This window comes from Nocardia transvalensis NBRC 15921 (assembly GCF_000308875.1).
GTDB classification, from domain to species: Bacteria; Actinomycetota; Actinomycetes; order Mycobacteriales; family Mycobacteriaceae; genus Nocardia; species Nocardia transvalensis.
In genome coordinates, this window is sequence record NZ_BAGL01000019.1 from 55,555 (window position 1) to 108,960 (window position 53,406).

Annotated in this window: 53 protein-coding genes and 2 tRNA genes (1 of these 55 only partly in view); 40 read left to right on the forward strand and 15 right to left on the reverse strand. The window is 67.9% G+C overall.

Annotation, left to right across the window (positions count from 1 at the left end):
* A protein-coding gene (locus tag ON41_RS07680; RefSeq protein WP_157185398.1) for a hypothetical protein crosses the window boundary here: on the forward strand, positions 1-832 show its 3' portion. The gene continues 143 nt to the left of window position 1, outside the view; the window shows 832 of its 975 coding nt (coding positions 144-975); the start codon falls outside the window, past its left edge; the stop codon is at positions 830-832.
* Positions 829-1,650, forward strand: a complete 822-nt coding sequence (locus ON41_RS07685) for a hypothetical protein (protein ID WP_040746408.1) — start codon at positions 829-831, stop codon at positions 1,648-1,650. The genes ON41_RS07680 and ON41_RS07685 overlap by 4 nt, the downstream gene beginning before the upstream one ends.
* 3 nt (positions 1,651-1,653) lie before the next feature.
* Here the strand turns inward: ON41_RS07685 and ON41_RS43375 are convergent, their stop codons facing one another.
* Complete coding sequence (locus ON41_RS43375) at positions 1,654-1,779, reverse strand: hypothetical protein (protein WP_276325722.1); 126 nt, start codon at positions 1,777-1,779, stop codon at positions 1,654-1,656.
* Positions 1,780-2,262: 483 nt separating this feature from the next.
* Between ON41_RS43375 and ON41_RS38845 the strand changes: the two genes are divergently transcribed.
* From ON41_RS38845 to ON41_RS07715, 6 genes are all read left to right on the forward strand, one after another.
* Positions 2,263-2,793: a hypothetical protein gene (locus ON41_RS38845; RefSeq protein ID WP_174411305.1), complete on the forward strand. Its 531-nt coding sequence runs from the start codon at positions 2,263-2,265 to the stop codon at positions 2,791-2,793.
* A 139-nt stretch (positions 2,794-2,932) separates the two neighbouring features.
* Complete coding sequence (locus ON41_RS07695; protein ID WP_040746486.1) at positions 2,933-4,432, forward strand: CoA-acylating methylmalonate-semialdehyde dehydrogenase; 1,500 nt, start codon at positions 2,933-2,935, stop codon at positions 4,430-4,432.
* A 2-nt stretch (positions 4,433-4,434) separates the two neighbouring features.
* Positions 4,435-5,574 carry an acyl-CoA dehydrogenase family protein gene (locus tag ON41_RS07700; protein WP_040746410.1) on the forward strand — a complete coding sequence of 380 codons (1,140 nt, stop codon included), beginning with the start codon at positions 4,435-4,437 and terminating at the stop codon, positions 5,572-5,574.
* Positions 5,571-6,668, forward strand: a complete 1,098-nt coding sequence (locus tag ON41_RS07705; RefSeq protein WP_051161088.1) for an enoyl-CoA hydratase/isomerase family protein — start codon at positions 5,571-5,573, stop codon at positions 6,666-6,668. Before ON41_RS07700 ends, ON41_RS07705 begins: the two co-directional genes overlap by 4 nt.
* 37 nt (positions 6,669-6,705) lie before the next feature.
* Complete coding sequence (gene mmsB, locus ON41_RS07710) at positions 6,706-7,602, forward strand: 3-hydroxyisobutyrate dehydrogenase (protein WP_040746412.1); 897 nt, start codon at positions 6,706-6,708, stop codon at positions 7,600-7,602.
* The gene (locus ON41_RS07715; protein WP_040746413.1) at positions 7,599-8,375 is read left to right on the forward strand and encodes an enoyl-CoA hydratase; all 777 of its coding nucleotides are present in this window, start codon (positions 7,599-7,601) and stop codon (positions 8,373-8,375) included. Before mmsB ends, ON41_RS07715 begins: the two co-directional genes overlap by 4 nt.
* 7 nt (positions 8,376-8,382) lie before the next feature.
* On the opposite strand, the gene ON41_RS07720 is transcribed toward ON41_RS07715, so the two are convergent.
* Both ON41_RS07720 and ON41_RS07725 read right to left on the reverse strand, forming a co-directional pair.
* On the reverse strand, positions 8,383-9,456 hold the full coding sequence (locus ON41_RS07720; RefSeq protein ID WP_246460992.1) for an acetate and sugar kinases/Hsc70/actin family protein: 1,074 nt from the start codon (positions 9,454-9,456) through the stop codon (positions 8,383-8,385).
* Positions 9,457-9,529: 73 nt separating this feature from the next.
* Complete coding sequence (locus ON41_RS07725; protein ID WP_040746415.1) at positions 9,530-10,066, reverse strand: MarR family winged helix-turn-helix transcriptional regulator; 537 nt, start codon at positions 10,064-10,066, stop codon at positions 9,530-9,532.
* A gap of 147 nt (positions 10,067-10,213) precedes the next feature.
* Here ON41_RS07725 and ON41_RS07730 point away from each other — a divergent pair.
* Positions 10,214-10,284 (forward strand) — tRNA-Cys (locus tag ON41_RS07730).
* 158 nt (positions 10,285-10,442) lie between these two features.
* Here the strand turns inward: ON41_RS07730 and ON41_RS07735 are convergent.
* Together ON41_RS07735 and ON41_RS07740 are read right to left on the reverse strand one after the other, a co-directional pair.
* The gene (locus ON41_RS07735; RefSeq protein WP_246829468.1) at positions 10,443-11,864 is read right to left on the reverse strand and encodes a metallophosphoesterase family protein; all 1,422 of its coding nucleotides are present in this window, start codon (positions 11,862-11,864) and stop codon (positions 10,443-10,445) included.
* 19 nt (positions 11,865-11,883) lie between these two features.
* Positions 11,884-12,489, reverse strand: coding sequence for an Rv0361 family membrane protein (locus ON41_RS07740; protein WP_040746418.1), 606 nt, complete (start codon positions 12,487-12,489; stop codon positions 11,884-11,886).
* 146 nt (positions 12,490-12,635) lie between these two features.
* On the opposite strand from ON41_RS07740, the gene ON41_RS07745 reads away from it, so the two are divergent.
* A complete protein-coding gene (locus ON41_RS07745) occupies positions 12,636-13,658 on the forward strand; it encodes an extracellular solute-binding protein (RefSeq protein ID WP_040746420.1) in 1,023 nt (340 codons plus the stop codon).
* A gap of 3 nt (positions 13,659-13,661) precedes the next feature.
* Here the strand turns inward: ON41_RS07745 and ON41_RS07750 are convergent, their stop codons facing one another.
* Complete coding sequence (locus tag ON41_RS07750) at positions 13,662-14,333, reverse strand: EthD domain-containing protein (protein WP_040746422.1); 672 nt, start codon at positions 14,331-14,333, stop codon at positions 13,662-13,664.
* Positions 14,334-14,453: 120 nt separating this feature from the next.
* Positions 14,454-15,608, reverse strand: coding sequence for an FAD-dependent monooxygenase (locus ON41_RS07755; RefSeq protein WP_040746424.1), 1,155 nt, complete (start codon positions 15,606-15,608; stop codon positions 14,454-14,456).
* Positions 15,609-15,714: 106 nt separating this feature from the next.
* Between ON41_RS07755 and ON41_RS07760 the strand changes: the two genes are divergently transcribed.
* The 3 genes from ON41_RS07760 (at position 15,715) to ON41_RS07770 (ending at position 19,511) form a co-directional block, all read left to right on the forward strand.
* Positions 15,715-16,287, forward strand: coding sequence for a TetR/AcrR family transcriptional regulator (locus ON41_RS07760; RefSeq protein ID WP_040746426.1), 573 nt, complete (start codon positions 15,715-15,717; stop codon positions 16,285-16,287).
* Between the two features lie 130 nt (positions 16,288-16,417).
* Positions 16,418-18,715, forward strand: a complete 2,298-nt coding sequence (locus tag ON41_RS38850) for an MFS transporter (protein ID WP_051161090.1) — start codon at positions 16,418-16,420, stop codon at positions 18,713-18,715.
* Between the two features lie 58 nt (positions 18,716-18,773).
* Complete coding sequence (locus ON41_RS07770) at positions 18,774-19,511, forward strand: TetR/AcrR family transcriptional regulator (RefSeq protein ID WP_051161091.1); 738 nt, start codon at positions 18,774-18,776, stop codon at positions 19,509-19,511.
* Here ON41_RS07770 and ON41_RS41425 read toward each other — a convergent pair.
* Entirely contained in the window at positions 19,417-20,007 is a 591-nt protein-coding gene (locus ON41_RS41425) for a hypothetical protein (RefSeq protein WP_157185399.1), read from the reverse strand. The two genes, ON41_RS07770 and ON41_RS41425, sit on opposite strands and share 95 nt — an antisense overlap.
* A gap of 212 nt (positions 20,008-20,219) precedes the next feature.
* On the opposite strand from ON41_RS41425, the gene ON41_RS07780 reads away from it, so the two are divergent.
* Positions 20,220-21,008 carry a nucleotidyltransferase domain-containing protein gene (locus ON41_RS07780; protein WP_083905205.1) on the forward strand — a complete coding sequence of 263 codons (789 nt, stop codon included), beginning with the start codon at positions 20,220-20,222 and terminating at the stop codon, positions 21,006-21,008.
* 10 nt (positions 21,009-21,018) lie between these two features.
* Positions 21,019-21,639 (forward strand): GntR family transcriptional regulator, encoded by a 621-nt coding sequence (locus tag ON41_RS07785; RefSeq protein ID WP_040746429.1) that lies wholly within the window; start codon positions 21,019-21,021, stop codon positions 21,637-21,639.
* A gap of 3 nt (positions 21,640-21,642) precedes the next feature.
* On the opposite strand, the gene ON41_RS41430 is transcribed toward ON41_RS07785, so the two are convergent.
* The 5 genes from ON41_RS41430 to ON41_RS07800 form a co-directional block, all read right to left on the reverse strand.
* On the reverse strand, positions 21,643-22,158 hold the full coding sequence (locus ON41_RS41430; protein WP_157185400.1) for a hypothetical protein: 516 nt from the start codon (positions 22,156-22,158) through the stop codon (positions 21,643-21,645).
* A 584-nt stretch (positions 22,159-22,742) separates the two neighbouring features.
* A complete protein-coding gene (locus ON41_RS41435; RefSeq protein WP_157185401.1) occupies positions 22,743-23,975 on the reverse strand; it encodes a PIN-like domain-containing protein in 1,233 nt (410 codons plus the stop codon).
* 246 nt (positions 23,976-24,221) lie between these two features.
* Positions 24,222-24,294: transfer RNA gene (locus tag ON41_RS07790), tRNA-Arg, on the reverse strand.
* Positions 24,295-24,385: 91 nt separating this feature from the next.
* A complete protein-coding gene (locus ON41_RS07795; protein ID WP_040746430.1) occupies positions 24,386-25,063 on the reverse strand; it encodes a DUF305 domain-containing protein in 678 nt (225 codons plus the stop codon).
* Entirely contained in the window at positions 25,063-26,076 is a 1,014-nt protein-coding gene (locus ON41_RS07800; RefSeq protein WP_051161092.1) for a thioredoxin-like domain-containing protein, read from the reverse strand. The genes ON41_RS07795 and ON41_RS07800 overlap by 1 nt, the downstream gene beginning before the upstream one ends.
* 101 nt (positions 26,077-26,177) lie before the next feature.
* On the opposite strand from ON41_RS07800, the gene argS reads away from it, so the two are divergent.
* From argS to rho, 6 genes are all read left to right on the forward strand, one after another.
* The gene (argS, locus tag ON41_RS07805) at positions 26,178-27,836 is read left to right on the forward strand and encodes an arginine--tRNA ligase (protein ID WP_040746431.1); all 1,659 of its coding nucleotides are present in this window, start codon (positions 26,178-26,180) and stop codon (positions 27,834-27,836) included.
* 55 nt (positions 27,837-27,891) lie between these two features.
* Positions 27,892-29,313, forward strand: a complete 1,422-nt coding sequence (lysA, locus tag ON41_RS07810; RefSeq protein ID WP_040746432.1) for a diaminopimelate decarboxylase — start codon at positions 27,892-27,894, stop codon at positions 29,311-29,313.
* Positions 29,310-30,656: a homoserine dehydrogenase gene (locus ON41_RS07815; protein ID WP_051161093.1), complete on the forward strand. Its 1,347-nt coding sequence runs from the start codon at positions 29,310-29,312 to the stop codon at positions 30,654-30,656. Before lysA ends, ON41_RS07815 begins: the two co-directional genes overlap by 4 nt.
* Complete coding sequence (thrC, locus tag ON41_RS07820; protein WP_040746433.1) at positions 30,653-31,741, forward strand: threonine synthase; 1,089 nt, start codon at positions 30,653-30,655, stop codon at positions 31,739-31,741. Before ON41_RS07815 ends, thrC begins: the two co-directional genes overlap by 4 nt.
* Before the next feature lie 25 nt (positions 31,742-31,766).
* Positions 31,767-32,729: a homoserine kinase gene (gene thrB / locus ON41_RS07825; RefSeq protein ID WP_040746499.1), complete on the forward strand. Its 963-nt coding sequence runs from the start codon at positions 31,767-31,769 to the stop codon at positions 32,727-32,729.
* Positions 32,730-33,051: 322 nt separating this feature from the next.
* Positions 33,052-35,133 (forward strand): transcription termination factor Rho, encoded by a 2,082-nt coding sequence (gene rho / locus ON41_RS07830; RefSeq protein WP_040746435.1) that lies wholly within the window; start codon positions 33,052-33,054, stop codon positions 35,131-35,133.
* Here rho and ON41_RS07835 read toward each other — a convergent pair.
* Entirely contained in the window at positions 35,118-35,540 is a 423-nt protein-coding gene (locus ON41_RS07835; RefSeq protein ID WP_040746437.1) for a hypothetical protein, read from the reverse strand. The two genes, rho and ON41_RS07835, sit on opposite strands and share 16 nt — an antisense overlap.
* A gap of 388 nt (positions 35,541-35,928) precedes the next feature.
* Between ON41_RS07835 and rpmE the strand changes: the two genes are divergently transcribed.
* The 3 genes from rpmE (at position 35,929) to prmC (ending at position 38,261) form a co-directional block, all read left to right on the forward strand.
* Positions 35,929-36,156, forward strand: coding sequence for a 50S ribosomal protein L31 (gene rpmE / locus ON41_RS07840; RefSeq protein WP_040746439.1), 228 nt, complete (start codon positions 35,929-35,931; stop codon positions 36,154-36,156).
* Between the two features lie 93 nt (positions 36,157-36,249).
* Positions 36,250-37,332, forward strand: a complete 1,083-nt coding sequence (gene prfA / locus ON41_RS07845; RefSeq protein ID WP_040746441.1) for a peptide chain release factor 1 — start codon at positions 36,250-36,252, stop codon at positions 37,330-37,332.
* Positions 37,333-37,373: 41 nt separating this feature from the next.
* Positions 37,374-38,261: a peptide chain release factor N(5)-glutamine methyltransferase gene (gene prmC / locus ON41_RS07850; protein ID WP_040746500.1), complete on the forward strand. Its 888-nt coding sequence runs from the start codon at positions 37,374-37,376 to the stop codon at positions 38,259-38,261.
* A 64-nt stretch (positions 38,262-38,325) separates the two neighbouring features.
* Here prmC and ON41_RS07855 read toward each other — a convergent pair whose 3' ends face one another.
* Positions 38,326-38,784: a nuclear transport factor 2 family protein gene (locus ON41_RS07855; RefSeq protein WP_218003378.1), complete on the reverse strand. Its 459-nt coding sequence runs from the start codon at positions 38,782-38,784 to the stop codon at positions 38,326-38,328.
* A 203-nt stretch (positions 38,785-38,987) separates the two neighbouring features.
* Here ON41_RS07855 and ON41_RS07860 point away from each other — a divergent pair, with 203 nt between their 5' ends.
* The 16 genes from ON41_RS07860 (at position 38,988) to murA (ending at position 53,055) form a co-directional block, all read left to right on the forward strand.
* A complete protein-coding gene (locus ON41_RS07860) occupies positions 38,988-39,653 on the forward strand; it encodes an L-threonylcarbamoyladenylate synthase (protein ID WP_040746442.1) in 666 nt (221 codons plus the stop codon).
* Positions 39,654-39,664: 11 nt separating this feature from the next.
* Complete coding sequence (locus ON41_RS07865; protein WP_040746444.1) at positions 39,665-40,840, forward strand: MraY family glycosyltransferase; 1,176 nt, start codon at positions 39,665-39,667, stop codon at positions 40,838-40,840.
* 14 nt (positions 40,841-40,854) lie between these two features.
* Positions 40,855-41,307, forward strand: a complete 453-nt coding sequence (locus tag ON41_RS07870; protein ID WP_051161095.1) for a Cg1360 family ATP-synthase-associated protein — start codon at positions 40,855-40,857, stop codon at positions 41,305-41,307.
* A 260-nt stretch (positions 41,308-41,567) separates the two neighbouring features.
* Positions 41,568-42,392, forward strand: a complete 825-nt coding sequence (gene atpB, locus ON41_RS07875; RefSeq protein ID WP_174411307.1) for a F0F1 ATP synthase subunit A — start codon at positions 41,568-41,570, stop codon at positions 42,390-42,392.
* Between the two features lie 72 nt (positions 42,393-42,464).
* Positions 42,465-42,713, forward strand: coding sequence for an ATP synthase F0 subunit C (locus tag ON41_RS07880; protein WP_040746450.1), 249 nt, complete (start codon positions 42,465-42,467; stop codon positions 42,711-42,713).
* 5 nt (positions 42,714-42,718) lie between these two features.
* Entirely contained in the window at positions 42,719-43,273 is a 555-nt protein-coding gene (locus ON41_RS07885; protein WP_040746452.1) for a F0F1 ATP synthase subunit B, read from the forward strand.
* 19 nt (positions 43,274-43,292) lie between these two features.
* On the forward strand, positions 43,293-44,102 hold the full coding sequence (locus ON41_RS07890) for a F0F1 ATP synthase subunit delta (RefSeq protein ID WP_040746453.1): 810 nt from the start codon (positions 43,293-43,295) through the stop codon (positions 44,100-44,102).
* A gap of 57 nt (positions 44,103-44,159) precedes the next feature.
* A complete protein-coding gene (atpA, locus tag ON41_RS07895) occupies positions 44,160-45,797 on the forward strand; it encodes a F0F1 ATP synthase subunit alpha (RefSeq protein ID WP_040746455.1) in 1,638 nt (545 codons plus the stop codon).
* 54 nt (positions 45,798-45,851) lie between these two features.
* Positions 45,852-46,817 carry a F0F1 ATP synthase subunit gamma gene (locus tag ON41_RS07900; protein ID WP_040746456.1) on the forward strand — a complete coding sequence of 322 codons (966 nt, stop codon included), beginning with the start codon at positions 45,852-45,854 and terminating at the stop codon, positions 46,815-46,817.
* A 27-nt stretch (positions 46,818-46,844) separates the two neighbouring features.
* Complete coding sequence (gene atpD / locus ON41_RS07905) at positions 46,845-48,293, forward strand: F0F1 ATP synthase subunit beta (protein WP_040746457.1); 1,449 nt, start codon at positions 46,845-46,847, stop codon at positions 48,291-48,293.
* A 6-nt stretch (positions 48,294-48,299) separates the two neighbouring features.
* Positions 48,300-48,674, forward strand: coding sequence for a F0F1 ATP synthase subunit epsilon (locus tag ON41_RS07910; protein ID WP_040746459.1), 375 nt, complete (start codon positions 48,300-48,302; stop codon positions 48,672-48,674).
* A gap of 231 nt (positions 48,675-48,905) precedes the next feature.
* A complete protein-coding gene (locus ON41_RS07915; RefSeq protein WP_246460995.1) occupies positions 48,906-49,568 on the forward strand; it encodes an MspA family porin in 663 nt (220 codons plus the stop codon).
* Between the two features lie 14 nt (positions 49,569-49,582).
* The gene (locus ON41_RS07920; protein WP_040746502.1) at positions 49,583-50,272 is read left to right on the forward strand and encodes an MspA family porin; all 690 of its coding nucleotides are present in this window, start codon (positions 49,583-49,585) and stop codon (positions 50,270-50,272) included.
* Between the two features lie 272 nt (positions 50,273-50,544).
* The gene (locus ON41_RS07925; RefSeq protein ID WP_040746461.1) at positions 50,545-50,961 is read left to right on the forward strand and encodes a DUF2550 domain-containing protein; all 417 of its coding nucleotides are present in this window, start codon (positions 50,545-50,547) and stop codon (positions 50,959-50,961) included.
* A gap of 29 nt (positions 50,962-50,990) precedes the next feature.
* A complete protein-coding gene (locus ON41_RS07930) occupies positions 50,991-51,584 on the forward strand; it encodes a cob(I)yrinic acid a,c-diamide adenosyltransferase (RefSeq protein ID WP_040746462.1) in 594 nt (197 codons plus the stop codon).
* A 217-nt stretch (positions 51,585-51,801) separates the two neighbouring features.
* Complete coding sequence (murA, locus tag ON41_RS07935) at positions 51,802-53,055, forward strand: UDP-N-acetylglucosamine 1-carboxyvinyltransferase (protein WP_040746463.1); 1,254 nt, start codon at positions 51,802-51,804, stop codon at positions 53,053-53,055.
* Positions 53,056-53,406 lie beyond the last annotated feature (351 nt).

The window sequence follows — 53,406 nt, forward strand, 5'->3', positions numbered from 1 at the left end:
CTTCGCGCCGTTCGTGTCCGAATCGGCGGTGGCCGGGTTCCGCTCCGATCTCGCCGTGCTCGGCGATGCCCGTACGACGGTGCTCGACCTGCGGGCGCGTGGTCAGGAGCCCGGCGGGTCCGAGCGCATCGACAAGTTCGTCGGCGACTATCCCGGCATCCGTTCCGATATCGCGGGGATGATCGACACGATCGACGAGCGCCGCGGGGATTACCAGCGCCTCGCGGGTCTACCGCCGTTCGGCACTCTGCCCTGGCTGCTGGCTCTGCCCGGTGTACTACTCACCGCCGCAGGCGTATTCGGCTTTCGACGGGCGGCCGACGGCGAGACGGCGCCGGTATCGCGGTCGGTGGCGGCGCTCGCGGGTGTGGTGCTCGTCGCCGTCCCCGTCGTGGGCGGGTTGTTCGGCGCCGCGAGTGCCGGTCAGCCGGTGATCGACGGATTCCGGCCGCTGCTCACCCAGACCGAGGTGCGAAAGGTCCAGGGCTACTTCGTCACCCTCGTGGCCGCCGACGGCGAGTTGAACAGCCGCTACCTGCCCGCCGTGCGCGCCGCGCATCCCGAGGCGGACCTGGCGGGCCTCACCACGCTCGAATCGCGCTGGCAGCCCATGACATCCCGGTTCGCCGCGCTGATCGGCGCCATGAACGACAACATCGAGAATTTCGACGCCGTGGCCGCGCTGAACGATTCGACGAAACCGCTGGGGTTCGGCGGGTTCCGGGCGCTGGGCTGGTTCTATCTCGTGCCCGGCGCGCTCGTCCTCGCGGTGCTGGCGGCCGGAATACGTAAGCGGGACAGCGCGACCGCGCCTGGAGGTACTCGGAAATGAAGGCACGCGCACTTCTCGGTGCGGCACTGATATCGGCCGTCGCGGTGCTGTCCGGATGCTCCGGCGACGACACACCGGCGTCGACAGGACCCGAACGCCTCGTCGGGCTGCTCCGGTTCACGCCGGGCGCGGTCAGCGGGGTCGGTGTGACCGGGACCTGGTTCCGCATGGTGCAGCCCGGTGGTACCGCTGAGAAGGGGCCGTATATGCCCAACGGCGATTCGCCCGCGCAGGGCGGTTCGACCACGCTGCTGGAACCCGGCAGCGCAGGCGGCCTGCGCACGGGCGGGTTCCAGAGCGAGCCGAATCCCGGTTTCGACCACGGCAATTCGCTGGCCGCGTCGATCACGAAGCCGACCAAGTTCTTCGCGGTCGAGTTCGGGACCTCCACCAATCCCGTCGATCCGCAGACGCAGCGCAGCGTCCCGCCGCCGACGGTCACGAACGACGGCGGAACGCTCACCGCGGATCTGTCGTCGTGGGCGGCCTCGTGGAACGACCAGGAATTCAACCAGGGCGCGCCGAAACCGCCGGAGAAACAGGGCGCTCAGGTCGCCGGGACCGAACAGGTGCAGAAGGTCTGGGACTGGGTGGCCCACCAATGGCTGAACCAGCCGAAAGGCGATGCGCCCCAAGGTCCTTCCGCCACGGGTACCTACGACTCGAAGACGCGGAAGTTCACCTTGCAGTGGACCAGCCTGATCGTCGGCGGCCCCTTCAACGGCTTCACCGGGGTCTGGCATCTCGAGGGCGTATTCGAGCCCGGCGACGCCGCTCCGGAGGCCGCACCCCAGTCCCCGCCCACGTCCACGAAATAAGCTCTACGACAAGGAGTTCGGGTCGATGACTTCCCCCACGACGCCGAAGCCGTGGCTCACCGCCGCCGTCCGGATCGCCGCCGCCGTGACGGCGCTGGGCAGCACGGTCGCGGCCACGGCGCTCACCATCCGCGACCACGACGAGCCGGTTGCCGCGGTGGTGTCGCAGGCTGGGCCTGCCGGTGCCGCGAAGCCCGCGCAGTCGGCCCTCGGAACCTCGGGCGAGCCAGGGGCACCGGGCACGTCAGCGGCGCCCGGAGTGCCGGGCGCGGCAGGAGCACCCGGTGCGCCGGGTGGATCCGCAACCTCCGCCGCGCCGGGTGGACTCGGGGCTCCGGGTGCGCCGGGGGCACCCGGAGCATCGAGTTCGCCGGGGGTACCGGGGCATCGGCTCCGCTGGGTGGGCCCGCGGCATCGGCTCCGCTGGGTGGGCCCGCGGCGTCGACCCCGCTGGGTGGACCCGCGGCGTCGACCCCGCTGGGTGGACCCGGAGCGTCGGCGGCCCCGGGCGGGCCCTCGGCGTCGGTGCCGCTCGGTGGGGCCACCGGTCCCGGCCCGGGTGCTTCCGTGCCGTTGAACGGGGGTGCGCAAAGTCCCGGCGTCGGCGATTCTGTGCCTCTGGCCGGGGCGCCCGGTGCCGGGAATCTGTTCGACGCCGCTCCGGCGAATACCCAGCCGCCCTGCCCGCTCGGGTGGCCCGCGCCGCGGCAGCAGGGTGGTCTGGCGTCGCTGATCGGGTTGGCGCCGCTGGCGGGGCCGTTCTCGTCGGAGGCCTTCGCGCTGGGGTCGGTGTATCAGCCGCTGCTGCAACTGGCCGGGCCCACGCTCGCGGAGATCGCGCCGGTGATCCGCGGGTACCAGCCGCTCATCGATCCGGTGATCGCGCAGGTTCAGGGCGTGGAAGCCGTTGTGCTGGAAGCGATCCTGCCCTACTACGGTCCTTATCGGGACCAGCTGATCGCTGCCGAGGGTGATCTCGCCAGGCAGCTCGCACCGGCCCTGAACCGGATCCACGACAGTGAGGCGGCCTCCTGCTTCGTGGCCTGGCAGGGACAGCTCATCGATCAGGCCAAGGGCGGTCCGATCCGGGTCGCCTCGCTCGCCCATCCCGGGACCATGGTCGAACTCGGCCCGGAGCGCTGACGAGGAACCATCGCGAAGTGGCGTAGAGCACACCTCGGGCAACCGTCTAGAAATACTTGGACGTCCAACTATAGGATGACCGCACATCCGGTGGTGCGTCGTCGTGCGCCACCACGTCGACTCCGAGGACGGCACTGGCATGGTTCGTGAACTGACACATTTCATCGGCGGGAAGCATGTGGCCGGGTCGTCCGGCACGTTCGGTGACGTCTACGACCCGAGCGTGGGGCAGGTGCAGGCGCGGGTGCCGCTGGCCGGCGTGGCCGAGGTCGAGGCGGCCGTGGCGAACGCGGCCGCCGCGCAGCCGGAGTGGGCGGCGTTCAACCCGCAGAAGCGGGCGCGGGTGCTGATGAAGTTCCTGACGCTGGTGCAGGACGAGATGGATTCGCTCGCGGCGCTGCTGTCGTCGGAGCACGGCAAGACCATCGCGGACGCCAAGGGCGATATCCAGCGCGGGCTCGAGGTCGTCGAATTCGCCACCGGCATACCGCATCTGCTCAAGGGTGAGTACACCGAGAGCGCGGGCACCGGCATCGACGTGTATTCGCTGCGCCAGCCGCTGGGCGTGGTCGCGGGCATCACGCCGTTCAACTTCCCGGCCATGATCCCGCTGTGGAAGGCCGGTCCGGCACTGGCGTGCGGAAACGCGTTCGTGCTCAAGCCTTCCGAGCGCGATCCGTCCGTGCCGCTGCGGCTGGCCGAGCTGTTCCTCGAGGCGGGGCTGCCCGCCGGGGTGTTCAACGTGGTCAACGGCGACAAGGTGGCCGTGGACGCGCTGCTGACCGATCCGCGCGTCCAGGCCGTGGGATTCGTGGGTTCGACGCCGATCGCGCAGTACATCTACGAGACCGCGACCGCGCACGGCAAGCGCGCCCAGTGCTTCGGCGGCGCCAAGAACCACGCGATCGTCATGCCGGACGCCGACCTCGACGACGTGGCGGACCAGCTGATCGGCGCCGGCTACGGTTCGGCGGGCGAGCGCTGCATGGCCGTGTCTGTTGCCGTGCCCGTCGGTGAGGAGACCGCGGAGCGCTTGCGCGCCAAGCTGATCGAGCGTGTGCGGAAGCTGAATGTCGGCCGCTCCGACGATCCGGGCGCCGATTTCGGCCCGCTGGTCGGCCGCGACGGCGTGGACCGGGTGAACGCCTATGTCCAGGTCGGTGTCGATGAGGGCGCCGAGCTGGTGATCGACGGGCGCGGCGTCACGGTCGACGGTGCGGCGGACGGATTCTTCGCCGGGGCAACGCTGTTCGACAACGTCACCCCCGAGATGCGCATCTACAAGGAAGAGATCTTCGGCCCGGTGCTGACCATCGTGCGCGCGAAGGACTACGAGGAGGCGCTGCGCCTGCCGAACGAGCACGAATACGGCAACGGCGTCGCCATTTTCACCCGCGACGGCGATACCGCCCGCGATTTCGCGGCGCGGGTGCAGGTCGGCATGGTCGGCGTGAACGTGCCGATTCCGGTGCCGATCGCCTACCACACCTTCGGCGGCTGGAAGCGTTCCGGCTTCGGCGATCTCAACCAGCACGGCCCCGACTCCATCCGCTTCTACACCAAGACCAAGACGGTGACGCAGCGCTGGCCGAAGGGACTCAAGGAGTCCAATGCCTTCGTCATCCCGACGATGGATTGAGCGTGTTCCAACTCGACGAGGACGAGAGGGCGATCACCGAGACCGCGCGTGGTTTCGCCGACGAACTGCTCGCGCCGCACGCCCTGGAATGGGATGAGCGCAAACACTTCCCGGTCGATGTGGTGCGCAAGGCGGGCTCGCTCGGCATGGGCGGCGTCTACGTCGGCGAGGACGTGGGCGGGTCCGGACTGCGCCGGTTGGACGCGGTCCGTGTCTTCGAGCAGCTGGCGACCGGATGTCCGGCGATCGCCGCGTACATCTCCATCCACAACATGGTGGCGTGGATGATCGACAGTTACGGCAATGAGGCGCAACGTCATCGGTGGCTGCCGGGCCTGACGGCGATGGACCAGCTCGGCAGCTACGCGCTGACCGAGCCCGGGGTCGGCTCGGACGCGGCGGCGTTGAGCACCAAGGCCGTTCGCGACGGTGACGACTATCTGCTCACCGGCGTCAAGCAATTCATCTCCGGCGCGGGCAGCACCGATGTGTATGTGGTGATGGCACGCACCGGAGATTCCGGCGCCGGTGGCATCTCCGCGTTCATCGTGCCGGCCGACACCCCCGGAATCTCGTTCGGCGCCAACGAGAAGAAGATGGGCTGGAACGCGCAGCCCACCCGGCAGGTCGTCTTCGACGAGGCACGGGTGCCCGCGGCGAATCTGCTCGGCGCGGAGGGCAACGGGTTCCGCATCGCCATGAACGGCCTCAACGGTGGGCGGCTCAATATCGCGGCGTGCTCGCTCGGCGGCGCGCAGGCGGCGCTGGACAGGACCGTCTCGTATCTCGCGCAGCGCGAGGCATTCGGCGCACGGCTGCTGGACAATCCGGCGCTGCAATTCGAGCTGGCCGATATGCGTACCGCGGTGGAGGCGTCCCGGACGCTGCTGTGGCGGGCCGCGGCCGCGCTCGACGCCGATGCCGGCGACAAGGTGGAACTCTGCGCGATGGCCAAGCGCTTCACCACCGACGCCGGCTTCGAAGTGGCCAACAAGGCCCTCCAATTGCACGGCGGCTACGGCTATCTCGCCGAATACGGCGTGGAGAAGATCGTCCGGGATCTGCGCGTGCACCAGATCCTCGAGGGCACCAACGAAATCATGCGGGTGGTCGTCGCCCGATCAGTGGTAGGAGCAACATGAGCGACGAGGTTCTCATCGACAAGCGCGACGGGCTCGGCCTGATCACGCTCAACCGGCCCAAGGCCATCAACGCACTGAATCATCCGATGGCACTGGCCGTTCTGGCCGCGCTGCGGCAGTGGGCCGAGGACGACGAGGTGCGCGCGGTCGTGGTGACCGGTGCGGGTGAGCGCGGGCTGTGCGCGGGCGGCGATATCGTCGCCATCTACGAGGACGCCAAGGACTCCGACGGCGGTGCGGGGTCGCCGTCGGGGAAGTTCTGGCGCGACGAGTACATCCTCAACGCCTACATCGGCCGCTACCCGAAGCCGTACGTGGTCGTCATGGACGGCATCGTGATGGGCGGCGGCGTGGGCCTGTCCGGGCACGGCAGTCACCGCATCGTCACCGAGCGCTCCAAGGTCGGCATGCCCGAGACCGGTATCGGTTTCGTCCCGGATGTCGGTGGTACACACCTGCTTTCGCGGACGCCGGGAGAGATCGGCACGCATGTCGCGCTCACCGCCGCGCGCATGGGGGTCGGTGACGCCATCGCCGCCGGATTCGCCGACTACTACGTCCCTTCCGATCGGATTCCGTCGCTGCTCGAGGCCCTGCGCACCGCCGAACCGGAGGTCGCGATCGCCAAATTCGCCCAGGCCGCGCCGCCGTCCGAGCTTGTCGCGCAACGGCAGTGGATCGATGCCTGCTACAGCGCCGATACCGTCGAGGAGATCGTGTCGCGGTTGCGGGCGCATCCGTCCGCGGCGGCGAATGCCGCGGCCTCTGACGTCATGGCGAAATCGCCGGTGGCACTGAAGGTGACATTGCGATCGCTGCGCAATGCCCGCACTCTTGCCACCCTGGAGGAGACGCTGAACGAGGAGTACCGCGTCTCGGTCGCCGCCCTGTCCAGCCACGATCTGGTCGAGGGTATCCGCGCGCAGGTGGTCGACAAGGACCGCGATCCGCAGTGGCAGCCCGCCACTCTCGACGACGTCACGGCCGAGCAGGTCGACTCCTACTTCACCGCACTGGGCGACGACGATCTGGATCTCGTTGCCCCGGAAGGACCTCCGTATGAGCGTCAGGGCCGGAGGCGGCAGCATGCGTAACCACGGAGGCCCCGCTCATACGGACGAAAGAGCACAGTTGGCTACGACTGTCGCATTCCTGGGCCTCGGGCATATGGGCGGGCCGATGGCCGCGAACCTGGTGCGGGCCGGATACCGTGTGCTGGCCTTCGATCCGGTCCCGGCCGCGCGGGAGCAGGCGCGTGCCGACGGGGCCACGGTGATCGATACCGCCGTGGCGGCCGTTGCCGAGGCCGAGGTGGTTGTCACCATGCTGCCCAATGGTCGCATCGTGCTCGACGTCTACCGCGAGATCCTCGACGCCGCCGCGCCGGGCACGCTGTTCGTCGACTGCTCCACGATCGATGTCGCCGATGCCAAACAGGCCGCGGAACAGGCTGTGGCCGCGGGACATCGGGCCCTGGACGCCCCGGTCTCCGGCGGCGTCTCGGGCGCGGCCGCGGGCACCCTGACCTTCATGGTCGGCGGTGCGGCCGAGGATTTCGCTGCCGCACTGCCGCTGCTCGAGGTGATGGGCGGCAAGGTCGTGCACTGCGGCGGAGCGGGCGTCGGGCAGGCCGCCAAGATCTGCAACAACATGATGCTGGGCATCTCCATGATCGGTCTGTCCGAGGCCATCGTGCTGGGCGAGAAACTGGGACTGAGTCACGACAGGTTCTTCGACGTCGTCTCCACGGCCTCGGGCCAGTGCTGGTCGCTGACCACCTACTGCCCGGTGCCCGGACCCGTGCCCACCAGCCCCGCCAACAACGACTACCAGCCCGGCTTCGCCACCGCGCTGATGACCAAAGATCTGGGCCTGGCCGCGAACGCGCTGCGCGACAACGGCGTCGACGGGCGGATCGGCCTGCTCGCCGCCGAACTGTACGAGCGGTTCAACCAGGACGCCGCGGAGAAGGACTTCTCCGCTATCGTCACCGATATCCGTACCCGATCCGGAGAGGAACAGCTGTGAGCGATTTGGAGACCATTCTGCTGGAGCGCAAGGGTCGCGTCGCCCTGATCACGCTGAACCGGCCGAAGGCGCTCAACGCGCTGAATTCGCAGGTGCTCACCGATATCACCGCGGCTCTGGACGAGCTCGAGGCCGACGAGAACGTCGGCGCGGTCGTGCTGACCGGGTCGGAGAAGGCGTTCGCGGCCGGTGCGGACATCAAGGAGATGCAGAGCAAGTCCTATATGGACATGTTCCTGGCCGACCATTTCGCCGGGTGGGATCGCCTCGCCGCCTTCCGTAAGCCGATCATCGCGGCGGTCGCCGGGTACGCCCTGGGCGGCGGCTGCGAACTGGCCATGATGTGCGACATCCTGCTGGCCGCCGATACGGCCAAGTTCGGTCAGCCCGAGATCAAGCTGGGCGTCATCCCCGGCATGGGCGGCTCGCAGCGCCTCACCCGCGCCGTCGGCAAGGCCAAGGCCATGGATCTGGTGCTGACCGGCCGCAACATGGGCGCCGAGGAGGCCGAGCGCGCGGGTCTGGTCGCCCGCATCGTCCCCGCGGCCGACCTGGTGGCGACCGCCCTCGAGGTGGCCGAGACCATCGCCTCCATGTCGCTGCCGTCGGTGATCATCGCGAAGGAGGCGGTCAACCGCTCCTACGAGACCACCCTCACCGAGGGCCTCCGCTTCGAACGCCGCGTCTTCCACTCCCTCTTCGCCACCGAGGACCAGAAAGAAGGCATGACCGCCTTCGTCGAGAAGCGCCCCGCGGACTTCACCAACCGCTGAGGCGAGATTACTTGGGGGGCACCGGATGTGCCGGTGTCCCCGCCACCTCGACCGGGGAGGGGGAGGTGCCGTGAGTGGTCGGCTGGGGGCCGTCGCGATCCGAGACGAGGAGGCCGGCGACGGTGCCGCCGAGTGCCGCGGTGACTGCCAGGGCCGCGACGATCTTGCGTTTGGAGACCGGGGTGGAACCCGTGGGGCGTAGGCCGGGTGCGGCGAAGCGGACGCCGCGCACCCGCCGGACCGAGGGCATCTGCGTCGCCATCAAGACCGCGCCGCGGGCCGAGACGAACTCCGGCTCCGGGTCGTAGATCACCGGCAGGTCCAGCATCTGCCCGAGCGAATCCCGGATGCCCGGATTACGGGTGCAGCCGCCCAGCAGCGCCAGCGCCTGGGCGGGGACGCCCGTCTCGTCCATCATCTGCCGCACGAACGACACCGAATGGTGCACACCGGCCGCCACGAGTTCGCCGAAATCGCTGCGCGTGAACACCATTCGCGAATCGGTGAGCGGATCGCTGGCCGTCAGCACGGGGGTGGCGGTCAGGGCCTCCTTGTACGCGCGACTGGTCGGCTTGTCGATCATGACTCCGCCGTGGGCCATCCGCCAGCGCAGCAGCGCGTCGTGGCCGTCGCCGCCGAGCACCGTGCTGCGTTTGGCCGCGAGCAGGCCGTCGGTGCGGCAGTCGACCTCCGTCACGGTCAGGCCCGAGGCGCCCAGATCGTAGAGGACCACCGCGCCCTCCTCCGGCAGCTGACCGCTGAACCGCAGGTAGCGCAGTTGTGCGACCGGCTCGTCGACGATGGTCAGGCGACTGCGGCCGGCCGTGGCGCGGATGGCGTCGGCGTGCACCGTGCTGCGCGAGGTGACGGCGATGCCGGTGATGAATTCGTCGCGGCGCTCCGCCGAGCGGCGCATCAGATCGATGGCCTGGAAGACCGGCTCCTCGACGCCGCCACCGGCGCGGCGGGGCACCGTGCAGCGATCGATCGGCGGCAGGTGCGGCTGGTCGGAGTGTGTGAGCATCGCGCGGGCGCCCCCAGCGCCTGCCGACACCCCCAGGACCAGCACCATGAGGTCCATGGTGAACCTTTTGCCCGCCGATGTGAAGCCGGGGGGCGGAATGTCGCTGGTGGGATGCTGAACGGTTATCGGGTCAGGCCCAGCGTGTCGGCGTGTCGCCCGTGTCGAAGTCGCCGGCCGAGCGCCGGAACTCCGCCAGCAACTCCAGCAGCAACCCCAGGCGATCGGGCGCCAGCCCGGGCCGGGCGAAGACCTTCTCGTTCAATTCCCGCGTCGCCTGGGCCACCAGCTCGCGTCCGGCATCGGTGATCTCGATCAAGGTTGCTCGCCGGTCGCTGGGATGCGGTACGCGGCGCACCAGCTCGGCCGCCTCCAGCCGGTCGACGGTGTTGGTGACACTGGTCGGGTGGACCTGTAATCGCGCGCTGGCCGTCGCCATCGGCAGCGCGCCCGTCTTGCTGAAACTCAACAGCATGAGCAACTCGTACCGGGAGAAGGTCAAACCCGACGGCTTCAGCGCCTCGTCCACCCGCGCCATCACGATCTGCTGCGCCCGTACCAGCGAGGTCACCGCCGCCATCCCGTCCGCGACGTCGTCCCAGCCGTGCGCGGTCCACTGACGGTGGGCCTCCTCGATGGGGTCCAGCGGTAGCGGGCGGGGAACAGCCATGCGGGTGAGTTTAAGGGGTTGTGTGGGGATTATGTCTGTGGCCGTGACGCCGCGGGCGGGAGGAACGGTTGCTGTGTGCCCCGTTCGGATCACGGTGAGGGCAACCGTGGGAGATCAATGCCCGGTCTACGAGTATGGGTTTTCGATGCGGGTGTGCCTGAGTGGTTAGGGGGCGGTCTGCAAAACCGTGCACGCGGGTTCGATTCCCGCCACCCGCTCTGTATTTTTGGCCTTCGCTTCGCTGCGGCGGGTTTTCGGTGCTTTGAGGTTCGGTTTTGAGGGGCCTTCGCTTGCTCCTTCGTCGCTTGCGCGAAGGCCCCTCAAAACCGAACCGCACCGAAAACCGTTGTGGTCGGGTTCTTGTTGTTGAGCTTTTTCACGACAAGCCCGACAGGTCGCGTAGTACTACATGGTTTCGGTCTGTTGTGGTGCCCAGGGTGTATTCCGGTTGCAGGCCCAGGTATTCGGCGCGGGTGCGGGTGCTCCAGCGGCGGGAGGGTTCTGTGCGGGTCTTGTAGAAGTTCGCCGTGTAGCCGCCCTCGTAGAGGCGGAGGAGGGTGTAGCCGCCGGGGTATTCCTTGACCGCGGCCACTTCCAGGAATTCCACGGAGAGCGGGATATCGGGGTGGCTGAGGCGATTTCGGTGGGTGTGGCCGCTGTGGTGCAGGAAGACGCCGGGGGCGGAGCGGTACAGCGTCTGTAGTTCGGTCGCGTCGGCGCGGTTCAGGACGAACGGCGGGCCCGCGATATTGGATACCGCCGAGTCGAGGGTGACGGGGTGGTGGCCGAAGACGAGCGTCGGCCGGTCGGGATCGGCGCGCAGCAGGTCGCGTACGTGGTCGAATTGGGCTCGGTCGATACTGCCGCCCGCGCCGTCGAGTTCGGTGGTGTCCAGGCCGAGCAGGCGCAGGCCGCCCACCTTCTCGTCGACGACTTCGCCTCGGGCACCGAAGGATTCGCCCCAGCAGTCGTGGTGGTCGGCGTCCACCGGCGGGCAGCCGGCGTAGTCGGCGCCGGTGTGCGGGCGGTCGTGGTTGCCGCGCACGGCGAACCAGTCCCGGCCGGCGACACCCCACTCGTCCAGCATCCGCCGCACGCCGCGGGCCTGATCGGGGGTCGCCTCCGAGGTGAGGTCACCGGCGAGGATCAGGCGGTCGGCGGCGCGGTCGGGGCGGCGCAGATCGTCGAGGACCGCCGCCAGCATCAACTCCGGATACGGCGCCAGGCCCGGCTCCTGCCGCACCCCGGGCGGCAGTCCCGCCGCGACCAGCCCGCTCACGTCCTCGCCGAAGTGCACGTCGTTGCACAGCGCGACCGTGCGCAGCAGGCGGCCGGGCGGCGGCGCCAATGTCGTGAATTCCCCGGTACATTCGGGCGCCTGCGGCATGCGGGTGACCAGATTGACTGCCGGCGTGGCGCGCACGCCGTCCGACCACGCCTCGAAGCGATACGCGCGGCCGGGCTCGAGCCCGGCGATCTCGGCGTAGTGGTAGGGCGTGCGCTGGGAGTCCTCGGAGAACCGCACGACCGGCGGGGCGGACGAATCCGCCGGAGCCAGGCGGACTTCGGTACCGGCCGCGGCCGGTACCGGCGCCCCGGCCGCGTCGAGTCCGAGCGTGGTCCACGTCAGCACGACCGAGGCGTCGGTGACCGTGACCACCTCGAGGTCCGTGGCGATCGTCGTATTCGGTTGCGCGCGAGCCGGTCCCACCGCCAGCAGCGGCGCCGCGGCCGCGAGTCCGAGCGCGTGCAGGACGCGTCGCCGGTTGGGTCCACAGCAGGTCATGGCGTAGCTCACTCTCGTACGAGTAGCGGGGTCACCGGTGGTCGGCCGCGCACACCTTCCAGTCGCCGCCCTCGCGGCGCACGTATTCCGGTGCGCTGTCGATGGTGTCGAGGTCGGGCATGAGCCCGCCGCTCGACGGCGCCAGGCTGCCGTGCACCTTGGCGGTCGCCTGGTCGCCGTCGATCACTATGGCGTCGATGGCGTCGATGCGCAGCGTCAGTGTCTCGCTCGCGATCGCCGCGCGTTGCTCCGCGGGCAGCGCGGCGTACTCGTCGCGGTCGGCGCGGCAGGATTTCGCCATGGCCGCGTCCACGCCGTCGGTGGCGATGGTGCCGTAGAAGTCGCGGATGGCGAGTTCGATCTTCTTCTCCTCCGAGGCGAACGGGCCCTTGCCGTTGCCGGTCAGCAGCGCGACGATGCCGGCCGCCCCGGCGGCCGCGAGGACCAGTACCAGCGGCACGACGATCAGCCCGGTCCGGCGCTTGCGCGGCGGCGGGGGAACCGGTGGCTGCTGCGGCGGATAATCGCCCACCGCCGGATACCCTTCCGGCGGGTAATAGCTGGGCGGCTGCGACTCCGGCTGATAGCCCTGGGGTTGCTGAGGATCGAACGGTGGCCCGCCGGGTGGGTAGGTCATCGTGCTCCCCTCGTCGGCTCGCCGGTTCTCTCGCACAGTACGGCAATTCGGTCATGCGGCCCGGGCCGAGGGCTCCGCGCCGCGCCGCCACCCGGTAGGTTGCTAACCACACTCCAGACCGGGTGATCCGGCTCGAAAGGACGGTCATGACGACGGCCCGACGGAAACTGCTCGCCGGTGCGTTCGCGGCGCTCACCGTGCTGGCGGCGACCACCGCATGCTCCGGTTCGCCGGACGGCGCCGACGAGATCCTCGTCTACAACGCCCAGCGCGAACCGCTGACCAAGGTGTGGGTGGACGCGTTCACCCGGGAGACCGGGATCAAGGTCACCCTCCGCAACGGCGGCGACGCCGATCTGGCCCGCCAGCTCGTCGCCGAGGGGGAGGGCTCCCCGGCCGACGTCTTCCTCACCGAGAACTCCCCGGCGATGGCCCAGGTCGAGCGGGCCGGACTGTTCGCCGACCTCGACGACGCGACCCTCGCGCAGGTGCCCGCCCAGTACCGGCCCCGATCGGGTAAGTGGACCGGAATCGGCGCTCGCTCAGCGGTTTTCGCCTACAACACGACCGCGCTGCCCGCGGACGGGCTGCCCGCCTCCCTGCTGGATCTGCGGCAACCGCAGTGGAAGGGCCGCTGGTCCGCCGACACCGTGGGGACGGATTTCCAGGTCATCGCGGCCGGACTGCTCGCCGCACAGGGCGAGGACGCGACCCGGGCGTGGCTGCGGGGCGTGAAGGAGACGGCCGTCTCCGCGCCGACCGACGCTCTCGCCCTGCGGACCGCGAGCACGGGCCGGGCCGAGGGCGCGCTCGTCTTCGGCGACTACTGGTACCGCGACCAGGCCGGGCCCAGGGTGGACAGCGCCGGTACCGCGCCCCACTACTTCCGCGACGGGGATCCCGGCGCCTTCGTCTCGATCGCGGGCGGCGGCGTGCTGCGGTCGAGCAAGAGGGCCGAGGCGGCACAGAAATTCGTCCGGTTCGTCACGAGCAACGCCGGTCAGACGGCGCTGCTGAACGGGTTCTCGAAGGACTATCCGGTCGCCTCCGGCGTCCTCGCCGACCCGGCCCTGCCCCCGCTGGACACCTTGCAGCCGCCGGCGATCGATCCGAGCGCGCTCGACGCCGAGAAGGTCACGCGGCTGATGACCGAGACGGGCCTGGTGTAGCGGTCATCGCAGCCGGTACAGGTACCGGCTGCTGGGGACGACGTCGAGATCGCGGTCGGCGCCGAACGCGCTGATACTGGCCATCATTCGGGTGAACCTGCGGTGCAGTTCGGCGTCGTCGCCGCCGCTGCCCCAGAACGCGTGCTGGTCGGTCATGGCCGCCGCCGGGAACAGCTCCTCGACCAGGCCGTCCACCCGAGGCCCCGAGGTGAGCGGCGTGACGACGGCATTCTGCACGTACCCGAAGGTGGCCTGGGTCTCGATCGCCACGGTCGTGTGGATGTCGTGCCAGTAGGTGCGCCATTGCTCGCGGGTGAGGTGCGAGGGCACGCGCAGCAGGGCGATATTCGCCAGCGCGTCGCAGCGGGCGCCGTTCTCGATCTCGGGCGGCGGCAGCGGAATTCGCTCGTCGACGATCCAGCCGTCGATCCGGTCGGCCGCCGCGGCCAGTACCCCGGTGACCGGATCGGCGTCGCCCTCGGTCCACACGCTGACGATCGCCGCGATCGGGCGCTCGTAGGTGGAGTGCCGCAGCCGGGCATCGGCCACGTCGTCGTCGCAGAGGTTGAGCTGCACCGCCTCGGCGCCCGCGGTGGCCAGGCGCGCGTGCAGCGCCGGATCCCGTAGGTCCTCCTCGAGACCCGAACCCCACAGGGCGTACATCAGTTTCGTCACGGCGGCTCCCCAATCGGCGGCAGACCCACGCTAGTAGCTGTTGCCGGGTCGTCGCTGGCATTCCGGACGCGGATCTCGATGTGTGAGATGGATCATCGATGCGCGGCGACGGCCGGATTTTCAGCGGTTGGCGAGTTCCGAGAGGCGGTAGGCGAGGGCCTTGCGCACGGCGGGGATTCGGGTGACGGCGCGGACTACGGCGTTGCGGACGAGGCGGGCCGGGCGGGCGCGCAGGGTGGCCATGCGGGTCATCCGGTCGGTGAAGGCGACGACGCCGAGAGCCACGGGGCGGCGGGTCTTCTCGTAGTCGTTCAGCAGCGATTCCGGGGCGCCGTCGAGCACGCGGATCAGGAGCGCGCCGAGCGCGGCGGCGTCCTGGATGCCGGTGTTCATGCCCTGCCCGCCGGCCGGGCTGTGCACGTGCGCGGCGTCCCCGGCCAGCAGGACGCGGCCGGCGCGGTAGTGGTCGGCGACGCGGTGGTGGACGCGGAATCGCGAGCTCCACACCACCTCCCGGACCACCGCGCCCGGCCGGCGGGCGTCCAGGATCGCCTGGACGTCGGCGTGGGTCGGGTGCTCGGGGGCCTCGGCGACCGTGGCGACGACCCGATAGCGGTCGCCCGGCAGCGGCGCCACGACGGTGACACCCTCAGGCGACAGGTTCAGCGATACCTCGTCGCGCCGGTCCGGCCAGGTCATCCGCACATCGGCCAGGACGAACGATTCGGGATAGGTGGCACCGGTGAATCCGATCCCGGCCTGCTCCCGCACCACGCTGTGCATACCGTCGGCGCCGATGACGTACTCGGCGCGGATCGAGCCGGAAACCCCTGCGGCATCGGTGAATTCGACCGTGACCCCGGCGCCGTCGTCGGTCAGCCCGGTGACCCGGTAGGGCCGGTGGACATCGCCGCCCGCCGTGCGCAGCCGGGCCAGCAGGACCGCCTCGGTGGTCTCCTGACCCACCATCAAGGTGTAGGGGTACGCGGTCGGCAGCCCGCCGAAACCCACGGTCGCGAGCCTGGCCGGGCCGTCCTGCAGCACGAACCGCGGCACCTCGATACCCAGATCGTGCAGTTCCCCGGCGATGCCGAAACCGTCGAGCACCTCCAGGGTCCGGGCGTGCACCACGGCGGCGCGGGAGGTGTTCGCGCCCTCGGCCTGCGCGTCCAGCAGGACGAAGTCGACACCGGCGTCGGCGAGTGCGATCGCGGCGGTGAGCCCGGCGGGACCAGCGCCGACGATGACGACCGAAGTGGTGGCGGGGATGGTCATGGCAACTCCTCCAACATGCCAACATTTGTTGGCCAACGACTGTTGACATCAACGGTAGAACCCACGGCACTGGCATGTCAACACTTGTTGGCCTACATTTGTTGGCATGACCGCCGAGACCCCCCAGCGACGCTCCGACGCCACCCGCGCCGCCATCCTCGCGGCCGCCCGCCGCCGCTTCGCCCAGGACGGCTTCCGCAAGGCCACCATTCGCGCGATCGCCGCGGACGCCGATATCGATCCGTCGATGGTGATGCGCTACTACGGCAACAAGGAGGGGCTGTTCGACGCGGCCCTGGACGTCGACCTGGCGCTGCCCGATCTCGCCGACGCGGATCCGGACCGCCTCGGGGAACTGCTGGCCCGGCGATTCGTCGAGCTGTGGGACGTCTCCCCGGGCAACGAGATCCTGCTGACCCTGCTGCGTTCCGCGGTGACCGACGAGACCGTCGTGCCCCGCGTCCAGCAGATCTTCGCCCAGCAGCTGAGCCCCGTGGTCCTGCGGCTGGGCGAGCCGGCCGACGCTCCCCGCCGGGCCGGGCTCATCGCGTCCCAGGTCCTGGGACTCGCGTTGTGCCGCTATGTCTTTCGTCTGCCGCCGGTGGTGGCGCTGACCCGGGAGCAGATCGTCGCCGATATCGGCCCCACTCTGCAGCGGTATCTGGTCTCGTCGGTCTGACCACCGATAGCCGATGGCTTTCGTAGAGGGTGAGATCACACCGACGATACGGAGAATGCACTCCGTTTCCTGTTAAGGTATTTAACCGGAGAATCGCTCCGCTTCAATTCGTGGTGAGGAACCCTTGGGCATGGCGCTCGTCAAAACACGCCCGCACTACAACGTCGTCTTCGCGGTGCTGCTGCTCGGAATCTCCGCGTACGCGCTGCTGCAGTCGATGGTCGTGCCGGTGCTGTCGCTGCTGATCCCGGCGCTGCATACCGACCAGAACACGGCGACCTGGCTGATGACCGGTTATCTGCTGTCCGCCTCGGTCGCGACGCCGATCCTCGGCCGGATCGGCGACAAGGTCGGCAAGGAGAGGATGCTCGTCGTCACGCTGGTCGCCCTGGCGGTCGGATCGCTGCTCGCCGCGCTGACCGACTCCATCGGGGTCATGATCGTCGCGCGTGTGATCCAGGGCCTCGGTGGCGGCGTGATCCCGCTGGCGTTCGGCATCATCCGCGACGAGTTCCCGGCGCGGAAGCTGCACGGCGCGGTGGGCATCGCCTCCTCGCTGATCGCCGTCGGATCCGGGGTGGGCCTGGTGCTGGCCGGTCCGATCGTCGATCACCTGAACTACCACTGGCTGTTCTGGGTGCCGATGATCATCACGACGATCGCGGCCGTGGCCGCGGTGCTGTTCGTGCCCGAATCCCCGGTGCGCAGTCCGGGCCGGATCAACTGGGGTGCGGCGCTGCTGCTGTCGGCCTGGCTGGTGGCGCTGTTGCTCGCGGTCAGCAAGGGTCCGGCGTGGGGCTGGGGTTCGGGGCTGACGCTCGGGCTGTTCGCGCTCGCGATCGTCACCCTCATCGCCTGGGTCGTGGTCGAGCTGAAGTCGCACACCCCGCTGATCGATATGCGGACGATGCGCATCCCCGCGGTGTGGACGACCAACCTGGTGGCCGTGCTGACCGGCGCCGCGATGTACGCGATGATGACCTTCCTGCCGCAGCTGCTGCAGACGAACAAGTCGGTCGCCGGGTACGGGCTGAGCGCGAGCATCACACAGTCCGGGCTGTACATGCTGCCGCTGTCGCTCGCCATGTTCGTCATCGGCCTGTCGATCGGGCCGCTGGCCGCGCGGATCAGCCCCAAGTACATCGTGCTGTTCGGCAGCCTCATCACCATTCCGGCCTTCGCGCTGCTCGCCCTCGGCCACAACCACAGCTGGGGCGTGTATCTCGCGGGCGCGCTGCTCGGTATCGGTATCGGCCTGGCGTTCTCCTCGATGCCGGCCATCATCGTCGCGGCCGTGCCGCCCGCCCAGACCGGCGCGGCCACCGGGATGAACGCCAACGTCCGCACGGTCGGCGGCGCGATCGGGAGCGCGATCTGCTCGGTCATCCTGACCTCGGGCGCGCATACCGCGCACGGGCTGCCCGCGGATTCCAGCTACAGCAATGTGTTCTGGTTCCTGGGTGGCGTCTCCGTGCTGGCGGCGGCCGCGGCCGTGATCGTCCCGGCCGTGCGGGCGCACGATCCGCAGGCGGAGGTCGCGTCCTCCGAGCCCGCGGCCCCGGCCGAGGTCGGTGATACGGCGTTCGAGGACGCGCTGGCAGGCGCCGGTGCGATGGCGGCGCCCCAGGCGGTCGTCGCGGAGGTGCCCTACGAGGGCCCGGTGATCGGCGGACGCGTCAGCCGCGAGAACGGACGGCCGGTGCCGGATGTGGCGCTGACGCTGATCGACCAACGGGGACATCAGGTTTCGCGGTCGGCGACCACCTCGGACGGCGACTATCGCATCGATGCGCCGGAGACCGGCAGCTACGTGCTGATCGCGTCCTCGGCGGGGCACAGTCCCGTCGCGGTGAACGTCGTCGCCGGATCGCGGCCGCAGCGGATGGATCTCACGCTGCCGAGTTCGGGTGTGCTGTCGGGTGCGGTACACCGCGCGGGCGACGGTGAGCCGATCGCGGGCGCCACGGTCACGCTGACCGATACGCGCGGCGAGGTCGTCGGCGCGGCCGTCACCGCGGGTGACGGGACCTACGTCTGCCGCGGCGTGCTGCCGGGGACGCACACCGTGGTCGTCGTCGCCGAGCGGATGCGGCCGAACGCCGCGACCCTGACCGTGCCGGAGAGCGGCGTGCTGCGCTACGACGCCGAGCTGGAGTCGATGGCCGTGCTCGGCGGCGCGGTGCGGGCCGGCGAACGGGTGGTGTCGAACGCGCAGGTGTCCGTGCTGGATCCGGGCGGCGATCTGGTCGCGACCGTGCACACCGACGACGACGGCCGCTATCAGGTCCCCGATCTGCCCGCCGGGCAGTATGTGGTCGTCGCCCGCGGGTATCCGTCGGTGACCACCAGTGTCCGGGTGTCCGATCAGGTGAGTACGCACGATGTGGAACTCGGCTACGACGACGCGATGCGGCTGCCCGTACGGTAGTCGGATATCCGGCGCGGGTGAGCCGCGCCGCCCCGGCAGTTGAGGAGTCGATCGCGCCATGACCGACCCGCACGAGTCCGCCGACAGCCGCCCGGTGCGCCGGGATGTCGTCCGCAACCGGCAGGCCCTGCTGGCGGCCGCCAAAGAGGTGTACGCCGAGCAGGGGCTGGGCGCCGGGGTCGAGGAGATCGCGCGCCGGGCGGGTCTGGGCATGGGCACCCTGTACCGGCATTTCCCGACGAAGAAGGATCTGCTGCTCACGTTGCGGCAGGAGATCCTCGCCGATATGTCCAGCCGCGTCGCCGCGACGGCCGCCGCCCAGCCACCGGGGCGTCGGTTGGAGGCATGCCTGTGGACCCTGTGCGCGGAGATGCGGTCACACCACTGTGATCGCGAATTGCTGTGGCAGGCTTTCCCTTTGGACGACGATCCCGGCAGGCCGCAGTTCTGGGCGTTGATCGGCTCGTCGCTGCGGGAGGCGCAGGAGGCCGGGCGTATTCGCGACGATCTGACCCTGACCGATGTCTTTCTCTGCGTGGTGTCCGTGCGCGGTCTGCTCGAGGACACCGCCGAGCGCGCGCCGGACGCGTGGAAGCGGCACCTGTCCCTGCAATTGGCCGGATTCCTGCCCGGCGCACCGGCTCTGGACTATCCGCCCGCCGACGAATCGCTCGTGGCGACCGGATTGCAGCGGCGGCCGGTCACGCCGAAGTCGTCCGCCCGCGCAGCCACTGCGCAATCGCCGCCAGCGCCGAAATCAACGACACCGCACCGGCCGTCCACGCCGAGGTCGTGAAACTCGCGGTGGCGTAGTCGACTTGCCGGACTCCCGGTGCGGGATAGTCCCCGTTTCCCATGGCCCACCGCATGATCAATCCTGCCTGTGTACCCAGGTCCCGGTACGAGGTGATTCCGACGGCCGCCCGGATCTCCTCCAGCTTGTTGTTCAGGTGGATGATGATGACCAGGACCAGTCCCGCCTGCGCCAGCGAGGCCCCCACCGCCAGCCTGGTCAATACCGTACTGCGCGCACGGATATTCGCCGCGACGGCGAACGCGGTGACCACCGCGACCGCACAGGCCAGTACGGCCCACGTCCCGTTGATCTGTGGCCGCGGGGGTGGCGATCCCGCCCACAGGTTCACCAAGGTGTGCGAAACCTTGTATCCGCCAAAGGCATCGGCCTTGATGGTCCCGTCTCGCCCGACACCGACCACCCAGCTGGTGAACATCAGATACAGGGTGACGATGCTCCCGGCGGCGGCAGCGAGGTAACCCCAATACCCGCCCAAGTCCCGCAGTCTGTGCGAAACCGCCACCTCACCACGCCGAAGCCGAGCGGTTCCACCAGTGGTATGAACGGCCTCGTCGACTCGAATCTTGTTCCCCTGCCACGGAGTTGGCTGCACAACCCCGAAGCCTATGAGCCCCGACGCAGGCAATCCGTCAAGGAAAGTGGGCCCGCCCGACAAAAGATCATCAAGATCCGGTAGATACTCGCCACGTGACCGGTCTACTTGTCGATCCCCGTTCGCTGCCCAGCGAGATCGTGCCGTACCTCGAAGCACTCGTCCGGCGCGCGAGAGACGTCTGCGGAGTTCATCTGATCAGCGTCTTCGCGAACGGGTCCGTCGCATTGGGTGACTACCGGCACGGGCGAAGCGATGTCGACCTGACTGTCGTCACCGATCCGGATCTCCCCGAAGCGGCGCTGCGTGAACTCGCCGAAGCGCTCGCCCATCCTGCCCTGCGCTGTCCCGCGGCCGGGCTCGAACTCGTGGTGTACGACTCCGGCTTCGCCGCTCGCGCTTCGGACCAAGCCGGGTACCGGCTGAATCTCAATACGGGCCCGCTGCTTCCGGCTCGGGCGGATCTCGATCCGAGCCGCTCGCCGTCGTTCTGGTTCGTCATCGACCGCGCCATCGCCTACCAGTCCGGACATCTGCTGTACGGCACCCCTGTCCGGCAAGTCCTCGCTCCGCCGACGAGGCAGGACGTAGTGGCGGCGATCCACGCCTCCGTTCTCGAACACGCTTACGGGGCAGGCCATCTCGCCGACAATCAGGTCCTCAACGGCTGCCGCTCCGTGATGTTCTGCCGCACGGGTAACTGGCTGGCCAAGCGCAACGCGGCACACGTCCTCGCGACGTCCGAGAAACGATTCAAGCCCCTGATCGAACATGCTCTTCAAAGCTTCGAACGCCCTAGAGGGGCCGCGCTCACCCTCCCCGCCGAGGACATCCGAACCTTCCTCACCTGGGTCCGCGAACGTGTCGAGGAAACAGTGCGATGATCGGTTCAGCGTGAGCTTGCCGACTGTTCGGCAGGCCCTCGGGGTGCTGCGTGCGGAAGGGCTGATCGAGTCGCGCCATGGCATCGGATCGTTTGTCAAGGAGACGGACAGATTGCAGCGGGCGGGGTGGCGACACTACGGCCGGGCACGGGCAGATCAGAAGCTGCTCACTCCGCACCTCCGGCATGAGATCGTGTTCGCTGGCGTAGAGCCGGTGCCTGATCGTGTGGCGGATTTGTTCCCTGCTGGCACAACTCAGGTCGTGACGCGACGTCGCCACCTGTACGACAAGGAGACCGGTAGGCCGGAGGAGATCGGCGCGAGCTACATCCCAATGGATTTGGCCGCCGGTACGTACCTGGAGGAACCAACTGTCGTCCCCCAGGCGCTCTTCCTCTGCATCGAGGATCTGTCAGGCAAGCGCTACGCACGTGCGCGAGACCGCCTCATCGCCCGTCTCGCGACGGCTGATGAGTCGATGATTCTGGAACTCGCGCCCGGATCTCCTGTGGTGCATGTGATTCACTGTGCGATGGCTGAAGATGAGACCGTACTTGAGGTCGCCGAATCGATTTGGCCAGCCGAACGGACGGTAATCGTGAACGAATACCCGATCACGACCGAGAGCTAGTGCCTACTCCTGCCCTGCTGCAGGCGGTTCGGTCGAACGTGTTTCCGGCCTTTGGCCGGAAGCCGGCAGACTGGCTTGATGTGCTTGGGCCTTTTGTTGGCTTCGTCTCGCCTTTTCTGTCAGTTTTTTAGCCTTCTTGATTAGGACTTCGAGTGCGACGTCACTGTTCTTGCAGCGGAAAGCCGGAAACATCCCTAGCTTGGCCCAGTACTGGCCTTGGGGATCTCGCCATGAGACTGCCTGTGTGCAGCATGCCGCAGGATCGTCGGGGTACTCCGCCCCGAGTGCTGGCGTCAGTTTTTCTGTAGTGTGACCATCGATTGCTTGGAAATATCGGTAAGTGATAAATTTCTGCCCTGCTGAAAACAGAAGCAGGTCGCCGTCAGGATTCATGCACCAAAAGTGCACATCATGAATGGCGGCCGATGAAGCATTGCGGATTCTTTCCTCCGTGGCAGCCTTTGTCTCAGGCTTGAGCCCGCTCAAAAGATGGATAGCTTGGGCTTGTTCATCGCCCATTGCGCGTGTATCCAGCCACCTACGTCGGGCGTCTCGAAAGACAACACCGAGACTGATCAAGACGGCGGCGGCTGTAAGGAGAGGGCCAGCGATCGGAGCCCAAGCCTTCATCCAGTCGGCGGGCTGCCACCACTCATGGGTAGAAGGTGTTACCTGGACAACGATCGGACACGTCACATCGAGAATCTTTCCACCTGTACTTGCGAACGGCGCGATATCCGACCGATCTTGCCCCCTCCTGCCAACCGCCGGTCGCCGATCGAATCGCCACTACCTGATCATCCCGCGCGGTGCCGGTCGTTTCTCGTCCTGGTGTCGTCTTTCCCCCCTCGTCAAGTCCCTTTCTATGTCCAGTAATCGTCGTCTTGTCCCCCGTCGTGTCTTGTCCCGCCCCTCGTTTCCTCTCCGCCAGCTACACGCACTCAACTGCCTTGCCTGCCCGCACAGGGTCACTCCAGTCGCCCGCAGGGTGGGTGGAGTGACCCTGTGCGGGCAGGCAAGGCACCCACGGCAAACCGGCTGGTGGGCGGGAAAACGGGGGCGCACAGGCCGATGTCAACTCATTGACATCGACAATGCTTCCCTCATGTATGACTCAAGGCGCTATCAATTGCCTCCAAGAGACGAGGATCATCCTGGTGGCCGGCCCACCTTACGAAGATGGTCGGATTCATTCCGGTCCAATGAGATATTGGCAGAGGATCCACATCCGAAAAATTGTTCATGACCACGATCACTGGTTGCTGTTGCTCGGCTGCCATACTAGCGAGTCGCCGCACTTCCTTGATGCTGACACCATGCCTGAAGTATTTAATTACAATGGCTACGGATTTTTCTTCGGTCTCAACAATGTAGTCGATGAAGCCGCCATCTATAGGCTCGGAAATAATGTATTCCGGTTTCCGGCGAATTATTGTTTGAAAGATTTCGTGCGCGTAAGTGCGAGCCCTTAACGTCGTCGATGTGTGTCGCGAGGGTTGTTGCTGTGTCGCGTCGACCTGCTTAATGGTAGCTTCGTCCACCTTTATATCTAGGTAGCGTTCTGTCAAGCGTAAGAACCCGGTCAGGGTTGTCTGATGGTAAGGTTGCTCCGTCTTCGTCGCCATCTCTGAACGTAGTTCAGGTCGAGGCCCTAGTATCTTATCGTCCGGCCCCTTTCGGTACCAGTCTTCCTTTTCGTCGTTGGTAACAAAAAGTAGTGGCCGGCTGCTGCTTTCTGCGAAATCCAGCAGTTCGCACCAAATGAGATAATCGCCTTCTGGCCTGATCTTCTTGTTCGCCCCTTCGGCATCCTTATACCCAGGTGGCGTACGCTTTGTGTAACGTTTCGAAGCCTCGGCTACTCGCTCTCTCAGTATTTCCTCACTCGGCTTCTTGCCGATTTTATCCGGTGTGTTGAAGAGTGCATCCAGAGCGGCGCGTACGGGATCTCCATCGCTAATGGTTTTGAAGTCGATGACGTGCTCTTTAGCGAGCTTGGAAAGCTCTTCGGAGAGTGAAGCTATGAGTTTTTCAAGTTTTTCTACTGGTATTCTTCGAACTCTCGGGTCGGATATCTGCTGCTCAAATTTCGCCTTGAGTTGACGGCCATGCTTCGCCGTTTCCTCCGCAAGCTCGGTATAAACTCGGCTCTGATCATGCGCATTGCTCAACCGATTGCGTTGGTATTCAAGGCCTACCTGGTACGGCAACCATAGTCGATCGCGAATAGAGGGCGCTGCCAAGGCAGACAACACCTGTTGGCGCTGTTGGTCGCCGAGACGATACAGATGGTGCAGCACATTGGCGTCAAGTGAGATCGACCCAGTCTCAACCACAGCGCGGAGGGTCTGCTCGTCTAGCTGATACCACTCTGGGAAGGCGTGTCTCATGTACTGGCCACTTGTACTGGGCTACAAGCCGCCAGCGCGAGCCGGTCCTTTGGCTTCTCCGGGGAGTTGTGCGACATACGTGCGATAGGCGTCGGCAAAACGCGGCGAATGACGGTCACTCAGGGGTACTCCATCCGAGCTGACTCTCCGTTGTACAAAGCCACCTACCAGCAGTTGGTAGGTGGCTTAGGGTGCCCTCGGCAGGATTCGAACCTGCGGCCTTCTGCTCCGGAGGCAGACGCTCTATCCCCTGAGCTACGAGGGCGGGGTGGACCCGCTCGTCACATCGTCCGATCGGGCTGGGAAAGCGTATCGCATCCGGGCTCGCGCGCCAAAAAGCAGGGGTGAGCGGGGTGTCAGCCGAGGGGAAGAGGGGCGGTGTTGCGGGCGGCGAGCATTTGGGTCATGAGCTGGATTTCGCCCTGTTGGGTTTTGCTCATGCTGGTGGCGAGGGAGCGGACGGCGTCTGTGTCGGCGTGCGCGTCGGCGTAGTCGATCATCGGGATTCCGCCCTGGTGGTGGCGGAGCATGAGCTGGAGGAACAGGGTGTCGAGGGCGGGGCCCGTCGCCTGGCGCAGCTGCTCCATGTCCTGCTGGGTCGCCATGCCGGGCATCGAGGAGACCGGGCCGGTCGAACCGTGCTGCATGCCGTGGTCGTGGCCCGCGGTGGATTCGGTCATCCAGGACATGTAGCCGTCGACGGCGACCGTCGGCTTTCCCCATAGTTGCAGCCAGCCCTGCATGCGGCCGGCCTGGTTGCCCTGGGTCGTGAGGATGTCGTAGGCCAGCCGTTTCACGTCGGGGTCGGTGCCGCCGGACAGCTCGAGCCCGGCCATCTGCACGGCCTGCCCGTGGTGCACCGACATGTCCTGGCAGAAACCGACGTCGACGGTATTGGCTGCGGCCTCGGTCTTGTCCTGCAACGGAATCCGGGCGATGAGGCCCAAGGCGAACCCGGCCAGCAGGATGCCCACCGCCGCCAGCACGACGAGTGCGGGGCGCTGGCGGCGGAGGGGGCTGTCGGTGGCGGGCATCAGCCTTGCCCCGGCGGAAGAGCGCCGCCGGGGAGTGATTGGGCTGGAGCGCCGGGGAGTGATTGGGCCGGAGCGCCGGGGAGGGATTGGCCTGCGCCGCCGGGCACGGCTGGGCCGAGACCGCCGGGGATCGACTGGCCCGGCAGGCCACCGGGAACCCCCGGCATTCCGGGCAGACCCGGGATACCGCCGGGCATACCGCCGCCCAGGCCACCCAGGCCGCCGCCCATCTCGCTGACGTCGGGGGTGAGGCCCTTGCCGTCGATCGGGACCGCGTCGGGGCCCGGGGGAGCGGGGTCGAAGGGCGGGGGGTTCTGGGTGTCGAAGGTCGGGTTCGCGCAGTCCGCGCCGACCTCGGGGTAGGTGTACTGGTTGAGATGCAGCGCGGTGATGAACTCGTTGACGCGCTTGTCGTCGGCGCTGTCGAGCTTGAGCTGGTGGCCCCACGCCTGTAGCGCGATCGGCGAATCCAGGCCCGGATAGGGCGACATCAGCATGGCGGGCTTGCCCTCGACCTTGCGCTTCAGCGTGTCGATCGACTCGGCGTCCACCCGGTCGGGGTTGTAGGCGATCCAGATGGCGCCGTGTTCGAGCGAGTGCACGGCGTTCTCGGTCCGGATCGCCTTCGGGTAGACCACGCCGGTGCAATTGGCCCAGGAGGCGTCGTGCGGGCCGCCCATCGGCGGGGCCTGCTCGTAGGCCACCCGCTGCGTGGGCCGCACGTGCAGGCCGGCGGGGTAGTCCTTCTTGACCACGCCCGAGATCTCGGTGGATGGATCCTTCTTCTCGGCGGTCGGCGTGAACTTCTCCGCGTCGGCCTTCTCCTGGTATTTGGGGACCAGGTAGATCGCGAGGGCTCCGATCAGCGCGACGATGACGGCGACGGCGCCGATGGTCAGCCACGGAATCTGCCGCTTGGCGGGTTGCTTTCCCCCGTGGCCGCCTGTGCGGGCGGACGAGGACTTCGCGGCCGCTCGAATCGCCTTGGCCGATTTCTCGCTGGTGTTCGGCATCGGTGTTGTGCTCTCTTCGATATGTCGGACCATCTCCGGTGCGGTACCCGCCAGGTGCCCGCTGGCGCCTCACACCTGCTCGGACCATAGGATAGAGACTCGTGACTCCAGCTGACCTTGCAGACCTCCTTCGCGCATCCGCGGCGAAGGTGCTCGTCGAACGTGGATCGGACCCCGCGATCCTGCCCGACGAGGTCAAGGTGGAGCGACCCCGCAATCCGGAACACGGTGACTATGCCACGAATGTGGCCATGCAGGTGGCCAAGAAGGCGGGGATGAATCCGCGCGAACTGGCGACGCTGCTGGCAGAGGCGCTGTCGGCCACCGACGGAATCGATGTCGCCGAGGTCGCGGGTCCCGGATTCCTGAACATCCGGCTCGCGGCGGCCGCGCAGGGCGCGATCGTCGAGCAGATCCTCGCCGCGGGCGAGCGGTACGGCACCGCCGAGGCCCTGTCCGGCCGGAAGATCAATCTGGAGTTCGTCTCCGCCAACCCGACCGGTCCGGTCCATCTGGGCGGTACCCGCTGGGCCGCGGTCGGCGACGCGCTGGGTCGCATCCTGGCCGCGCAGGGCGCCGACGTCACCCGCGAGTACTACTTCAACGACAACGGCGCGCAGATCGACCGGTTCGCCAATTCGCTGGTCGCCGCGGCCACCGGCGCGCCGACGCCCGAGGACGGCTACGCGGGCGACTACATCGGCGAGATCGCCGCGAGCATCGTCGCCGATCACCCCGACGCCCTCGGTCTGCCCGAGTCGCAGCGGCACGAGCTGTTCCGCCGCGAGGGCGTCGAGCTGATGTTCGCGCACATCAAGCAGACCCTGCACGACTTCGGCACCGATTTCGACGTCTACTTCAACGAGAGTTCGCTGTTCGCGTCCGGAGCGGTCGACCAGGCCGTCGAGGAGCTGAAGGCTTCCGGCAAGCTCTACGAGAAGGACGGCGCCTGGTGGATCGCCTCCACCGAATACGGCGACGACAAGGACCGCGTCGTCATCAAGAGCGACGGCAACGCCGCCTACATCGCCGGTGACATCGCCTACTTCCACAACAAGCGGGCGCGCGGCTTCGACCTGTGCATCTACATGCTCGGCGCCGACCACCACGGCTACATCGGCCGGCTGAAGGCCGCGGCCGCCGCGTTCGGCGACGATCCCGACACCGTCGAGGTGCTCATCGGCCAGATGGTGAATCTGGTGAAAGACGGTGTGGCCGTGCGGATGTCGAAGCGCGCCGGCACCGTCATCACGCTCGACGACCTGGTCGAGGCGATCGGCGTGGACGCCGCCCGGTACTCGCTGGTGCGGTCGTCGGTGAATTCGAGCATCGATATCGACCTGAGCCTGTGGACGACGCAGAGCAGCGAGAACCCGGTCTACTACGTGCAGTACGCGCACGCGCGCACCTGCCGCATCATCGAGAACTCCGCGGCGCTCGGATTCGATTCGGTCACACCGGATCTCGGCTCGATGACCTCGGACCGGGAGGGTGAGCTGATCCGCACCCTCGGCGAGTACCCGCGCGTCGTGGCCACGGCCGCCGAGATGCGCGAACCGCACCGGGTCGTGCGCTACCTGGACGAGCTGGCGGGGGTGTACCACCCCTTCCAGTCCGACGACGACATGCGCGTGCTGCCCAAGGGCGACGAGCCCGTCACGCCGCGCCACGCCGCCCGCCTGGAGTTGGTCAAGGCCACCCGTCAGGTGCTCGCCAACGGCCTGCGGTTGCTGGGCGTTTCGGCACCGGAGCGCATGTGAGCGCCCGGGTGTTCGCCTCCGCACCGACCCGCCGCGCGGCAAGGAAGGAACTATCGTGAGCGCGCATCCCGCCGGTCCCCGGCATGCCGAGATCCCGCACGCCCCGAATCTCCCGGAGCGGCCCGCGAAGCCGTCGGAGCTGATCGAACTGCCCGCGAACGTGTGGCCGCGCAATGCCTCGCGCGACGCCGACGGCGTGGTGCGGCTGGCGGGCGTGCCGGTCACGGAGCTGGCGGCCGAGTACGGCACGCCGCTGTTCGTGGTGGACGAGGCCGACTTCCGCTCCCGCTGCCGCGATATGGTGCGCGCCTTCGGTGACAACGCGCGAATCCACTACGCCTCCAAGGCATTCCTGTGCGGTGAGGTCGCGCGCTGGGTCCGCGACGAGGGGCTGTATCTCGACGTCTGCTCCGGCGGCGAGCTGGCGGTGGCGCTGCACGCCGGTTTCCCGGCCGGGCGAATCGCGTTGCACGGCAACAACAAATCCGTCGCCGAGCTGCGGGAGGCGGTGACCGCGGGCGTCGGTCACGTCGTCGTCGACTCGCTGGTCGAGATCGACCGGCTGGAGGACGTGGCGGGCCGCGCGGGCGTGGTGCAGGACGTGCTGGTGCGGGTCACCGTCGGCGTGGAAGCCCATACGCACGAATACATCTCGACCGCGCACGAGGATCAGAAGTTCGGTTTCTCCATCGCCGGCGGCGATGCCATGGAGGCGCTGACCCGCGTCTTCGAGGCGGACAATCTGCGCCTGGTCGGCCTGCACAGCCATATCGGCTCGCAGATCTTCGAGATCGACGGGTTCGAGATCTCCGCCCGGCGCATGCTGCGGCTGCTGCGCGACGCGATCGACAAGTACGGCGTCGAGCGCACCGAGCAGATCCACACGCTGGATCTCGGTGGCGGACTGGGTATTTCGTATCTGCCGAGCGATGATCCGCCGCCGCTGGACGACTTCGCCGACAAGGTGCGCGACCTGGTGGCCACCGAGGCCGCCCAGATCGGTCTGGCCACGCCGGAGATCGCCGTGGAGCCCGGCCGGGCCATCGCCGGTCCCGGCACCGTGACCCTCTACGAGGTCGGCACCACCAAGGACGTGACCCTGGACGCCGGCGCCCGCCGCCGCTACGTGAGCGTCGACGGCGGCATGAGCGACAACATCCGCCCCGCGCTGTATCAGGCCGACTACGACTGCCGGCTGGTCTCGCGGTCCAGCGAGGCCGCCCCGGTGGTCGCCCGCGTCGTCGGAAAGCATTGCGAGAGTGGCGATATCGTCATTCGCGACACCTGGATCCCCGCGGACGTCGGTCCGGGCGACCTGGTCGCCGTCGCGGCCACCGGCGCGTACTGCTACTCGATGTCCAGTCGCTACAACATGCTGACCCGCCCGGCCGTGGTCGCCGTGCGCGACGGGCAGGCGCGGCTGATTCTGCGCCGCGAGACGGTGGGTGATCTGTTGAGTTTGGAGGTGGAGGCATGAGCGAGGCGCTTGGTAGACCGCATTTCGGGACCGATCATCCGATCGGGGTCGCGGTCCTCGGGATGGGCAATGTCGGTACCGAGGTGGTGCGGATCCTCCGCGAGCATGCCGACGACCTGCGGTCGCGGGCGGGCGCCCCGGTGGTGCTGCGCGGTGTCGCGGTGCGCCGGCTGGGCGTCGACCGCGGTATCCCGGACGAGCTGCTGACCACCGACGCCGAGGCCCTGGTCGCCCGCGACGACGTGGACCTGGTGGTCGAGGTCATGGGCGGTATCGATCCGGCCCGCAAGCTGATCCTGGCCGCGCTCAACGGCGGCAAGTCGGTGATCACCGCCAACAAGGCGCTGCTGGCCGACTACACGGGCGAGCTGGCCGGCGCCGCCGAGCGCAGCCGCGCCGACCTGTACTTCGAGGCCGCGGTCGCGGGCGCGATCCCCGTGGTGCGCCCGCTGATCCAGTCGCTGTCCGGCGACCGGGTCAACCGCGTGGTCGGAATCGTCAACGGCACAACGAATTTCATCCTCTCGGCGATGGACGAGACCGGCGCCGACTACGACGAGACGCTGCAGGAGGCGACCCGCCTGGGGTACGCCGAGGCCGATCCGACCGCCGACGTGGAGGGCTACGACGCCGCCGCCAAGGCCGCCATCCTCGCCTCGCTGGCCTTCCACACCCGCGTCACCGCCGCCGACGTCTACCGCGAGGGCATCGCCCGCATCACCGGCGAGGACCTGGAGACCGCCGCGGCCGTCGGCTGCACGGTGAAGCTGCTGGCGATCTGCGAGCGCGTCCCCGGCGAACTGCCGCCCGAGGAGGGCGGCAAGGACCGCATCTCGGTGCGCGTCTACCCGGCCCTGATCCCGCGCAAGCATCCGCTGTCCTCGGTCACGGGCGCGTTCAACGCCGTGGTGGTCGAGGCCGAGAACGCCGGTCGCCTGATGTTCTACGGCCAGGGCGCCGGCGGCGCCCCGACCGCGTCCGCGGTGATGGGCGACCTGGTGATGGCGGCGCGCAACAAGTTCTTCGGCGGTCGCGCGCCGGGCGAATCGGTTTATGCTGAGCTGCCGATCGCGCCGATCGGTGACACACCCACCCGCTATCACGTGAACCTGAAGGTCGCCGATCGCACCGGGGTTCTGCAAGCGGTGGCCGGCGAATTCGCCGAGCACGGCGTCAGCATCTCGACGGTCCGCCAGGAGGGGCACGACGAAGGGGCCCGGCTCGTTGTGGTGACCCACCACGCGCCGGAGTCCGCGCTGGCCGATACGGTGGCAGCGCTCGCCGAAAGAGAGTCCGTCACGTCCGTGACCAGTGTCCTGAGATTGGAAGGCACCGAGGAATGAGTACAGGAGTGCAGCGCGCAGCTGTGCACACTCCGTGGCCGGGGCTGATCGCCGCGTATCGCGATCGGCTGGCGGTCGGCGCGGACTGGGAGCCGGTCACGCTGTTCGAGGGCGGGACCCCGCTGGTGCCCGCGCACCACTTGTCGCAGCTCACCGGCTGTGAGGTTTATCTCAAGGTCGAGGGCCTGAACCCGACGGGTTCGTTCAAGGACCGCGGGATGACCATGGCCATGACCGACGCCAAGGCGCGCGGTCAGCAGGCGGTGCTGTGCGCGTCGACGGGCAACACCTCGGCCTCGGCCGCCGCCTACGCCACCCGCGCGGGCATGGACTGCGCGGTGCTGATCCCGCAGGGCAAGATCGCGATGGGCAAGCTGGCGCAGGCGGTCATGCTGGGCGCGAAGATCATTCAGGTCGAGGGCAACTTCGACGACTGCCTGGAGCTGGCCCGCAAGGTGACCTCGGAGTTCCCGCAGGTCGGCCTGGTGAACTCGGTGAACCCGGCGCGCATCGAGGGTCAGAAGACCGCGGCGTTCGAGATCTGCGACGCCCTCGGCCGGGCCCCCGACGTGCACGCGCTCCCGGTGGGCAACGCGGGCAACATCACCGCGTACTGGAAGGGCTACAGCGAATACCACGCCGACGGCATCACGTCGGGCCGCCCGCGCATGCTCGGCGTGCAGGCGGCCGGCGCGGCCCCGCTGGTCGCGGGCGCCCCGGTGAAGAATCCGGAGACCATCGCCACCGCCATTCGGATCGGCGCCCCGGCGTCGTGGAACAGCGCGGTGCGGGCGAAGGAGGAGTCGGACGGCGCCTTCCGGGCCGCCACCGACGAGGCCATCCTGGCCGCGTACCGGCTGGTCGCGAGCACCGAGGGCGTCTTCGTCGAACCCGCCTCCGCCGCGAGCGTGGCCGGTCTGCTGGCCGCGCGCGAGGAGGGCTGGCTGGACGCCGGGCTGACCGTGGTGTGCACGGTGACCGGTAACGGGCTCAAGGATCCGGATACCGCGCTGTCGGGTATGCCGGAGGTCCAGGCGATTCCGGTCGATCCGGTCGCGGTGGCCCACGAGCTCGAGCTGGCCTGAGTTGAGTTCGCGCGAAGGCCAGGTGATGACGAGGGCCCTGCCGGCCGGTATCACGGTGACGGCACGGGTCCCCGCGTCGAGCGCGAATCTGGGCCCGGGTTTCGATTCGCTCGGTATCGCTCTGGGGCTTTATGACGAGATAGTCGTGCGTACGACCGATTCCGGGCTTACCATCCGGGTGGAGGGCGAGGGCGCCGACGACGTGCCTTGGGGCCCTTCACATCTCGTGGTGCGTGCGATCGAAAGGGGGCTGGAATCGGCGGGCGTCTGGGCCGACGGCCTGGATGTTGTGTGCCGCAACGTGATTCCGCATTCCAGAGGGTTGGGGTCCTCCGCGTCGGCGGTGGTGGGTGGTTTGGCCGCGGGGCGGGGCCTGGCGGCGGAGTTCGATCCGGAGCTGTCCTGCGACGATGCCGAATTGGTGCAGCTGGCTTCGGAATTCGAGGGGCATCCCGACAATGCCGCGGCGAGCGTGCTGGGCGGCATCGTGGTGTCCTGGACCGAGGCCGAGGACCCGGCGGTGGCGCAGGCCGCCAATGGCGTACTTGAGCACCAGCGGCGCAGATACCGTGCGGTGCGGCTGGATCCGCACCCCGCGCTGCGCGCGACGGTGCTCGTCCCCGAGGAGCGTTCCTCGACCGCGCACACGCGCGGCTTGCTCCCCGAGGTGGTGCCGCACGGCGACGCGGCGTTCAACGCGAGCCGGGCGGCGTTGGCGGTAGTCGCCTTGACGCAGCGTCCCGACCTGCTGATACCCGCGACGGCCGACCGGCTGCATCAGGGGTACCGCTCGTCCGCGCTGCCCCTGACGACGGCGTGGATCGATCGGCTGCGCGCGGCCGGAATCGCCGCCACGGTCTCGGGAGCGGGGCCGACCGTCCTGGCTCTCGGAACCGGAGATTTCCCTGCTGAACTGGCCGAACGTGCCGTGGCCGATGGTCTTCGGGTGGTCCGCCCGGCCATCTCCGACGGCGTGCGGGTGGATTGACGGCGCGCCTGCCTTGCTGAGGTGAACAGTGAGAGCTATCCTGAGCGAGTCCGTACATCGTGCGCGTCAGACGCCGGTGCTTCATCAGGGCAATCGCTCCAGCAGGCTCCTTGCTCAGGCTCGGGACCCGAGTCTCGGACGTTGGGGATAGCAACTGGAATGATCACTCCCACCTTTGTGAACCGGTGGCTGTGACCAGGTGGTTGATGGCCGCCGGTCCGGCGGGGCAGGCGATACGGCATCCGAGTTCGGCGCAATGACCGGACTTCGGGACGAAACCCTCGAATAAGCACACGGCACTCGAGGGAAGGAAAGGATCTCCGTGACAGATACGGACCTGCTCGCGACACCCGGGGTGGAAACCGATGTGCGCACCTCGGACCGCGAAAGTGACTCCGGACAGATTTCGAAGATGAGCGAACAAACTGACGTCGCACGATCGGGGCTGACTGGAATGTTGTTGCCGCAGTTGCGTGCGCTTGCCGGAGAGCTCGGTATCCGAGGCACATCCGGGATGCGTAAGGGCGATTTGATCGCCGCTATCAAGGAAAATCAGTCTTCCGCGCCGGCGAAGTCCGCTCGCGGCCGCGGCGAGACGAAGACCGCCGACGCCGCGGGCGAGGCGAAGACCGACGCGCCGTCGACCGGCGGAGCGTCCGGCGCGACGAAGGCCGAGTCGGCCGCCAAGGCCGATTCCGGCAAGAAGAGCGATTCCGCCCCCAAGTCCGAGCCCAAGGCCACCGCGCCGCGGGCCGAGCAGCAGACGCTCGATGGCGTCGGCGCCGACAAGCCCGCCGAGGCGCAGAACCCGGCGGAGCAGGGCGAGGACGGCGGCCGCGAGGGCGGCCAGCGTGGCCGGGGCCGGCAGCGCCGGGGCCGCGAGCAGCGCGCCGGCGGGGCCAACGCCGAGGGAGAAGCCAAGGCGGAGAACAAGTCCGAGGCCAAGGGCTCCGACAGCAAGGGCTCCGAGAACAAGAGCGAGAACAAGTCCGACGCGAAGAGCGAGGGCGGCGAGGCGAAGCCGGAGCAGGAGGGCGGCGATCGCCGTCGCGACCGCAACCAGCAGTCGGGCGGGCAGAACCAGAACGGCAACCGCGGCGATCGCGGCAACGACCGCAACAACCGCAACAACGACGACGACGACGAGTCGGGCCGCGGCCGGCGGGGCCGCCGGTTCCGCGAGCGGCGGCGCGGGCGTGACCGCGAGGGCAGCGGCGGTGGCGGCGGCGAGAGCCGTGACGTCGAGATCCGCGAGGACGACGTCCTGCAGCCGGTCGCCGGCATTCTCGACGTGCTCGACAACTACGCGTTCGTGCGCACCTCCGGCTACCTGGCCGGCCCGAACGACGTGTACGTGTCGATGAACCTGGTCCGCAAGAACGGCCTGCGCCGCGGTGACGCCATCACCGGCGCGGTGCGCGCGCCTCGCGAGGGCGATTCGAGCAACCAGCGGCAGAAGTTCGATCCGCTGGTGCGGCTCGACACCGTCAACGGCTCGGATATCGACAGCGCCAAGCGCCGCCCGGATTTCAGCAAGCTCACCCCGCTGTACCCCAATCAGCGGCTGCGGCTGGAAACCCAGCCCAACAAGCTGACCACGCGCGTGATCGACCTGATCATGCCGATCGGCAAGGGCCAGCGCGCGTTGATCGTGTCCCCGCCGAAGGCCGGTAAGACCACGATCATGCAGGACATCGCGAATGCGATCGCGGTCAACAACCCCGAGGTCTACCTCATGGTGGTGCTGGTCGACGAGCGCCCGGAAGAGGTCACCGATATGCAGCGCACCGTGCGCGGCGAGGTGATCGCCTCCACCTTCGACCGTCCGCCGGGGGACCACACCTCGGTCGCCGAACTCGCCATCGAGCGCGCCAAGCGCCTGGTGGAGATGGGGCAGGACGTGGTCGTACTGCTCGACTCGATCACGCGTCTGGGCCGTGCGTACAACAACTCCTCGCCGGCGTCGGGCCGCATCCTCTCCGGTGGTATCGACTCGACCGCGCTCTACCCGCCCAAGCGGTTTCTGGGCGCGGCGCGCAATATCGAGAACGGCGGCTCGCTGACGATCATCGCCACCGCCATGGTGGAGACCGGTTCGACCGGTGACACGGTGATCTTCGAGGAGTTCAAGGGCACCGGCAACGCCGAGCTGAAGCTGGATCGCAAGATCGCCGAGCGGCGCGTCTTCCCGGCGGTGGACGTCAACCCGTCCGGTACCCGTCGCGACGACCTGCTGATGAACCCGGACGAGGCCGCGGTCATCCACAAGCTGCGCCGGGTGCTGTCCGGTCTGGACTCGCACCAGGCGATCGATCTGCTGATCGATCGGCTGAAGAAGACCAAGAACAACCTCGAGTTCCTGATGACGGTCTCCAAGACCGCCCCGGGTCAGTTGGAGGACTGACCCTCGATCCCCGTATTTCCCGGCGCGCTTTCGGCCGGGATCTCGACGGGGGATTCCGGCCGAAAGCGTGCCGGAAGAATGGATGGGCTGACGGCGGCCTCGCTTCGGCGAGGCCGCCGTGGCGTTTTCGGGCCGAAGAAGTATCGCCCGATCAACCCCGCCCCGATGATCAGCACCACGATGATGAATCCGGTCGCCGTCGTGATGCCCCCTGTCGATACGACCGTGGCGGTGAATTCGAGTTGCGGCTGCCCGGCCGGGGACGAGGCCATCGGCGTGGCCTCGTCCCCGGGCGCCAGCAGCCAGCCGATTCCGGCTGTCAGCGCCAGCACGGCCAGGACCGCGCCGGCGGCGATATGAGCCGCGCGCGTACCCCCCGGCAGCGCGCGGCGTGTCCGGTATCTCACATTCGATGCCCCGGATGAGGGGGACCTCGACCCCGTCGCCCCCCGAGCGGCGTGGAGTTTCACTGCTGTCCTTTCACGCGATCGCACGGTTCTCACCTGGCGATACTCTATGAACAACGGTGTTCACATTCTTGAGTAGTGAGCTACTCGTCTTCAGCGTCGCCCGGATGCTGCCGATACGCGTGCCCGAAGTTTCAGGGGGAGAGGACCTGGGGGCAGGGCGGGAACAAAGCCGCCCCGGGGTGTGTTTTGAGTGCGTGTCAGCGGTTCTGGCATACTGGACCGCTGGTGCGTCTGCTGGTAGAAGGCAGACCATCCCGCCTAGTCGGTTCCGGTTCACGTCCTCGATCTGCGAGGGCGACCCGGCGACCACATCGAAAGGACACCCATGAGGGCAGGAATCCACCCGAACTACGTCGACACCACGGTCGTCTGTGGTTGCGGCAATACTTTCCAGACTCGCAGCACCAAGGAGTCGGGCCACATCAACGTCGAGGTCTGCTCGCAGTGCCACCCGTTCTACACGGGCAAGCAGAAGATCCTGGACACCGGCGGCCGCGTCGCCCGCTTCGAGGCCCGCTACGGCAAGCGCGCCAAGAAGGCCGACGCCAGCTAGCTGCCCCGCCGACGCCCGTCCTGCCCCGCAGGCCGGGCGTTGGTGTGTTTCGGGACCCCCTCGCTTCTCACCTCTGTTCAAGGAGCCTCCGCGATGGCCGACAACAAGACGGCCCCGTCCGCGATCGACGACATCCTGGCCGAGCACGCCGGGCTGGAGACGCAGCTCGCCGATCCGGCGCTGCACAACAACCCGGGCGAGGCCCGTCGCGTCGGCAAACGGTTCGCGGAACTCGCTCCGATCATGTCCACCTACAGCCGGTTGCAGAGCGCGCGCGACGACCTGTCCGCCGCTCGCGAACTGGCCGCCGACGATTCGTCGTTCGCCGCCGAGGTGCCCGGCCTGGAACAGCAGGTGCAGGAGCTGGAGGAGGCGCTGACCGACCTGCTCGCGCCGCGTGATCCGCACGACTCCGACGACGTGGTGCTCGAGGTGAAATCCGGTGAGGGCGGCGAGGAATCGGCCCTGTTCGCCTCCGACCTGGCCCGGATGTACATCCGCTACGCCGAGCGGCACGGCTGGAAGGTCGAGGTGCTCGACGCCAACATCTCCGATCTCGGCGGCTACAAGGAGGCGACGCTCTCCGTGAAGAGCCGCGAGCCCAGCCGCGACGGCGTGTGGTCGCGGCTGAAGTTCGAGGGCGGCGTGCACCGGGTGCAGCGCGTCCCGGTCACCGAATCGCAGGGCCGCATCCACACCTCGGCCGCCGGTGTCCTCATCTATCCCGAGCCGGACGAGGTCGAGCAGGTGCAGATCGACGAATCGGATCTGCGCGTGGACGTCTACCGGTCCTCCGGCAAGGGCGGCCAGGGCGTCAACACCACCGACTCCGCGGTCCGGATCACGCATCTGCCCACCGGGATCGTCGTGACCTGCCAGAACGAGCGGTCGCAGTTGCAGAACAAGATTCGCGCCATGCAGGTGCTGTCCGCGCGGTTGCAGGCGCTGGCCGAGGAGCAGGCCGATGCCGAGGCCGCCGCGGGCCGGGCCAGTCAGATCCGCACGGTCGACAGGTCCGAACGGATTCGCACCTACAACTTCCCGGAGAACCGGATCACCGACCACCGCATCGGTTTCAAGGCCCACAATTTGGATTCGGTGCTGGACGGCGATATGGACGCACTCCTCGACGCATTGGGCGAAGCGGACCGCGCGGCCCGTCTCGCCGCCGAGTGACCGGTCCCCGCGAGGGCGGTGAGTCGGGCAAGGTGGACGGTGTGAGTCGTGTGCCGTTGCGTCCCGTGCTGGTTGCCGCCGAAGAGACGCTGCGATCCGCGGGGGTACACAGCGCCCGGGTCGATGCCGAGTATCTGGCGGCGCACGTGCTGGAGGTGGAACGGTCGCGGCTGGTGCTGATCCCGATGGTGACGCCCGAACAGGTGGAGGAGTTCCGCAAGCTCGTGGCGCGGCGGGCGGAAAGGGTTCCGCTGCAACATCTCACGGGTTCCGCGGCGATGGGGGAGATCGATCTGGCGGTCGGGCCCGGGGTGTTCGTGCCGCGACCGGAGACCGAGCTGCTGTTCGCCTGGGCGCTGGCTCAGCTGGAGGCCGCGGGGCACGAGCACCCGCCGATCGTGGTCGACCTGTGTACCGGGTCGGGCGCGCTGGCGCTGGCGATCGCGCACGCCCGCCCCGACGCCGAGGTGCACGCGGTCGAACTCGATCGGGACGCGCTGCATTGGACCCGGCACAATGCCGCTGTGCGCGCGGCCGACGGCGATACCCCCATCGCGCTGCGCGCCGGTGATGTCACCGACGCGGCGATCCTGTCCGATCTGAACGGCCGCGTCGACGTGGTGGTCGCCAACCCGCCCTACATTCCCGCCTCGGCCCGGCTGGATCCCGAGGTCCACGACCACGATCCGCACCTCGCGCTGTTCGCCGGGGACGACGGCCTGGACGTCATCCGCCCGATGATCGGCACCATCGCCCGCCTGCTCCGCGCCGACGGGGTGGCGGCCGTCGAACACGACGACACCAACGGCTCCGCCACCGCGGCCCTCTTCACCGCCCACGGCGGTTTCACCGCGGTGGTCGAGCACCCGGACCTGGCGGGCAAACCCCGTTTCGTCGCCGTCCGCCGCGTGAGCGGGTCACACTCCTAGCCGTCGTGCCCGGTACGCACTCCCGCTGCGATGTCCGGCCCACGTGCAACCACCGGCGGCTGCCTCACCCACGCTGCCCGGCCCGCGCGCCCGGCTCCACGACTATCCGGCATGCGTCGGCGACTGCGGCGGTATCCCAGTAGAACGGGCGCACCTCCGCGATACGCCCCTCCGCGACGGTGATCGTCTGAAGGATCGGGACGACGAGTTCGAGGCCCGTCGCGCGGGCGCGGGCCCGCACCCGGGTATGGACGACCAGCGGGCTGACCTCGCTGAGATACGTCTGCTCGGCCAGGTCGAACCGCTCCCACACCCCGCTCATCGCCCGGAAGAACTGCTCCAGACCCGCATGACCACGCCAGATTCCGCCGTACGGCAGCGCGTCCGCCTGATACAGCACCACATCCGGCGCGAAGTACGGCGCGAGTGTGGCGAACGACGCCCGCCCCGGCCCACCCGCCGCGAGATACTCCGCCTCCGCCCGATACATCCCCTCGAGCACCGCCACAGCTGAAGTTGTCATGGCAACCACTCTCGCCGCGCCCCCGAACCACCGCTGGCGGAAATCTGCCTCCGCACTCCCACTCGCAAGCACCACCCTTCACGCAAAGGGTGGTGGCGGACGCGGCTGTAGGCGGGGGGAATCCATGCTGGCCGTGAGGGTTTGTGGGTGGAGTTACCCCGCCGGGGGACGTGGGGTGAGACACGTTCAATAGACTCTGCGCCGTGAGTACCGTCTACGACTGCTCCGATCCCGACTCTCGGGCCGCCGGGCTGACCGCCGCACGAACGACCCTGAAATCGGGGCGACTGGCCGTCATCCCGACCGATACCGTGTACGGCCTCGCCGCCGACGCGTTCGATTCGGCCGCCGTGGGCTCCCTGCTGTCCGCCAAGCGGCGCGGCCGGGATATGCCGGTGCCGGTCCTGGTCGGTTCCTGGAACACCATCGACGGTCTGGTGTTCTCGGTGCAGTCGCAGGCCCGCGATCTGATCCGGGCGTTCTGGCCGGGCGGGCTGAGCCTGGTCGTGCAGCAGGCGCCCTCGCTGGCCTGGGATCTCGGCGATGCGCGCGGGACGGTGATGCTGCGGATGCCGCTGCACCCGGTCGCGCTGGAATTGCTGCGCGAGGTGGGCCCGATGGCGGTGTCCAGCGCCAATGTCTCCGGGCAGCCGCCCGCCACCACCGCGGCCGAGGCGCGCGAGCAGCTGGGCGATCTGGTCGGGGTGTACCTGGACGGCGGCAAGGCCGAGCACAGCGTCCCGTCCACCATCATCGATCTCACCGCGGATACCCCGCGCATCCTGCGCGAAGGGGCCGTGTCCGCGGCGCAGGTGGCCGAGGTGCTGGGCCTCTCGCCGGATCAGCTGACGCCCGAAACCACGCGGTGACGGCCTGGTAGATGGGTTTCAGTCAGGGCGCGGTGGTACCGCTGCGCGAGCTGTTGCTGGTACTTCTCGTATCGGCGGTGGTGACGCTGCTGTCCACCGGTGGAATCCGGGTGCTCGCGATCGCCTTCGGCGCGGTCGCGGTGCCCCGTGAACGTGATGTGCACGTGAAGCCGACGCCGCGCATGGGCGGTGTCGGCATGTATGTCGGGGTGCTGGCGGCGGTGCTGTTCGCGCACCAATTGCCCGCGCTGCGAAGGGGTTTCGACTTCGTGCCGGATATCCCGGCGGTGCTGGTGGCCGGGACGCTGATCGTGCTGGTCGGCATCGTCGACGACCGATGGGGCCTGGACGCGCTCACCAAATTCGTCGGCCAGATCACCGCGGCCGGCGTGATGGCGGTGATCGGGCTGAGCTGGGTGGTGATCTACAACCCGTTCAACCAGACCACCGTCGTGCTGGACACGCTGACCGGCGGCCTGGCGACGGTCGTCATCACGGTCACCATGATCAACGCGATGAACTTCGTCGACGGGATGGACGGGCTGGCCGCCGGACTGGGCCTGATCTGCGCCGGGGCGGTGTTCGTCTTCTCGATCGGCCTGCTGTACGCGCAGGGCGGTGACGTCAGCACCTACCCGCCGGCGCTGCTCGCGGCCGCGCTCGCCGGCGCCTGCCTGGGATTCCTGCCACACAATTTCCAGCCGGCCCGCATCTTCATGGGCGACTCGGGCTCGATGCTGATCGGCTTGATGCTGGCGGCGATCTCCACGGGCGCGTCCGGGCGGATTCCGCTCACCGGATACGGCCCGCGCGACATCGTCGGCCTGTTGTCGCCGCTGTTGCTGGTGGGCGCGGTGATGTTCATTCCGGTCCTGGATCTGGTGCTCGCGATCGTGCGCCGGGTGCGCGCCGGTGTCAGCTTCTCCACTCCGGACAAGATGCATCTGCACCACCGGCTGCTGCAGATCGGGCATTCGCAGCGCCGGGTCGTGCTGACGATCTACCTGTGGGTCGGGGTGCTGGCCTTCGGCGCGGTGGGTACCTCGCTCATGGACCGCCGCGTGGTCGTGCTGCTGTTCGCGGCCGGGCTGGTGTTCGCGCTGGTGGTGACGGCGGTGCCGTCGCTGCGCGAGGCGGTCGGGCTGCGGCGGCGGGTACCGCGCGGCCCGGAGGCGAAGACCGAATAGGTAGAGTGACCCGCGTGAGCACGGCATCCGAGTACCATCCCGACGCCCCGCTGCGGGCGGCGCTGCGCTACGGCATCGCCGGCCTGATCGCGCTGGTGGTGCTCTCCGCCGTGGTGGGATCGATCGCCGCCGGGCTGCCGGGCCTGTGGGGCGCGCTGATCGGCTCGGCCATCGGCGGCTTCTTCATTCTCACCACCGCGGCGCTCGTGCTGTTCAGCGCGAAATTGGATTCCGGCGTGCAGGGCATGGTCATGCTCGCCAGCTGGGTGGGCAAACTGCTGATCGTGATGGTCGTCGTCGCGGTGCTCAAGCAGTTCGATTTCTATAGCCCGATGACATTGTTCCTGACCGTCGTGGGTGCGCTGCTGATCGTGCTGGGCGCCGAGACCTACGGCCTGCTGCGGCAACGAGTTCCGGTGGTCGAGACCCCGGGAGATCGTAAGAATCAAGATCATTCAAATGTTTGAGCGGACCCCCTACACGTTGTCGTAGATAGCTTGGTAAACTCTTTACCGTAGGCAGCCGAGCAAGGGGCGATCACTACGATCGGACCACTGCGGTTATGCTTACAGCCGTGCCGGACCTGAGGGGGTTCGGCTCTGCACCGTCGACGATGTCGCCGACGTACAGACGCCACGGCGGGTGACCCCGCGCAGCTGCTGACGAACTTCGAGCCGACCTGAGTCGACCACCAGATCGTCAATGTCCGATCGAACCGCGGGTGGAAATACGGCCCGCGGCCCGAACACGGGAGAGAACGCTGAGCGTCACCACTTTGGCGGGCGAGTTCCACGCGCCTTCGCTGTCAGATTTCTTCCCTCCAGCTGTGCTGTTCGAGGGGACGCCATTCGAGCTCGACCGTTTGATGCTCATCCGCATCGTGATGGCGGCGATCTTGATTGCGGTGATGTTGCTCGCATTCCGCAGTCCCAAGATCGTTCCCCGCGGTCTGCAGAACGTGGCCGAGTACGGCCTGCTCTTCGTCAAGGAGCAGATCTGCGACGAGGTGCTCGGTAAGGAAACCGGCAAGAAGTATTTCCCGCTGATCGCGACGATCTTCTTCACGGTGCTGTTCCTGAACTTCTCCAGCATCATCCCCTTCTTGAACATCTCGTCGAACGCGCGCATCGGCATGCCGCTGGTGCTGGCGGTCATCGCCTACGTCGCGTTCAACGCGATCGGCATCAAGAAGTACGGCTTCTGGAAGTACATGCGCTCGAGCATCGTGGTGCCGGACGTGCCCATCGCGATGCACGTGCTGCTGATTCCGATCGAGTTCATCTCGACCTTCATCCTGCGCCCGTTCACGCTCACGGTCCGACTCATGGCCAATATGCTGGCCGGACACGTCATGCTGGTGCTGTTCTTCTCCGCGACGCAGTTCTTCCTGTTCGACGGCGCCGCGTGGATGAAGGGCCTGTCGCCGTTCTCGCTGGCCGGTGGATTCGCGTTCACGCTGTTCGAGATGCTGGTGATCTTCCTGCAGGCCTACGTATTCGCGCTGCTGACCGCCGTGTACATCGGCCTGGCGCAGCACGCGGATTCGCACTGACCGCACAACCGCACATGGACTGACCCACCCCGTCGCCCGGCGGGTGGGCAACAGAAAGGGAAAGAAAATCTCATGAGCCTCTCCTACGTGGCCGCCGAACTCGCCCAGACCTCCGAGAGGGTGAAGGGCTACGGCGCTATCGGTTACGGTCTGGCCGCCATCGGCCCGGGCATCGGCGTGGGCATCGTCGTCGGTAAGGCGATCGAGGGCATCGCTCGCCAGCCCGAGCTGCAGGGCACCATCCGGACCAACATGTTCCTGGGTATCGCGTTCACCGAGGCGCTGGCCCTGATCGGTCTCGTCGCCGGCTTCATCTTCTGATTGCCATGAACGGGATCTATTTGCTCGCCGAGGAAGCAGAGGACAAAAACCCTCTGCTCCCCGAGCCGTACGACATCGTCTGGTCGGTCGTCGTCGTCGCCGTCATCGCGTTCGTGTTCTACAAGTACGTGATCCCGCGACTGTCGAAGGTGCTGGACGAGCGTTCGGAGAAGATCGAGGGCGGTATCGCGAAGGCCGAGGCCGCACAGGCCGAGGCGCAGGCGACGCTGGAGCAGTACCAGCAGCAGCTGGCCGAGGCCCGGCTCGAGGCCGCGCGCATCCGCGAAGAGGCGCGTACCCAGGGCACTCAGATCCTCGCTCAGCTGCGGTCGGAGGCCCAGGCCGAAGCGGACCGCATCGTGGCCGCGGGCCACGCCCAGCTGGAGGCGCAGCGCCAGCAGATCGCCACCGAGCTGCGGTCGGAACTGGGCCACACCGCCGTCGACCTGGCCGAGAAGATCATCGGGCAGTCGGTGTCGGACGAGGCCAAGCAGGCGGCGTCCATCGACCGGTTCCTCACCGAGCTGGACGAGAACGCCGGCATCGGGGTCGGAAGGTAACGAACCGAAAGTGGGAAGCATGTACGCAGCGAGCCGCGAGGCGAGTTCCCGTGCGCGGGAAGCTCTTTCGGCCGCTCTGACCGGCAGCGACTCGGTCGCTGCCACGACGGGCTCCGAACTGTTCGCCGTTGTCGCCGTACTCGACGACCAGCGGTCGCTGCGTGTGGCGCTCGCGGACAAGTCGGTCTCGAGTTCGGCGCGCGCCGAACTGGCCGAACGCGTTTTCGGCGGCAAGATCAGCGCGGCCACCACGGCCGTGCTGACCACGGCCGTCGCCCAGGACTGGTCCCGCACGCGGGATCTGGTCGACACCCTGGTGCTGCTCGGTCGGGAGTCGCTGCTGCGCGCGGCGGCCGACCGCGGTCGCATCGACGCCGTCGAGGACGAGCTGTTCCGGCTCGGCCGCATCGTCGAGGACAACCCGGATCTGGAGCAGGCGCTGGCCGACCGCGGCAAGACCGCCGCGGACAAGCACGCGCTGCTCCGGCGGCTGCTCACCGGCAAGGTCGAGGAGCTCACGCTGCAGCTGGCCGAGCAGGCGGTCGGCCGCTCGCACGGTGACGTCGGCGTCGTCTTCGACGAGCTGTCCGACCTGGCGGCGTCGCTGCGCAAGCAGATCGTCGCGCACGTGCGCGCCGCGACCGAACTGACACCGCAGCAGCGGGAGCATCTGGCTGCCTCGCTGCAGCGCATCTACGACAAGCCGGTCACGGTGCACGTCCAGATCGACCCGACCTTGCTGGCCGGCGTCGTCGTGCGCATCGGCGACGACGTGATCGACGGCAGTGCCGTCGGCCGACTGCAGCGCTTGCGCCAGTCCCTCGGGTAACCGACCCGAGACCGCAACCCTCCCGACATTCCAGACCACAGCGAGAGCAGGAAGAACATGGCGGAGCTGACGATCTCCTCCGATGAGATCCGTAGCGCGATCGAGAGCTACACCCAGAGCTACACCCCCGAGACCTCCATCGAGGAAATCGGTGTCGTGACCGACACCAGCGACGGTATCGCCCACATCAGTGGCCTGCCGTCGGCGATGGCCAACGAGCTGCTCGAATTCCCGGGCGGCGTGCTGGGCGTCGCGCTGAACCTCGAGGACACCGAGATCGGCGCGGTCATCCTGGGTGAATTCGACACCATCGAGGAGGGCCAGCAGGTCCGCCGCACCGGTGACGTGCTCTCGGTGCCGGTCGGCGACAAGTTCCTGGGCCGCGTCGTGAACCCGCTCGGCCAGCCGATCGACGGCCTGGGCGATATCGAGTCCGACGACCGCCGCGTCCTGGAGCTGCAGGCCGCGACCGTGCTGGAGCGCCAGCCGGTCGGCGAGCCGATGGCCACCGGCATCACCGCCATCGACGCCCTGACCGCGATCGGCCGGGGACAGCGCCAGCTGATCATCGGCGACCGCAAGACCGGTAAGACCGCGGTCTGCATCGACGCGATCCTGAACCAGAAGGCGAACTGGGAATCGGGCGATCCCACCAAGCAGATGCGCTGCATCTACGTCGCCATCGGCCAGAAGGGTTCGACCATCGCGGGCGTCAAGTCCGCCCTCGAGGCGCACGGCGCGATGGAGTACACCACCATCGTCGCCGCCCCGGCCTCGGATTCCGCGGGCTTCAAGTGGCTGGCGCCCTACACCGGTTCGGCCATCGGCCAGCACTGGATGTACCAGGGCAAGCACGTCCTGATCGTGTTCGACGACCTGTCCAAGCAGGCCGAGGCCTACCGCGCGATCTCGCTGCTGCTGCGCCGCCCGCCGGGCCGCGAGGCGTACCCGGGTGACGTCTTCTACCTGCACTCGCGTCTGCTGGAGCGTTGCGCGAAGCTGTCCGACGAGATGGGCGCGGGCTCGATGACCGGTCTGCCGATCATCGAGACCAAGGCCGGTGACGTCTCGGCGTTCATCCCGACCAACGTCATCTCCATCACCGACGGCCAGGTCTTCCTCGAGTCCGACCTGTTCAACAAGGGTGTGCGTCCGGCGATCAACGTCGGTACCTCCGTCTCCCGTGTCGGTGGCGCCGCGCAGACCAAGGGGATGAAGGGCGTGGCCGGTTCGCTGCGCCTGGAGCTGGCCCAGTTCCGCGAGCTGGAGGCGTTCTCCGCCTTCGCCTCCGACCTGGACGCCGCCTCGCTGGCGCAGCTGGAGCGCGGCGCCCGCTGGGTCGAGCTGCTGAAGCAGGACCAGTACGCCCCGGTCTCGGTCGAGGACCAGATCGTGTCGATCTACCTGGTCGACGCCGGCTACTACGACTCGGTGCCCGTCGCCGACGTCCGCCGCTTCAACGTCGAACTGCTGGAGGATCTGCACCGCAGCGCCGCCGACGCGTTCAAGGCGATCGAGGGCGGCAAGAAGCTCGAGGGCGAGGCCGCCGAGCAGTTCAAGGCCGCGACCGACAAGTTCAAGCAGGGCTTCCTGGCTTCGGACGGCAGCCGCGTGGTGAACGAGGCCGCGGCCGGCGAGCTGGACCACGAAGAGGTCGAGTCGCTGTCGGTCACCCGCAAGCACGTCGAGAAGTAAGAGCGGAACTCATGTGCGATTGCCGGATCGAAGAGCGAATGAAGGGAGTGACGAATGGCTAGCATCCGCGAACTGCGCTCCCGCATTCGCAGTGTGAGTTCGATCAAGAAGATCACCAAGGCCCAGGAGCTGATCGCGACCTCGCGCATCACCAAGGCCCAGGCCCGGGTGGCCGCCGCGAAGCCGTACGCGGAGGAGATCACGAAGGTGCTCGGCGAACTGGCCGGCGCCTCGACGAATCTCACGCACCCGCTGCTGACCGAGCGGTCCAACCCCAGTCGCGCCGCGGTGCTGGTCATCACCAGCGACCGCGGCATGGCCGGTGGCTACAACTCCAACGTGCTCAAGCGCGCCGAGGAGCTGATGACCACGCTGCACTCCGAGGGCAAGGAACCGGTCCTCTACGTGATGGGTGCGAAAGGGCTGACCTACTACACCTTCCGCGGTCGCCAGACCAACGGGGCGTGGGTCGGCTTCTCGCAGCAGCCGCACTACACCGACGCCTCCGCCGCGTGCAACCACCTCGTGCAGGCCTTCATGGCCGGCGCCGAGGGCGAGGTGCCGACGGTCGACGGCACCGGCACCATCGCGGGCGTGGACGAGATCCACATCGTCTACACGCGGTTCGTGTCGATGCTGTCGCAGGTGCCGGAGGTGCGCCGGCTGGCGCCGATCCAGGTGAGCTTCGTGGACGAGAACTACGAACTCGGTGAGGATTTCGTCTCGGACAGCCCCGACGCGAACGTCACCGCGCAGTACGAGTTCGAGCCCGACGCGGACACGTTGCTCGGCGCGCTGCTGCCGAAGTACGTGAACACCCGGATCTACTCGTCGCTGCTCGAGGCCGCGGCGTCGGAGTCGGCCGCGCGCCGCACCGCGATGAAGGCCGCCACGGACAACGCCACGGATCTGGTGAACAACCTGACCCGCCAGGCGAACTCGATCCGGCAGGCCAACATCACGCAGGAAATCAGTGAAATCGTCGGCGGCGCGAACGCGCTGGCAGCCACGGGCGACTGAGCCCGAGCCCACTCAGGAAGAGAACCAATGACCGCAGCAGTTACTGCAGAAAACACCAGTCGGGCGGGCGCTGGCACAGGCCGCGTTGCCCGCGTCATCGGCCCCGTCGTGGACGTCGAGTTCCCCCGCGGCGCCATCCCCGAGCTGTACAACGCCCTGCACGCCGAGGTCTCCCTGGCGTCCGTGGCCAAGACCCTGACCCTCGAGGTCGCGCAGCACCTGGGCGACAACATCGTGCGCACCATCTCGATGCAGCCGACCGACGGCCTGACCCGCGGCGCGCAGGTCACCGACACCGGCAAGCCGATCTCGGTGCCGGTCGGCGACGTCGTCAAGGGCCACGTGTTCAACGCGCTGGGCGACTGCCTGGACGCGCCGGGCACCGGCCGCGACGGCGAGCAGTGGGGCATCCACCGCGAGCCGCCGCCGTTCGACCAGCTCGAGGGCAAGACCGAGATCCTGGAGACCGGCGTCAAGGTCCTCGACCTGCTCACCCCGTACGTGAAGGGTGGCAAGATCGGCCTGTTCGGTGGCGCCGGTGTCGGCAAGACCGTGCTGATCCAGGAGATGATCACCCGTATCGCGCGCGAGTTCTCCGGCACCTCGGTGTTCGCGGGCGTCGGCGAGCGGACCCGTGAGGGCACCGACCTCCACCTGGAGATGGAGGAGATGGGCGTCCTCCAGGACACCGCCCTCGTCTTCGGCCAGATGGACGAGCCGCCGGGGACGCGTATGCGCGTGGCCCTGTCCGCACTGACCATGGCGGAGTACTTCCGCGATGTGCAGGGCCAGGACGTGCTGCTGTTCATCGACAACATCTTCCGTTTCACCCAGGCCGGTTCCGAGGTGTCGACGCTGCTGGGCCGCATGCCCTCCGCCGTCGGTTACCAGCCGACCCTGGCCGACGAGATGGGTCAGCTGCAGGAGCGGATCACCTCGACCCGCGGCCGTTCGATCACCTCGATGCAGGCGATCTACGTGCCCGCCGACGACTACACCGACCCGGCGCCGGCGACCACCTTCGCCCACCTGGACGCGACGACCGAGCTCTCCCGCCCGATCTCGCAGAAGGGCATCTACCCCGCCGTCGACCCGCTGACCTCGACGAGCCGGATCCTCGAAGCGTCCATCGTGGGCGACCGGCACTTCGCGGTGGCCAACGAGGTGAAGCGCATCCTGCAGAAGTACAAGGAACTGCAGGACATCATCGCCATCCTCGGCATGGACGAGCTCTCCGAGGAGGACAAGGTCCTCGTCGGCCGCGCCCGTCGTCTGGAGAAGTTCCTCGGCCAGAACTTCATCGTGGCCGAGAAGTTCACCGGTCAGCCGGGTTCGGTCGTGCCGCTGGAGCAAACCGTCGACGACTTCGACCGGGTCTGCAAGGGCGAATTCGACCACCTGCCGGAGCAGGCGTTCAACTCCTGCGGTGGCCTGGACGACGTCGAGGCGGCCGCGAAGAAGATCGCCGGGAAGTAGTCCACCATGGCGGATATGTCAGTTGATCTGGTCGCCATCGAACGGCGGCTGTGGTCGGGCCAGGCGAGTTTCGTCATCGCCGAGACCACCGAGGGTCAGATCGGTATTCTGCACGGCCACGAGCCGCTGCTCGGCCAGCTGGTCGAGGGCGGCACCGTGGTCATCGACAGCACCGAGGGCGAGCGCATCGTCGCCGCGGTGCACGGCGGCTTCTTCTCGGTGACCGCGACGTCGGTGCGTATTCTCGCCGAAACGGCGGAATTCGCGGGCGATGTCGACATCGATGCCGCGCGAGCGGTGCTGGCCGATCCGAATGCCTCCGAGCAAGCGCAGAGCATCGCGCGCGGGCAGGTCCGCGCGGTGGAGGCCGTCAAGGCCTGATTTCGCGCCGAATTTCCGACGAAGGCCCCCGGGGAATTGCCCCGGGGGCCTTCGCTGTTAACATCTAGCAACGGTCTGATCTGGACCGAACTCGCCGAATGCTCTTTCGGCTATTTCATGGCTTTCGGCTTCACCTGAAGTACCAAGCATTACCTCAGCACTTACTGGTTGGCGCAAGCGTGGTCGCCATCGGCAGTACAGGGCGGCCTCGCCACGATGAGCGAGGGGTGGATGAACACGTACCAGGGAATGGGTCCGCGGTGGCTCGTGCGTTTCGGCGTCGCCGCGGCAATTGTCATGACGGCGCTCGGGCTGTGGTCGCCCGGAGCGGCGCGGGCCGATACATTCGTGCCCCTGCCGGACGGGTATATCGAGGGCCCGGGCGTGAAAATCTCGAGTAAGCGTGAGCACGCGGTCATTTCGCCGTCGCTGGCATCCAATGGCGCCGGCCGCACCACGTGGGTCAGTGGCGACTTCACCGTGGATATCGAAACTCCGGAGGGCACGGTCGGGCCGAACAACGGCGCGACGAACGATCCGGGCACCAACAACTCGTCGACGCACGGTTCGTCGGGACTCACCGTCGGATATCTCGTCGGTTGCCAGGTCGCGCTGGGTACGTTCGGGCCGTCCCTGGGCGTGACGCTGTCGCAGACCCCGTCGGTGGCGGCCGGATTGTCGTTCCCGATCAGCCCCGGCGAGGTGAAATGGGTGCAGATCAACAACAAGGACATGACGAAATCCGGGCAGTACTACCTGAATTACCAGGACGTGCCGATGGATGTGCAGGGTTGTGCCGGATATGCGCAGGCCCGCAGTTTCGCCGTCGTCGAGGTCATCGGTCCCGATTATCACAAGGTCACCCTCTACGGACAGCCGTTCAGTATCGGCTGATGAAGGGAATGCGCATGATTCGCAGTAATGCAGTGCGGTGCGGCCGGGCGGCGGGTCTGATGGTCGCCGTGACCGTCGGGCTGGGATTGTGTTCGTCGGGCGCCGCGAATGCCGATACTTTCGTTCCGCTGAACGGCGGTTCGATCACTCGCACGCTGGGCGACGGGACCGTGGTCGAGCTGTCGATTCAGGGTGAATCGGCGCGGATCAGCGGCTCGATGGGCGCGACTCCGCTGCACCGTAATGTCTGGACGACCGGCCGTGTGGTCGCCGATGTTTCCGGGCCGGGCGCGTCCTCGGCGGGAATTCAGCTGAATCCGGGATATGTGGTCGGGTGCCAGGTGGATATCGCGTCACTCGGTACGGACGAATCGGATACAGCGGGTACACAGGCGGGCAGCAATGGCGGGTTGGCGCCGGCACCGTCGATCGGGGCTACCGAAACGCTCACCGTTGCCCCCGGACAGGCGGTCACCCGCTACCTCCTGGATATCGAGCAGCCGGACGACTACGGCAACGAGATTCACAAGAAGCATCCGACGGTGAAGGGTTCGCACGCGAGCGTCAGCTGGACCGACGAGACCTTCGCGGTCAACGGCTGCGGCGGGTACGCCCAGGCGCGGGCGTTCACGATGGCGGACGTGGCGACCGACGCCGGCGAGAGCATCATCACCGTGTGGGGCGAGCCGTTCAGTATGGGCTGACCCGACCCCGACGCGGGGCTCGGCGATCGGTTCCGCCGATTACGAGCCCCGCGTGCTCACTCCGATTACGCTGTGGGCCACACCCTTTCCGTGCCTCGGTCCGCACGGTGCCAGCTACTGCCCGATTCGTCCGATGACGGTGGTGTACCCGGCGCACCGCGAAACGGGACGGTTTGTAGACTCGCCCCAACGGTGGCGTTGCTCGGGATGGCACGGCGCCTGTAACAGCACAGGGGCAAAGGCGAAGGGACGGACTCGGATTGCGGACCGGGATGGTGTTTCTGATCATTCTGGTGCTGCTGCTCGTCGGCCTGGCGCTGGTGTCCGTCTACCGCTTCGTCATGTTGCGCCGCGGCGGGACGGCGGCCATCCTGCGGGTGCTTCCCGCCAAGGGCGGCCAGGGCTGGCGGCACGGCCTGATCCGCTACGACGAAGACCGCCTGGTCTTCTTCAAACTGACCAGCCTCAAACTGGGCGCCGACGCCACCATCCGCCGCCTGACCATCGAGGTGGTCGATCGCCGCGGCCCGGTCGGCGACGAATACGACATCATGACCGACGACATCATCGTGATCGCGGTCTCCGACAGCGACGGCAGCTACGAACTCGCCCTCGACCGCGGCGCCTTGGCCGCCTTCCTCTCCTGGGTGGAGTCCCGCCCCTCGGAACGCATCCGCCGCCGCAGGTGATTCGCCGCACCCGACGTTAGGGTGGATGTGTGAGCGTGCACCTGACTCGGATCTACACCCGTACCGGCGACGACGGCACCACCGGGCTGAGTGACTTCTCCCGGGTGTCCAAGACGGATCCGCGCCTGGTGGCCTATGCGGACTGCGACGAGACCAATGCCGCGATCGGTGTCGCGATCGCGCTGGGCGCACCGAGTCCTGAGATAGCGCAGGTGTTGCGGCAGGTGCAGAACGATCTGTTCGACGCCGGCGCCGATCTGTCCACGCCGGTGGTCGCCGAGCCGAAGTATCCGCCGCTGCGCATCACCCAGGACTACATCGATCGCCTCGAGGGGTGGTGTGACGAGTTCAATGCCGATCTGTCGCCGCTGAATTCGTTCATCCTGCCCGGCGGCACCCCGCTGGCCGCGCTCCTGCACACCGCGCGCACCGTAGCGCGACGTACCGAACGGTCTGCGTGGGCCGCCGTGGACGCGCATCCGGACGACACCTCGGTGCTGCCCGCGAAGTATCTGAATCGCCTGTCGGATTTGCTGTTCATCCTCGGCCGGGTCGCGAACCCGGACGGCGACGTCCTGTGGCGCCCGGGCGGCGGCAGTGCGGAATCGGACAAATCGGTCTAGCATATCCGACGGCCCGCGACCTCCGGGACCCTTCGCGCCGCCGGACGGGGTCACCGAGGCCGGATCACAATTACGCCAAACCTGTTCACAGGCAAGGGAATTGCGCTCGGTTGCGATCGCTCTGCCAGGGGCGACGAGGGTTGCGCGACCGTATCGTCTCGGCGACGCCCCTATGGACTGGCCACCATCGATCGCCCGGCCCACTAGGCTGACCCCCGTGAGTGAACGGTTTCTGGTAACCGGGGGCAGTCGGCTCGCCGGCGAGGTGGCGGTCGGTGGTGCCAAGAACAGCGTGCTCAAGCTGATGGCCGCCGCGCTGCTCGCGGAGGGCACGACGACGATCACGAACTGCCCCGACATCCTGGACGTGCCGCTGATGGCCGAGGTCCTGCGCGGACTCGGTTGCGACGTCGGGGTCGACGGCTCCGTGGTCACCATCACCACCCCCACGGAACCGAAGTACCACGCGGATTTCCCTGCGGTGACCCAGTTCCGGGCCTCGGTCTGCGTGCTCGGACCGCTGATGGCCCGGTGCAAGCGGGCGGTGGTGGCCCTGCCCGGCGGCGACGCGATCGGATCCCGCCCGCTCGATATGCACCAGACGGGTCTGCGACTGCTGGGCGCGACCAGCGAAATCGAGCACGGATGCCTGGTCGCCCGCGCCGACGAGTTGCAGGGCGCGCGCATCCGCCTGGACTTCCCGTCGGTCGGCGCCACCGAGAACATCCTGATGGCCGCGGTCCTTGCCGAGGGGGAGACGGTCATCGACAACGCCGCGCGCGAGCCGGAGATCGTCGACCTCTGCACGATGCTGACCCGGATGGGCGCGCGGATCAGCGGCGCCGGCACCTCGGTGCTGACCATCGACGGCGTCCGCAAGCTCTCGCCGGCCACCCACCGCGTGATCGGCGACCGCATCGTCGCCGCCACCTGGGGTATCGCCGCCGCCATGACGTTGGGCGACGTCCGGGTGACGGGGATCAATCCCAAGCATCTGTCGCTGGTCCTGGACAAGTTGCGCTCGGCCGGTGCGCGAATCTCGTTCGAACCGGACGGTTTCCGGGTGGTGCAGGCCGAGCGCCCGCGCGCGGTGAACTTCTCGACGCTGCCCTTCCCCGGATTCCCGACCGACCTGCAGCCGATGGCCATCGGACTGGCGGCGATCGCCGACGGCACCTCGATGATCACCGAAAACGTCTTCGAGGCGCGGTTCCGGTTCGTGGAGGAGATGATCCGCCTCGGCGCCGATGCCCGGACGGACGGTCATCACGCGGTGGTCCGCGGCATCCCGCGACTGTCGAGCGCGCCGGTGTGGTCGTCGGATATTCGCGCCGGCGCGGGCCTGGTGCTCGCGGGTCTGGTCGCCGACGGCGTGACCGAGGTGCACGACGTGTTCCACATCGACCGCGGATATCCGGAGTTCGTGGAGAACCTGACCGGGCTGGGCGCGGACGTGCAACGCGTCGCCTGATCGGGAAACCCCCTCTGAACAGGCGATTTGACATCGATTCCACCGACACGTAACTTATTCCGAGTCAGAGCGACACGGACACCGACCCGGACCGAAAGGCCCGGGACACGAGGTTGGACGATGAGCGCCTGACGATCACACTGGTTCGGCAGGGGATGCGGATTTGGTTTCGCGTTCCGGGTCGAGCTAAGCTGTTCAAGTTGCCCAGCCGATCGACCGGGGTCACTCCCGTGAGATTGTTGGTGCGTGTGTTCTTTGAGAACTCAATAGTGTGTCGATGAATGTCAGTGCCAATTATTTTTTGGTTCCGATCTTCACCCCCCGTGTGAGGGTCGGACATTTTAGTCAGCT

Coding starts and splice junctions, on each gene's coding strand:
- ON41_RS07685 (WP_040746408.1), top strand. CDS start 829: ATGAAGGCACGCGCACTTCTCGGTGCGGCACTGATATCGGCCGTCGCG.
- ON41_RS43375 (WP_276325722.1), bottom strand. CDS start 1,779: ATGGTGAGCGCCGTGGCCGCGACCGTGCTGCCCAGCGCCGTCACGGCG.
- ON41_RS07695 (WP_040746486.1), top strand. CDS start 2,933: ATGGTTCGTGAACTGACACATTTCATCGGCGGGAAGCATGTGGCCGGG.
- ON41_RS07705 (WP_051161088.1), top strand. CDS start 5,571: ATGAGCGACGAGGTTCTCATCGACAAGCGCGACGGGCTCGGCCTGATC.
- ON41_RS07720 (WP_246460992.1), bottom strand. CDS start 9,456: ATGGACCTCATGGTGCTGGTCCTGGGGGTGTCGGCAGGCGCTGGGGGC.
- ON41_RS07725 (WP_040746415.1), bottom strand. CDS start 10,066: ATGGCTGTTCCCCGCCCGCTACCGCTGGACCCCATCGAGGAGGCCCAC.
- ON41_RS07740 (WP_040746418.1), bottom strand. CDS start 12,489: ATGACCTACCCACCCGGCGGGCCACCGTTCGATCCTCAGCAACCCCAG.
- ON41_RS07745 (WP_040746420.1), top strand. CDS start 12,636: ATGACGACGGCCCGACGGAAACTGCTCGCCGGTGCGTTCGCGGCGCTC.
- ON41_RS07755 (WP_040746424.1), bottom strand. CDS start 15,608: ATGACCATCCCCGCCACCACTTCGGTCGTCATCGTCGGCGCTGGTCCC.
- ON41_RS07760 (WP_040746426.1), top strand. CDS start 15,715: ATGACCGCCGAGACCCCCCAGCGACGCTCCGACGCCACCCGCGCCGCC.
- ON41_RS38850 (WP_051161090.1), top strand. CDS start 16,418: ATGGCGCTCGTCAAAACACGCCCGCACTACAACGTCGTCTTCGCGGTG.
- ON41_RS07770 (WP_051161091.1), top strand. CDS start 18,774: ATGACCGACCCGCACGAGTCCGCCGACAGCCGCCCGGTGCGCCGGGAT.
- ON41_RS41430 (WP_157185400.1), bottom strand. CDS start 22,158: ATGGGCGATGAACAAGCCCAAGCTATCCATCTTTTGAGCGGGCTCAAG.
- ON41_RS07795 (WP_040746430.1), bottom strand. CDS start 25,063: ATGCCCGCCACCGACAGCCCCCTCCGCCGCCAGCGCCCCGCACTCGTC.
- ON41_RS07800 (WP_051161092.1), bottom strand. CDS start 26,076: ATGCCGAACACCAGCGAGAAATCGGCCAAGGCGATTCGAGCGGCCGCG.
- ON41_RS07815 (WP_051161093.1), top strand. CDS start 29,310: ATGAGCGAGGCGCTTGGTAGACCGCATTTCGGGACCGATCATCCGATC.
- thrC (WP_040746433.1), top strand. CDS start 30,653: ATGAGTACAGGAGTGCAGCGCGCAGCTGTGCACACTCCGTGGCCGGGG.
- thrB (WP_040746499.1), top strand. CDS start 31,767: ATGACGAGGGCCCTGCCGGCCGGTATCACGGTGACGGCACGGGTCCCC.
- rpmE (WP_040746439.1), top strand. CDS start 35,929: ATGAGGGCAGGAATCCACCCGAACTACGTCGACACCACGGTCGTCTGT.
- prfA (WP_040746441.1), top strand. CDS start 36,250: ATGGCCGACAACAAGACGGCCCCGTCCGCGATCGACGACATCCTGGCC.
- ON41_RS07855 (WP_218003378.1), bottom strand. CDS start 38,784: ATGACAACTTCAGCTGTGGCGGTGCTCGAGGGGATGTATCGGGCGGAG.
- ON41_RS07865 (WP_040746444.1), top strand. CDS start 39,665: ATGGGTTTCAGTCAGGGCGCGGTGGTACCGCTGCGCGAGCTGTTGCTG.
- ON41_RS07880 (WP_040746450.1), top strand. CDS start 42,465: ATGAGCCTCTCCTACGTGGCCGCCGAACTCGCCCAGACCTCCGAGAGG.
- ON41_RS07885 (WP_040746452.1), top strand. CDS start 42,719: ATGAACGGGATCTATTTGCTCGCCGAGGAAGCAGAGGACAAAAACCCT.
- ON41_RS07890 (WP_040746453.1), top strand. CDS start 43,293: ATGTACGCAGCGAGCCGCGAGGCGAGTTCCCGTGCGCGGGAAGCTCTT.
- atpA (WP_040746455.1), top strand. CDS start 44,160: ATGGCGGAGCTGACGATCTCCTCCGATGAGATCCGTAGCGCGATCGAG.
- ON41_RS07900 (WP_040746456.1), top strand. CDS start 45,852: ATGGCTAGCATCCGCGAACTGCGCTCCCGCATTCGCAGTGTGAGTTCG.
- atpD (WP_040746457.1), top strand. CDS start 46,845: ATGACCGCAGCAGTTACTGCAGAAAACACCAGTCGGGCGGGCGCTGGC.
- ON41_RS07910 (WP_040746459.1), top strand. CDS start 48,300: ATGGCGGATATGTCAGTTGATCTGGTCGCCATCGAACGGCGGCTGTGG.
- ON41_RS07915 (WP_246460995.1), top strand. CDS start 48,906: ATGAACACGTACCAGGGAATGGGTCCGCGGTGGCTCGTGCGTTTCGGC.
- ON41_RS07920 (WP_040746502.1), top strand. CDS start 49,583: ATGATTCGCAGTAATGCAGTGCGGTGCGGCCGGGCGGCGGGTCTGATG.
- ON41_RS07925 (WP_040746461.1), top strand. CDS start 50,545: ATGGTGTTTCTGATCATTCTGGTGCTGCTGCTCGTCGGCCTGGCGCTG.